47 protein-coding genes (2 of these 47 cut by a window edge) are annotated in these 57,671 nt (G+C 65.1%); 9 read left to right on the top strand and 38 right to left on the bottom strand.

Features of this window, described 5'->3' with window-relative positions; translation table 11 throughout:
- Together ACIQLF_RS16000 and glnA are read right to left on the bottom strand one after the other, a co-directional pair.
- Window positions 1-2,890, bottom strand: partial view of a bifunctional [glutamine synthetase] adenylyltransferase/[glutamine synthetase]-adenylyl-L-tyrosine phosphorylase gene (locus ACIQLF_RS16000; RefSeq protein WP_400300445.1) — the 5' portion only. Its footprint begins 128 nt before the window's first position; the window shows 2,890 of its 3,018 coding nt (coding positions 1-2,890); its start codon is at window positions 2,888-2,890; its stop codon lies off the left edge, out of view.
- Window positions 2,891-2,899: 9 nt separating this feature from the next.
- Window positions 2,900-4,240, bottom strand: a complete 1,341-nt coding sequence (glnA, locus tag ACIQLF_RS16005) for a type I glutamate--ammonia ligase (protein WP_387525741.1) — start codon at window positions 4,238-4,240, stop codon at window positions 2,900-2,902.
- A gap of 123 nt (window positions 4,241-4,363) precedes the next feature.
- Here glnA and panB point away from each other — a divergent pair, with 123 nt between their 5' ends.
- Complete coding sequence (panB, locus tag ACIQLF_RS16010) at window positions 4,364-5,218, top strand: 3-methyl-2-oxobutanoate hydroxymethyltransferase (protein ID WP_400300448.1); 855 nt, start codon at window positions 4,364-4,366, stop codon at window positions 5,216-5,218.
- A 3-nt stretch (window positions 5,219-5,221) separates the two neighbouring features.
- On the opposite strand, the gene ACIQLF_RS16015 is transcribed toward panB, so the two are convergent.
- A complete protein-coding gene (locus ACIQLF_RS16015) occupies window positions 5,222-5,419 on the bottom strand; it encodes an SPOR domain-containing protein (protein ID WP_387525747.1) in 198 nt (65 codons plus the stop codon).
- A 131-nt stretch (window positions 5,420-5,550) separates the two neighbouring features.
- Here ACIQLF_RS16015 and map point away from each other — a divergent pair, with 131 nt between their 5' ends.
- Together map and ppgK are read left to right on the top strand one after the other, a co-directional pair.
- Window positions 5,551-6,426, top strand: coding sequence for a type I methionyl aminopeptidase (map, locus tag ACIQLF_RS16020; RefSeq protein ID WP_400300451.1), 876 nt, complete (start codon window positions 5,551-5,553; stop codon window positions 6,424-6,426).
- A 42-nt stretch (window positions 6,427-6,468) separates the two neighbouring features.
- Complete coding sequence (ppgK, locus tag ACIQLF_RS16025; RefSeq protein WP_400300454.1) at window positions 6,469-7,266, top strand: polyphosphate--glucose phosphotransferase; 798 nt, start codon at window positions 6,469-6,471, stop codon at window positions 7,264-7,266.
- A 77-nt stretch (window positions 7,267-7,343) separates the two neighbouring features.
- Here the strand turns inward: ppgK and nrdR are convergent, their stop codons facing one another.
- On the bottom strand, window positions 7,344-7,832 hold the full coding sequence (gene nrdR, locus ACIQLF_RS16030; protein WP_387525755.1) for a transcriptional regulator NrdR: 489 nt from the start codon (window positions 7,830-7,832) through the stop codon (window positions 7,344-7,346).
- A gap of 139 nt (window positions 7,833-7,971) precedes the next feature.
- Window positions 7,972-9,336 (bottom strand): histidinol dehydrogenase, encoded by a 1,365-nt coding sequence (hisD, locus tag ACIQLF_RS16035; RefSeq protein ID WP_400300457.1) that lies wholly within the window; start codon window positions 9,334-9,336, stop codon window positions 7,972-7,974.
- A gap of 162 nt (window positions 9,337-9,498) precedes the next feature.
- On the opposite strand from hisD, the gene ACIQLF_RS16040 reads away from it, so the two are divergent.
- Window positions 9,499-9,996 carry a hypothetical protein gene (locus tag ACIQLF_RS16040; protein ID WP_400300459.1) on the top strand — a complete coding sequence of 166 codons (498 nt, stop codon included), beginning with the start codon at window positions 9,499-9,501 and terminating at the stop codon, window positions 9,994-9,996.
- A 286-nt stretch (window positions 9,997-10,282) separates the two neighbouring features.
- The gene (locus tag ACIQLF_RS16045; protein ID WP_400300461.1) at window positions 10,283-10,510 is read left to right on the top strand and encodes a hypothetical protein; all 228 of its coding nucleotides are present in this window, start codon (window positions 10,283-10,285) and stop codon (window positions 10,508-10,510) included.
- 82 nt (window positions 10,511-10,592) lie between these two features.
- On the opposite strand, the gene dnaE is transcribed toward ACIQLF_RS16045, so the two are convergent.
- The 22 genes from dnaE to dinB all read right to left on the bottom strand — a co-directional run bounded on the left by dnaE (window position 10,593) and on the right by dinB (window position 36,950).
- A complete protein-coding gene (gene dnaE / locus ACIQLF_RS16050; RefSeq protein WP_400300464.1) occupies window positions 10,593-14,159 on the bottom strand; it encodes a DNA polymerase III subunit alpha in 3,567 nt (1,188 codons plus the stop codon).
- Window positions 14,160-14,257: 98 nt separating this feature from the next.
- Window positions 14,258-15,196, bottom strand: a complete 939-nt coding sequence (locus ACIQLF_RS16055; protein ID WP_400300467.1) for an RluA family pseudouridine synthase — start codon at window positions 15,194-15,196, stop codon at window positions 14,258-14,260.
- On the bottom strand, window positions 15,193-15,723 hold the full coding sequence (gene lspA, locus ACIQLF_RS16060) for a signal peptidase II (protein ID WP_400300755.1): 531 nt from the start codon (window positions 15,721-15,723) through the stop codon (window positions 15,193-15,195). The genes ACIQLF_RS16055 and lspA overlap by 4 nt, the downstream gene beginning before the upstream one ends.
- 165 nt (window positions 15,724-15,888) lie before the next feature.
- Window positions 15,889-16,566 (bottom strand): DivIVA domain-containing protein, encoded by a 678-nt coding sequence (locus ACIQLF_RS16065; protein WP_400300470.1) that lies wholly within the window; start codon window positions 16,564-16,566, stop codon window positions 15,889-15,891.
- Between the two features lie 215 nt (window positions 16,567-16,781).
- Complete coding sequence (locus ACIQLF_RS16070; RefSeq protein WP_400300472.1) at window positions 16,782-17,087, bottom strand: YggT family protein; 306 nt, start codon at window positions 17,085-17,087, stop codon at window positions 16,782-16,784.
- A 20-nt stretch (window positions 17,088-17,107) separates the two neighbouring features.
- Window positions 17,108-17,641: a cell division protein SepF gene (locus ACIQLF_RS16075; RefSeq protein WP_400300475.1), complete on the bottom strand. Its 534-nt coding sequence runs from the start codon at window positions 17,639-17,641 to the stop codon at window positions 17,108-17,110.
- A gap of 198 nt (window positions 17,642-17,839) precedes the next feature.
- Window positions 17,840-18,544: a polyphenol oxidase family protein gene (locus ACIQLF_RS16080; RefSeq protein WP_400300478.1), complete on the bottom strand. Its 705-nt coding sequence runs from the start codon at window positions 18,542-18,544 to the stop codon at window positions 17,840-17,842.
- A 36-nt stretch (window positions 18,545-18,580) separates the two neighbouring features.
- The gene (gene ftsZ, locus ACIQLF_RS16085) at window positions 18,581-19,741 is read right to left on the bottom strand and encodes a cell division protein FtsZ (RefSeq protein ID WP_400300481.1); all 1,161 of its coding nucleotides are present in this window, start codon (window positions 19,739-19,741) and stop codon (window positions 18,581-18,583) included.
- A 199-nt stretch (window positions 19,742-19,940) separates the two neighbouring features.
- Window positions 19,941-20,693, bottom strand: coding sequence for a cell division protein FtsQ/DivIB (locus tag ACIQLF_RS16090; protein WP_400300484.1), 753 nt, complete (start codon window positions 20,691-20,693; stop codon window positions 19,941-19,943).
- The gene (gene murC, locus ACIQLF_RS16095) at window positions 20,693-22,093 is read right to left on the bottom strand and encodes a UDP-N-acetylmuramate--L-alanine ligase (protein WP_400300486.1); all 1,401 of its coding nucleotides are present in this window, start codon (window positions 22,091-22,093) and stop codon (window positions 20,693-20,695) included. The genes ACIQLF_RS16090 and murC overlap by 1 nt, the downstream gene beginning before the upstream one ends.
- Window positions 22,094-22,097: 4 nt before the next feature.
- Window positions 22,098-23,228 carry an undecaprenyldiphospho-muramoylpentapeptide beta-N-acetylglucosaminyltransferase gene (gene murG, locus ACIQLF_RS16100; protein WP_400300488.1) on the bottom strand — a complete coding sequence of 377 codons (1,131 nt, stop codon included), beginning with the start codon at window positions 23,226-23,228 and terminating at the stop codon, window positions 22,098-22,100.
- A 99-nt stretch (window positions 23,229-23,327) separates the two neighbouring features.
- Window positions 23,328-24,617: a putative lipid II flippase FtsW gene (gene ftsW, locus ACIQLF_RS16105; protein WP_400300491.1), complete on the bottom strand. Its 1,290-nt coding sequence runs from the start codon at window positions 24,615-24,617 to the stop codon at window positions 23,328-23,330.
- A 12-nt stretch (window positions 24,618-24,629) separates the two neighbouring features.
- Window positions 24,630-26,141, bottom strand: coding sequence for a UDP-N-acetylmuramoyl-L-alanine--D-glutamate ligase (gene murD, locus ACIQLF_RS16110; protein ID WP_400300494.1), 1,512 nt, complete (start codon window positions 26,139-26,141; stop codon window positions 24,630-24,632).
- 2 nt (window positions 26,142-26,143) lie between these two features.
- Window positions 26,144-27,247: a phospho-N-acetylmuramoyl-pentapeptide-transferase gene (gene mraY / locus ACIQLF_RS16115; RefSeq protein ID WP_400300496.1), complete on the bottom strand. Its 1,104-nt coding sequence runs from the start codon at window positions 27,245-27,247 to the stop codon at window positions 26,144-26,146.
- Window positions 27,244-28,722 (bottom strand): UDP-N-acetylmuramoyl-tripeptide--D-alanyl-D-alanine ligase, encoded by a 1,479-nt coding sequence (gene murF / locus ACIQLF_RS16120; protein ID WP_400300499.1) that lies wholly within the window; start codon window positions 28,720-28,722, stop codon window positions 27,244-27,246. Before murF ends, mraY begins: the two co-directional genes overlap by 4 nt.
- A gap of 13 nt (window positions 28,723-28,735) precedes the next feature.
- Entirely contained in the window at window positions 28,736-30,364 is a 1,629-nt protein-coding gene (locus ACIQLF_RS16125; RefSeq protein ID WP_400300502.1) for a UDP-N-acetylmuramoyl-L-alanyl-D-glutamate--2,6-diaminopimelate ligase, read from the bottom strand.
- Window positions 30,364-32,196, bottom strand: a complete 1,833-nt coding sequence (locus ACIQLF_RS16130) for a peptidoglycan D,D-transpeptidase FtsI family protein (protein ID WP_400300505.1) — start codon at window positions 32,194-32,196, stop codon at window positions 30,364-30,366. The genes ACIQLF_RS16125 and ACIQLF_RS16130 overlap by 1 nt, the downstream gene beginning before the upstream one ends.
- 68 nt (window positions 32,197-32,264) lie before the next feature.
- Window positions 32,265-33,020 (bottom strand): hypothetical protein, encoded by a 756-nt coding sequence (locus tag ACIQLF_RS16135; RefSeq protein WP_400300507.1) that lies wholly within the window; start codon window positions 33,018-33,020, stop codon window positions 32,265-32,267.
- A 4-nt stretch (window positions 33,021-33,024) separates the two neighbouring features.
- On the bottom strand, window positions 33,025-34,020 hold the full coding sequence (rsmH, locus tag ACIQLF_RS16140; RefSeq protein WP_400300510.1) for a 16S rRNA (cytosine(1402)-N(4))-methyltransferase RsmH: 996 nt from the start codon (window positions 34,018-34,020) through the stop codon (window positions 33,025-33,027).
- A gap of 170 nt (window positions 34,021-34,190) precedes the next feature.
- Entirely contained in the window at window positions 34,191-34,619 is a 429-nt protein-coding gene (gene mraZ, locus ACIQLF_RS16145; RefSeq protein ID WP_400300758.1) for a division/cell wall cluster transcriptional repressor MraZ, read from the bottom strand.
- Between the two features lie 579 nt (window positions 34,620-35,198).
- Window positions 35,199-35,573, bottom strand: a complete 375-nt coding sequence (locus ACIQLF_RS16150; RefSeq protein ID WP_400300512.1) for a DUF3040 domain-containing protein — start codon at window positions 35,571-35,573, stop codon at window positions 35,199-35,201.
- Window positions 35,574-35,747: 174 nt separating this feature from the next.
- Complete coding sequence (gene dinB / locus ACIQLF_RS16155; RefSeq protein ID WP_400300515.1) at window positions 35,748-36,950, bottom strand: DNA polymerase IV; 1,203 nt, start codon at window positions 36,948-36,950, stop codon at window positions 35,748-35,750.
- A gap of 100 nt (window positions 36,951-37,050) precedes the next feature.
- Here dinB and ACIQLF_RS16160 point away from each other — a divergent pair, with 100 nt between their 5' ends.
- Window positions 37,051-38,157 carry a polyprenyl synthetase family protein gene (locus ACIQLF_RS16160; protein ID WP_400300518.1) on the top strand — a complete coding sequence of 369 codons (1,107 nt, stop codon included), beginning with the start codon at window positions 37,051-37,053 and terminating at the stop codon, window positions 38,155-38,157.
- Window positions 38,158-38,302: 145 nt separating this feature from the next.
- Here ACIQLF_RS16160 and ACIQLF_RS16165 read toward each other — a convergent pair whose 3' ends face one another.
- Entirely contained in the window at window positions 38,303-38,656 is a 354-nt protein-coding gene (locus tag ACIQLF_RS16165) for an Rv2175c family DNA-binding protein (protein WP_400300521.1), read from the bottom strand.
- Between the two features lie 200 nt (window positions 38,657-38,856).
- On the opposite strand from ACIQLF_RS16165, the gene ACIQLF_RS16170 reads away from it, so the two are divergent.
- The gene (locus tag ACIQLF_RS16170; RefSeq protein WP_400300524.1) at window positions 38,857-40,362 is read left to right on the top strand and encodes a LysM peptidoglycan-binding domain-containing protein; all 1,506 of its coding nucleotides are present in this window, start codon (window positions 38,857-38,859) and stop codon (window positions 40,360-40,362) included.
- Window positions 40,363-40,448: 86 nt separating this feature from the next.
- Here ACIQLF_RS16170 and ACIQLF_RS16175 read toward each other — a convergent pair whose 3' ends face one another.
- The 5 genes from ACIQLF_RS16175 to ACIQLF_RS16195 all read right to left on the bottom strand — a co-directional run bounded on the left by ACIQLF_RS16175 (window position 40,449) and on the right by ACIQLF_RS16195 (window position 49,431).
- Window positions 40,449-41,921, bottom strand: a complete 1,473-nt coding sequence (locus ACIQLF_RS16175) for a sensor histidine kinase (RefSeq protein ID WP_400300527.1) — start codon at window positions 41,919-41,921, stop codon at window positions 40,449-40,451.
- Between the two features lie 3 nt (window positions 41,922-41,924).
- Complete coding sequence (locus ACIQLF_RS16180; protein WP_400300530.1) at window positions 41,925-46,739, bottom strand: NAD-glutamate dehydrogenase; 4,815 nt, start codon at window positions 46,737-46,739, stop codon at window positions 41,925-41,927.
- Between the two features lie 104 nt (window positions 46,740-46,843).
- Complete coding sequence (locus tag ACIQLF_RS16185; RefSeq protein ID WP_400300533.1) at window positions 46,844-48,097, bottom strand: CpaE family protein; 1,254 nt, start codon at window positions 48,095-48,097, stop codon at window positions 46,844-46,846.
- Window positions 48,094-48,705: an SAF domain-containing protein gene (locus tag ACIQLF_RS16190; RefSeq protein WP_400300536.1), complete on the bottom strand. Its 612-nt coding sequence runs from the start codon at window positions 48,703-48,705 to the stop codon at window positions 48,094-48,096. The genes ACIQLF_RS16185 and ACIQLF_RS16190 overlap by 4 nt, the downstream gene beginning before the upstream one ends.
- Window positions 48,706-48,885: 180 nt before the next feature.
- Window positions 48,886-49,431, bottom strand: a complete 546-nt coding sequence (locus tag ACIQLF_RS16195) for a hypothetical protein (protein WP_400300538.1) — start codon at window positions 49,429-49,431, stop codon at window positions 48,886-48,888.
- A gap of 119 nt (window positions 49,432-49,550) precedes the next feature.
- Between ACIQLF_RS16195 and ACIQLF_RS16200 the strand changes: the two genes are divergently transcribed.
- Both ACIQLF_RS16200 and ACIQLF_RS16205 read left to right on the top strand, forming a co-directional pair.
- Complete coding sequence (locus tag ACIQLF_RS16200) at window positions 49,551-50,315, top strand: LysM peptidoglycan-binding domain-containing protein (RefSeq protein ID WP_400300541.1); 765 nt, start codon at window positions 49,551-49,553, stop codon at window positions 50,313-50,315.
- Window positions 50,316-50,353: 38 nt separating this feature from the next.
- Window positions 50,354-51,019, top strand: a complete 666-nt coding sequence (locus ACIQLF_RS16205) for an Rv3235 family protein (RefSeq protein ID WP_400300544.1) — start codon at window positions 50,354-50,356, stop codon at window positions 51,017-51,019.
- Here the strand turns inward: ACIQLF_RS16205 and secA are convergent.
- The 5 genes from secA to ACIQLF_RS16230 form a co-directional block, all read right to left on the bottom strand.
- Window positions 51,016-53,739, bottom strand: a complete 2,724-nt coding sequence (secA, locus tag ACIQLF_RS16210) for a preprotein translocase subunit SecA (RefSeq protein ID WP_400300547.1) — start codon at window positions 53,737-53,739, stop codon at window positions 51,016-51,018. The genes ACIQLF_RS16205 and secA overlap by 4 nt on opposite strands.
- Window positions 53,740-53,803: 64 nt before the next feature.
- Complete coding sequence (locus tag ACIQLF_RS16215) at window positions 53,804-55,036, bottom strand: winged helix-turn-helix domain-containing protein (RefSeq protein ID WP_400300550.1); 1,233 nt, start codon at window positions 55,034-55,036, stop codon at window positions 53,804-53,806.
- Between the two features lie 25 nt (window positions 55,037-55,061).
- A complete protein-coding gene (gene hpf, locus ACIQLF_RS16220) occupies window positions 55,062-55,760 on the bottom strand; it encodes a ribosome hibernation-promoting factor, HPF/YfiA family (RefSeq protein WP_400300553.1) in 699 nt (232 codons plus the stop codon).
- A gap of 168 nt (window positions 55,761-55,928) precedes the next feature.
- Window positions 55,929-56,588 carry a ComF family protein gene (locus ACIQLF_RS16225; protein ID WP_400300556.1) on the bottom strand — a complete coding sequence of 220 codons (660 nt, stop codon included), beginning with the start codon at window positions 56,586-56,588 and terminating at the stop codon, window positions 55,929-55,931.
- A gap of 310 nt (window positions 56,589-56,898) precedes the next feature.
- A protein-coding gene (locus tag ACIQLF_RS16230) for an LpqB family beta-propeller domain-containing protein (RefSeq protein WP_400300559.1) crosses the window boundary here: on the bottom strand, window positions 56,899-57,671 show its final stretch. Its footprint extends 934 nt past the window's final position; the window shows 773 of its 1,707 coding nt (coding positions 935-1,707); the start codon falls outside the window, past its right edge; the stop codon is at window positions 56,899-56,901.

Consider the following 57,671-nt stretch of genomic DNA (forward strand, 5'->3'; position numbering starts at 1 on the left):
TGTCCCGCCAGGAATGCGGCAGCACGTCGGTCACCCGGCCGGTGCAGATCACCCCCGCGCTGCGGATCCTGGTGGCCAGGGCCCAGGCGTGGTCGAGGATCTGGACGTCCTCCGCCGGGATGATGCCGGCCTCGGCGATCGCCTGCAGCGCGGGCCGCGTCGAGGTGGTGCGCAGCGCGGGCATGGTTGCCGCATGCTGCAGCTGGATGAGCTGGACCAGCCATTCGACGTCGCTGAGCGAGCCGCGGCCCAGCTTGAGGTGGCGTGCGGGGTCGGCACCGCGCGGCAGCCGCTCGGCCTCCACCCGGGCCTTGATCCGGCGGATCTCCCGGACCTGCTCCTCCCCGATCGGCTCACCGTAGCGCACCTCGTCGGCCAGGGCCATGAAGTCCGCGGCCAGCTCGTCGGCACCGGCCATGGGCGCGGCACGCAGCAAGGCCTGGCGTTCCCAGACATGGACCCACCGCTTGTAGTACTCCTGGTAGGCGTCGAACGAACGCACCAGCGGGCCGCTCTGGCCCTCGGGGCGCAGCTTCGCGTCGACCTCGAGCCGCGGCTCGGCCTGGATCGCCGGGGTCATGGGCTTGGCCAGGAACGAACCGAGCGAGGTGACGATGCGCAGCGCCTGCTCCTGGGCGGCCTGAGGGTCCGCCCCCTCGAGGGGCCGCTGCACGAACATGACATCGGCGTCCGAGCAGTAGCCGATCTCGCGGCCGCCCTGGCGCCCCATGGCGACAACCAGCACCTCGCACAGCTGCGCTGTCGTCTCGTACTCGAGGTTTTGCGCGACCCGCAGGGTGCCGAGCACCGCGGCGCGGTCGTTGTCCGCCAGCGCGCGGCCCACCCCGTCCTGGTCGATGACCTCGGCGCCGTCTGCCAGCGCGATGCGCAGCATCTCTCGCCGGCGGATCACCCGGATGAGGCGGATGGCCGGGTCGGTGCCGAGGTTGCGCTTGAGCTTGGAGGAGATCTCCGCCCACAGGGCCTCGAAGGTCAATGGCTGCAGGTCCTTGTCGGAACCCAGCCAGGCCGTCGACTCCGGGGAAACCTCCAACAGGTCGGTGATGAACCGGGAGTTGGACAGGATCTTGCACAGCCTTTCGGCCGCCGCGTTCGAGTCGCGCAGCATGCCAAGGTACCAGTGGGACTCCCCCAGCGATTCGCTCAGGCGCCTGAAGCCCAGCAGCCCGGCGTCGGGGTCAACGCCCTCGGCGATCCAGCCCAGCAGCACCGGCAGCAGCTGGCGTTGCAGCGCGGCGCGGCGCCGGACCCCGCCGGTGAGCGCGTCGATGTGGCGCATCGCGGCCTTCGGGTCGACGTAGCCCAGGGCGCGCAGCCGGGCCTGCGCCGCCTCCGGGCTCAGGCGGACCTCGTCGCGGGAGAGGTTGGCGGAGGTGCTCAGCAGCGGGCGGTAGAAGATCCGCTCATGCAGCTTGCGGACCTCGCGTTTGGTCTCCCCCCAGCGCTCCAGCAGCTTCGCGGCGGTGGCAAGTTCCACGCCCAGCATCGAGCGCACCCCGCGGGCAAGCACCCGCTGGCCCGACTCACGTTGCGGCATCAGGTGCGTGCGGCGCAGGTTGACAAGCTGGATGCGGTGCTCGAGCACGCGCAGGAACCGGTAGGACCCGTCGAAGCTCTCCGCGTCTTCGCGGCCGATGTAGCCGGCCCGACTCAACGCGCCGATGGCGGTGGTGGTGGTGCGCACGCGCAGGGACTCGTCGACCCGGCCGTGAACCAGCTGCAGCAGCTGGACGGTGAACTCCACGTCCCGCAGGCCGCCTGGGCCCAGCTTGAGCTGGCGCGAGAGTTCCTCGGGCTTGATGTTGGCGGTGACGCGGCGGCGCATGCCCTGCACCGATTCGACGAAGCCCGCCCGTTCCGAGGAGGACCAGATCAGCGGCGCTGCCATGGCCTCGTAGTCGGCGCCCAGCGCGGCGTCGCCGGCGATGGCGCGGGCCTTGAGCAGCGCCTGAAATTCCCAGGAGGCGGCCCAGCGCTTGTAGTAGGCGGCGTGGGATTCGAGCGTGCGCGAGAGCGCGCCGTCCTTGCCCTCGGGGCGCAGGTTTGCATCGACCTCCCACAGGCCGGGCTCCGGCCCCGTGGAATCGATGGCGCGGGAGATGCCCGCCGCCAGCACCGCGGCAATGCCCGAGGCGAGCTGCTCGTCGAGCCCGTCGCTCGCGTGCACGTAGATGACATCGACGTCGGAGACGTAGTTCAGTTCGCGGGCGCCGCACTTGCCCATGCCGATCACGGCCAGCCGCACGGCCGCGACGTCCTGCGCGGCAAAGCGCTCGACCGCCTCGGTCCGGCTGATGGCCAGCGCGGCCTCGATGGCCGCGGCGGCAAGGTCGGCGAGCTCGCGGCCCACCACCGGCATCGCATCCAGCGCGTTGGCCGCACCGAGGTCGCGGTGCGCCAGCGACAGCAGCGCCCCGCGGTAGGCGACACGCAGCGCCCGGTAGCCCTCGGGCCCGGTCAGCGTGGCCGTCGGCGCGGCGGCCGATCCCGGGTCCGCGCCGACGGCCAGCAGGAGTTGTTCCCGCAGGTCTTCGGCGGCGCATCCCTTGATTTGGGCGTCGGGCACCTGCTCGAAGACGGCCAGCGCCCCGGGCTCCCGGACCATGAAGCCGGCCAGGGCGTCGGAGGCGCCGAGCACGCGCAACAGGCCAGGGGCCGTGCGCGGGTTACGCACCAGCGCCACCGCGGCCGGGGCGTGCGGGATCAACCTGACCAGTGACAGCAAGGCCAGGTCGGGGTCCGCGGCGTTGGCCAGGTTCCCGACGAGTTCCTTGAGGTCGACCCCGGAGAGTTCCTCGGCCGCCAGGAACCGCTTGGCACGTTCGAGGTCGTCAAAGCCGGCGGAGATGAGCCGCCGCGTGGGATTCACGAATGGCCCCTAGAGGATCCCGAGGTAGCGGCGCAGCTCGAACGGGCTCACGTTCTGCCGGTACGCTTCCCACTCGTCGCGCTTGTTGCGCAGGAAGGAGTTGAAGACCTGCTCGCCGAGGATGTCGGCGACCAGCTCGGATTCCTCCATGGCGCGGATCGCATCGTGCAGCGAACCGGGCAGCGGGTCGTGGCCGGACGCGCGGCGTTCGGCGCTGCTCAGGCCCCAGACGTCGTCCTCGGCCTGTGGCTCGAGTTCGTAGCCCTCCTGGATGCCCTTCAGGCCGGCACCGAGCAGGCACGCGTAGGCCAGGTACGGGTTGGTGGCCGAGTCGATGCCGCGGTATTCCACGCGCGCGCTCTGCCCCTTGCCCGGCTTGTACAGCGGGACGCGGACCAACGCCGAGCGGTTGTTGTGTCCCCAGGACCTGTGGCTCGGGGCCTCGCCGCCGCCCCACAGTCGCTTGTAGGAGTTCACGAACTGGTTGGTCACCGCCGTGAATTCCGGCGCGTGGCGCAGGATGCCCGCGATGAACTGGCGTGCGGTGTCCGAGAGCTGGAATTCGCGCCCGGCCTCGAAGAAGGCGTTGGTGTCGCCCTCGAAGAGGGAGAAGTGGGTGTGCATGCCGGAGCCCGGTTCGTCGGAGAACGGCTTGGGCATGAAGGTCGCGTAAATGCCCTGCTGGATCGCCACCTCCTTGATGACTGTGCGGAAGGTCATCACGTTGTCGGCCGTCTGCAGGGCATCGGCGTAGCGCAGGTCGATTTCGTTCTGGCCCGGGCCGTTCTCGTGGTGGGAGAACTCAACGGAGATGCCAACGGCCTCGAGCATGGTCACGGCGGTGCGCCGGAAGTCCTGTGCAACGCCGCCGGTGACGTGGTCGAAGTAGCCGCCGCGGTCGACCGGCACCGGGTAGCCGTCGGCACCGATCTCCGAGGACTTGAGCAGGTAGAACTCGATCTCGGGGTGGGTGTAGCAGGTGAAGCCCATCTCGGAGGCCACGGCCAGCTGGCGCTTGAGCACGTGGCGGGAGTCTGCGGCAGCCGGCAGTCCGTCCGGGGTGAGGATGTCGCAGAACATGCGGGAGGTGGGTTCGGTCTCCCCGCGCCAGGGCAGGATCTGGAAGGTGGCCGGATCCGGCTGCAGGAGCATGTCGGATTCGTATATGCGTGATAGCCCCTCGATGGAGGACCCATCGAAGCCCAGGCCCTCCTCGAAGGCTCCCTCGACCTCAGCCGGGGCCAGGGCCACCGACTTCAGCGAACCCACCACATCGGTGAACCACAGGCGAACAAAGCGCACGTCGCGCTCTTCGATGGTTCGGAGGACGAATTCCTGCTGGCGATCCACGGCGGGTTCCTTCCACAACGGCTTGAAAATTGGGGCGGAAAGTGCCGCCTCCATCACTTTATACGGTTTTCGCTACATGACACGGTGCTACGTGTTCGGGCATTGTGCATTAGTCTCTTGCCCATGAGTGCTCATCCCCCAGTCCCCGCAAACACCACGTCCGCCGCGCAGGCCCCGGGCGGCCGCGTCCGCGTCCACCACCTGCAAAAGGCCAAGGCCGAGGGGCGCAAGTTTGCGATGCTCACCGCATACGACACCATGATGGCCGGCATCTTCGACGAGGCCGGGATCGAGGTCCTGCTGGTCGGGGATTCCGCCGCCAACACCGTCGTGGGCTACTCCTCCACCCTGCCGATCACCCTCGACGAGATGGTCGTCTTTGCGAAGGCCGTGACCTCGGGTGTCAGGCGCGCCCTGGTGGTCTGCGACCTTCCGTTCGGTTCTTACGAGGTCTCCCCCGAACAGGCCGTAACCTCGGCCGTGCGCCTGATGAAGGAGGGCGGGGTGCATGCCGTGAAGATCGAGGGCGGCACCTACTTTGCGCCGCACGTGCGGGCCATGGTTGCCGCGGGCATTCCGGTGATGGCACACATTGGCTTCACCCCGCAGTCGGAGCACGCACTGGGCGGCTACCGGGTCCAGGGGCGCGGGGACGCCGCGGGTGCACTGATCGCCGACGCCCAGGCGTTGGAAGCCGCCGGCGCCTTCGCCGTCCTGATGGAAATGGTTCCCACCGAGACCGCCCGCCGCGTCGACGAGGCACTGCACGTGCCAACGGTCGGCATCGGAGCGGGCCCCGTCACCACCGGCCAGGTCCTGGTGTGGCAAGACATGCTCGGGCTGGGCGGCGGCAAGAGCGCACGCTTTGTGAAGAAATATGCCGACCTGCGCTCCGTCGTTTCGCAGGCCGCCACCGCCTACCATCAGGACGTCGTTTCCGGTACGTTCCCGGCGCCCGAGCACGAGTTCGAGAACTAGAGGCTAGTCTTCATCCTCGGCCGCGTCTTCCGCGTCCCATTGTTCGTTGCGCTCGCGCACCTTGGTCATGGCCTGCTCGGCCTCGGCGCGCGAGTTGTAGGGCCCCAGCAGTTGCGACCAGTCCGCCTGCGGCCCGGATTCGACCTGCCCCGTCACGATGTTGAACCAGTATTCGCCCTCACCCGGGAGTTCCTTGCTCATCTGGTTGTCCGCCTTCCTTTGGCTCTGTTTTGCGTGGCTAATGCCCACCATACAGCCCCGGGTCGGGCGGCCGAACGGTCCGCAACCGACCCATGCGCCCGCGGCTTGGGTGCACGGCTAGAATAGGCGTTATGCCTCTTGCGTCAACAGCACCTGTCGGGACCCTGAAACCCGGCGTCCAGACCCCACAGCGCCCCGTCCCCGCCTCGATCCAGCGCCCCGAATACGTCGGCCGCCCGGCGCCGCGGAAGTCCGATTCCTCGGAAATCCGCAGCCCCGAGGTCATCGCCAAGATGCGCATCGCCTCGAAGATCGCGGCGCAGGCGCTGGCCGAGGTCGGCAAGGCGGTGGTTCCCGGCGTGACAACCGACGAGCTGGACCGCATCGGGCACGAGTTCCTGCTCGACCACAACGCCTACCCCTCCACGCTGGGCTACCGCGGCTTCCCCAAGTCCCTGTGCGCATCGATCAACGAGGTCATCTGCCACGGCATCCCGGACAGCACCGTGGTCGAGGATGGCGACATCATCAACATCGACATCACGGCCTTCATCGGCGGGGTCCACGGCGACACCAATGCCATGTTCATGGCCGGGGACGTCGACGAGGAATCGAGCCTGCTGGTGAAACGCACCGAGGAGTCCCTGCGCCGCGCCATCAAGTCGGTCATGCCGGGCCGCGAAATAAACGTCATAGGCCGCACAATTTCGGCATACGCGAAAAGATTCGGTTATGGTGTGGTTCGGGACTTTACCGGCCATGGCGTCGGGGAATCCTTCCACACCGGGCTGATCATCCCGCATTACGATGCGGCGCCGGCCTACAACCGGCTGATCGAGCCGGGCATGACGTTCACCATCGAGCCCATGCTGACCCTGGGAACCATCGAATGGGACATGTGGGAGGACGGCTGGACGGCCACCACCAAGGACCGCAAACGCACCGCACAGTTTGAACACACTCTGCTCGTCAATGAGGACGGCGCCGAAATCCTCACCCTGCCTTAACGGCAGGACCTTTCCCGCACGAGAGAGAACCCGAGTATAAGCATGTCTAAAAGCGTGAAGAAGCAAACCACGGTCGCCATCGGCATCGACATCGGCGGCACCGGCATCAAGGGCGGCATTGTCGACCTGACACGGGGCAAGTTGATTGGCGACCGTTTCCGGATCGACACCCCCAAGCCGGCGACTCCGGCCGCGGTCGCGGAGGTCGTGGCCCAGATCGTCGAGGAGCTTTCCTCCCGCGAGGGTGCGCCGGCCATCGACGCCCCGGTGGGCGTCACTTTCCCGGCGATCATCCACCAGGGGGTGGCCCGTTCGGCCGCCAACGTGGACAAGTCCTGGATCGGCACGGATGTCGATTCGCTGCTGACCGAGCGTCTGGGACGCCCGGTCCACGTCATGAACGACGCGGACGCAGCCGGCCTGGCCGAGGTCCGCTACGGCGCCGGCAAGGGCGTCGACGGAACCGTCCTGCTCATCACCCTGGGCACCGGCATCGGCTCGGCCCTGATCCACAACGGCGTGCTGGTACCGAACGTCGAACTGGGCCACCTGGAAATCGACTCGGCCGTTGCCGAGACCAAGGCTTCGGCCTCGGCGCGCGAACGCGACGACCTGTCCTGGGACGAGTACGCGGAGCGCCTGCAGCGCTTCTTCACCCACGTCGAGTTCCTGCTCTCCCCCAACTTGTTCGTGATCGGTGGCGGCATCTCCAAGCGGGCCGACGACTACCTTCCGAAGATTTCGGTCAATGCCCCGATGGTTGTCGCGTCCTCGAAGAACAACGCGGGAATCGTCGGTTCGGCCCTGCAATCGGTGATTTCCGAGCAGCTCGCCAGCTGACGCTGCATACACTAAACGGGTGGCGTTCCCGGGCTTCTGCCCCGGAACGCCACCCGTTTTTGGTGGTCCAGTTTATGCTATTTGGCGCTTAGCGGGCGCTGCTTGCCCGTCGGACGTTCTTCGCGTTCGCGCCGCAGCTTGTCGATGGCCTGCTCGAAATCCTCAAGCGATTCAAAGCCCTGGTAGACGCTGGCGAACCGCAGGTAGGCCACCTCGTCCAGGCGCTGGAGCGGCGCCAGGATGGCGAGCCCCACCTGGTGTGCATCGATTTCCGCGGCGCCGCTGGAGCGCACGGTTTCCTCGACCTCCTGGGCAAGGACCGCCAAGTCGTCGTCGGTGACGGGACGGCCCTGGCAGGCCTTGCGCACGCCGTTGATGACCTTGGCCCGGCTGAACGGTTCGGCGACGCCCGAACGCTTGAGGACGTTCAGGCTGGTGGTTTCGGCGGTGGTGAACCTGCGCCCGCAGGCTGCGCATTGGCGGCGGCGGCGAATTGCGGTGCCGTCGTCGGTGAGCCGGCTATCTACGACACGCGAATCGGTATGCCGGCAATATGGGCAGTACACGGCACTCCTTCTTTGGGGTCTTTGGCGAAACACATGGGTGCTCCGCTTCAGTTTAGAACCACATATAGCCTAATCACAACATTGTCATTACCACATGTAGTGGCTTGCGTCACTTTGGCGCGCTGACGGCCGATGGTTTTCAGGCGTTGTCGAAACGAATCGCGACGGCGTCGCCGTGCGCGGGCAGGTCTTCGGCGTTCGCCAGGGCAATCACGTGCCCGGCCACCTCGCTCAGCGCGGCGCGGTCGTAGTCGATGACCTGGATTGCTTTCAGGAACGTGTTCACGTTCAGGCCCGAGGCGAATGCCGCGGTTCCGCTGGTCGGCAGCACGTGGTTGGACCCGGCGCAGTAGTCCCCGAGGCTCACCGGTGAGTGCGAACCGACGAAGACGGCACCGGCGGCGGTGATGCGCCCGGCAACGACGGCGGCATCCTGCGTGTGGATTTCCAGGTGCTCGGCGGCGTACACATTGCACACGGCGATGCCGGATTCCAGGTCATCGACCAGGATCACCGCAGACTGGTTTCCGCCCAGGGCAACCCGCACGCGCTCGGAGTGCTTGGTGGTGGTGCACTGGGTTTCCAGTGCCTCGCGCACGGACTGCGCCAGTTCAGGGGAATCCGTGACAAGCACGGCCGCGGCGTTCGGGTCGTGCTCGGCCTGGGAAATCATGTCCGCCGCGATGTAGCCGGGGTTTGCCGTGGCATCGGCCAGGATCGCGATTTCGGTGGGTCCCGCCTCGGCGTCGATTCCGACAACGCCCTTGACCAGGCGCTTGGCGGTTGCGACAAAGAGGTTGCCGGGTCCGGTGACAACGTCGACCGGCTCGATGGCCAGTGCCGCGTCCTCTCCCTCGGCAACCGGCACGCCGTAGGCGAGGGCCGCGATGGCCTGGGCCCCGCCCATGGCGTGGATTTCCTCGACACCCAGCAGCTGTGCGGCGGCCAGGATGGTGGGGTGCGGCAGCCCGCCGAATTCCTTCTGCGGCGGCGAGGCGATGGCCAGCGAGCCGACACCCGCGGCCAGGGCGGGAACCGCGTTCATGATCACGGAGCTGGGGTACACGGCCAGGCCGCCGGGAACATACAGGCCCACGCGACGCACGGGAACCCAGCGCTGGGTCACCGTCGCACCGGTGGCGTAGCGGACCTCGCTGTCCCCCGGAACCTGCTCCGCGGCAAAGACGCGGGCACGTGCGATGGATTCCTCGAGCCCGGCCCGGACCTTCGGGTCCAGCTCCTCCAGGGCGCGGACCATGGCCTCGGCCGGGACCCGGGTGTGGGTCTGGGTGACGCCGTCGAAGCGTTCTGCCAGGTCGCTCAGGGCGGCGAAGCCCTCGGTGCGCACCCGGGTAATGATGCCCTCGACGGCCTCGGCGGCCGTGGCGAAGTTCAGCTCGGGGCGAGGCAGCACCGCCTTGAGGCTCGCATGGTCCAACGCGGCACCCCGCAGATCTAGGTCTTGGAGCGCGGAAAAGGTCTGGGGGCTGGCGTTGCTAGTCACCGCACCAGTTTATAGGGTCGGCGGGCCGGCACCGCGAAAAGCGCGTAGCCTCCCACTTAACAATCAAAACGACGGTCCCCGTGTTCAGGCAGGCTTCCCCCGGCGTGCCCCGGTGCCATAGTCTGCAACCAGCACAAACCCACACATCGGAAGGGGAACCATATGCCACAGCCACATGGCGGATTCGAGCCGTCGCCGACCGGACTGCGCATCGTGATCGAACGCGAGGTCGCGTTCGGCCTGGAGGAAATCTGGGACGCATTCACCACCCCGAAGGGCCTCGAGCCCTGGGTGGGAATCCTGCGCGGAAGCCGCGAAGCGGACGACCTGCAGTTCTCCATGGTCGAGGGCGGACAGGAGGCGTCGCCCGCGAACCTGGTGATCCACCGCTGCCGGGCACCGCACGAACTGTCCTTCACCACGGACAGCGAATACGGCGCGTGGAACCTCGGGCTCGAACTGTCCCGGCAGGACGGGGTGAGCACGATCCGTTTCATCCAGGACCTCGGCATGACCGACGATCCGAGCACCATCGGGCCGGGCTGGGAATACTACGTCCAGCGGGCGATCGTTTCGCTGGAGGGCGGCGATGTCGAGTCGGTCAAGTGGGACGACTACTACCCCGCGCTGGCCCCGGCATACACGAGGGCCTCCGAATAGGTTCCTGCCTTCGGCGGAGGGAAAACCCATGGCAGAGGCCCACGGCGGCGTCGAGTTTTGATTATGCACCGGTGGGCAGCGAATCGCCATCGAGCTTGATGCAGGGTACGACATCCGTGACATCCAGGGAGCCTCCCCCACCGCGGATGGCCTCCGCTCCTGGGTGGGGATCCTTCGCGGGGAGACGGACAGGGGTGACCTGCGGTTCGCATTCCTCGAGGAGGGCTTGGAAGCGGCTGCCGGGAGCGTGCACGTCGGACACTGCAGGCCCCCGTACAACTTCCTCGTGAACGTCGAGACCGAGCAAGGTGCATGGGCTCTTGGCATCGAGCTTTCGCGCCGGTCGGGAACGAAGAAGATCAGGTTCATCCACGAGCTCGGGCCGTCGGACGACCCCAGCACCATCGGTCCGGGGTGGGAGTACTACCTGCATCGGCTGCTCATGCACCTCGAGGGCGGAGACGTCGAATCGGTCAAGGGGGAGGTCTTCTACCCCGCGCTGGCCCCGGCATAAACGAAGGCGCCCGAGTAGTCCCCCGTTAACCGGGTGGACAACTCGGGCGCCTTCCGCATGCTACCGGGTCGCCGACTTGGATTTAGCCGTCGAGGCAGGTCGGGCCGAGCAGCACCTTCAGGTCGCCGAAGAGCGCCGAGTTGGGGTTGACCCGGTACTCCATGCCCAGGCGCATCAGCGAGGTGCCGCGGCTGCCGTGCAGCTTGACGCGGACCTCGGTGGTTCCATGGTGCACGCGCAGCACGTCGCCGAGCGCCATGACGACGTCCTCGGTGGCCTTGTGCGCGGCCATGGAGATGACCACCGGCCCGCTTTCACCGTCCTCGCGGATCTCGGGCACCGTGAGTTCCTGGGCGTTGAGCGTGATCGACCCGTCGTCGCGCTTCTGCACACGTCCCTTGACCACGACGATCAGGTCCTCGGCCAGCACGTTGGCGATCGGCGCGTAGGCGTTGCCGAAGAACATGGTCTCCATGGAGCCCGACAGGTCCTCGATCTCGCAGCGGGCGTACGGGTTGCCCGACTTCTTGGCGATCCGGCGCTGCAGCGAGGTGATCATGCCGCAGATGGTGACGGTGTGCCCGTCCTGCGGGCCGTCGTCGGAGAGCACCTGGGTGACGGACATGTCCGCGTTCTGCTCCAGCAATCCGCCCAGGCCCTTGAGCGGATGGTCCGAGACGTACAGGCCGAGCATGTCGCGTTCGAACGCGAGCTTGTCCTTCTTTTCCCAGTCCGGCATGTCCGGCACCGAGACAGTCATGCCGGAGGCGACCGACGGGTCGTCGAACGCGCTGAAGAGGTCGAACTGGTTGGCGGCCTCGTTGCGCTTGACCGCGATGACCGAGTCGACGGCCTCTTCGTGGATCGCCACCAGGGCGCGCCGGGCGTGCCCCATGGAGTCGAACGCGCCGGCCTTGATCAGCGATTCGATGGTCCGCTTGTTGCAGACCACCGCCGGGACCTTCTGAAGGAAGTCCGAGAAGTTCTCGAAGTTGCCCTTTTCCTTGCGCGCCTCAACCATGGCGTTGATGACGTTGGCGCCGACGTTGCGGATGGCGCCCATGCCGAAGCGGATGTCCTTGCCCACCGGGGTGAAGTTCAGCGCCGATTCGTTGACGTCCGGCGCCAGGACGGTGATGCCCATGTGGCGGCATTCGTTCAGGTACATGGCCGTCTTGTCCTTGTCGTCCGCAACGGAGGTCAGGAGCGCAGCCATGTATTCGGAGGGGTAGTGGGCCTTGAGGTACGCGGTCCAGTAGGAAATGACGCCGTAGGCGGCCGAGTGGGCCTTGTTGAACGCGTAGTCGGAGAAGGGCAGCAGGATGTCCCAGAGAGCCTTGACGGCTTCCATGGTGAACCCGTTGTCGATCATGCCCTGGGAGAATCCGGCGAACTGCTTGTCCAGCTCGGATTTCTTCTTCTTGCCCATGGCGCGGCGCAGGATGTCTGCCTGGCCCAGCGAGAAGCCGGCCAGCTTCTGCGCAATGGACATGACCTGCTCTTGGTACACGATCAGACCGTAGGTCCCGCCCAAGATCTCCCGCAGCGGTTCCTCCAGGGTCGGGTGGATCGGGGTTTCTTCCTGGAGCTTGTTCTTGCGCAACGCGTAGTTGTTGTGCGAGTTCGCGCCCATCGGGCCCGGGCGGTACAGCGCGAGCACCGCGGAGATGTCTTCGAAGTTGTCGGGGCGCATGAGCTTGAGCAGCGAGCGCATGGGCCCGCCATCGAGCTGGAACACGCCGAGGGTGTCGCCCCGGGCCATCAATTCGTAGGCGCCGGCATCGTCGAGTTCCAGGCGCTCCAGATCCAGGTCAACGTCCTGGTTCGCCTTCATGTTTTCCAGGGCGTCGGAAATGATGGTGAGGTTTCGCAACCCCAGGAAGTCCATCTTGATCAGCCCCAGGCCTTCGCAGGTCGGGTAGTCGAACTGCGTGATGACCTGGCCGTCCTGGATGCGGCGCATGATCGGGATGACATCGATGATCGGGTCGGAGCTCATGATGACACCTGCGGCGTGCACGCCCCACTGGCGCTTCAGCCCCTCGATGCCCTTCGCGGTCTCGAAGACGCGAGCGGCCTCGGGGTCGGTGGCGACCAGCTGGCGGAAGTCACCGGCCTCGGAATAGCGCTTGGACTTGGGGTCCTCGATGTCGTTGAGCGGGATGTCCTTGGCCATGACGGCGGGCGGCAGCGCCTTGGTCAGCGATTCGCCCATGGAGAAGGGGTAGCCCAGCACGCGCGAGGAGTCCTTGAGCGCCTGCTTGGTCTTGATCGACCCGTAGGTCACGATCATCGACACGCGTTCGTCGCCATACTTTTCGGTCACGTATTTGATGACCTCCGAGCGGCGACGATCATCGAAGTCGACATCGAAGTCGGGCATGGAGACACGTTCCGGATTCAGGAAGCGTTCGAAGATCAGCCCGTGGACCAGCGGGTCAAGGTCGGTGATGCGCATCGCGTAGGCGACCATGGAGCCTGCACCCGAACCACGCCCGGGCCCGACACGGATGCCGTTGTCCTTGGACCAGTTGATGAAGTCGGCAACGACCAGGAAGTAGCCGGGGAAGCCCATCTTGATGATGACGTCGAGCTCGAAGTCCGCCTGCTTGCGCGAAGCCTCAGGGACGCCGTTGGGGTAGCGGTAGTGCATCCCCTTGTCGACTTCCTTGATCAGCCAGCTGGTTTCGTCCTCGCCCTCCGGGCAGGGGAAGCGCGGCATGTAGTTGGCGCCGGTGTCGAAGGAGACCTCGGCACGTTCGGCGATCAGCAGGGTGTTGTCGCAGGCGTCGGGCATCTCTCGGAAGAGGTGGCGCATTTCGGCCGGGCTCTTGAGGTAGTAGCCGGAGCCCTGGAACGCGAACCGCGAACCGCCCTGGTCGTAGGTGGGCTCGTCGAGGGTGGATCCGGAGTTGATGGCCAGCAGTGCCTCGTGGGCCTTGGCGTCATGCTCGTGGGTGTAGTGCAGGTCGTTGGTGGCAACCCTCGGGATGTTCAGTTCCTTGGCCAGGCGCAACAGGTCCTGGGTCACGCGGCGCTCGATGTCCAGCCCGTGGTCCATGAATTCGCAGAAGTAGTTTTCCTTGCCGAACAGGTCCTGGAATTCCGCCGCGGCGGCCTTGGCCTCGTTGTACTGGCCCAGGCGCAGCTTGGTCTGGACCTCGCCGGAGGGGCAACCCGTCGTGGCGATGATGCCCTCGTGGTAGGTGTTGAGCAGGTCGCGGTCCAGCCGCGGGTACTTGCCGAACACCGAGTCGAGGGAAGCAATGGAGGAGGCCTTGAAGAGGTTCTTCATGCCGGTGTTGTTGTAGCTCAGCAACGTCATGTGCGTGTAGAGACCACCGCCGGAGACGTCGTCGCGCTTCTGGCTTTCGTCGGTGCGCCACTTGACACGTGTCTTGTCCTCACGTGAGGTACCCGGGGTCACATAGGCCTCGATGCCGATGATCGGCTTGATGCCCGCCTGGGTCGCCTTGTTCCAGAAGTCGAAGGCGCCGAAGAGGTAACCGTGGTCGGTGGTGGCCAGAGCGGTCATCCCCAGCCGGTTGGTCTCTTCAAAGAGTTCAGTCAGGCGCGCAGCACCGTCAAGCATTGAGTATTCGGTGTGCGTGTGAAGGTGTACGAATCCATCGCGATTAGAGCTAGCCACTGATCCAGTCTAGGCGCTCTTGTTGGCTGCCGCTGGCGTCATACACGGGATGTGAAAAGTGGCACCTGTTGTCTTCAACAGGTGCCACTCGAAACATCCTAGAATTCGCCGTCCCGCAGCATTTCCAGCGCGTTGTTCAGGTCCACCGGGTAGTCGCTGGAGTACTCGACCCAATCACCCGAGACCGGGTGGAAGAAGCCGAGCGTTTGCGCGTGCAGCCACTGGCGGGTCAGTCCAAGGCCCGCCGCAAGCTTCGGGTCGGCGCCGTAGGTCTGGTCTCCCACGCATGGGTGGTGGAACGCGCTGAAGTGCACGCGGATTTGGTGCGTCCTGCCCGTTTCGAGAGTCACCTCGACGAGCGAGGCCCGGCCAAACGCCTCGAGGACCTTGTAGTGCGTGACGGAGTCGCGGCCTTCTTCGAGGACCGCAAACTTCCAGTCGTGTCCGGGGTGGCGGCCCAGCGGGGCGTCGATCGTGCCCTGAAGTGGTTCGGGCAGTCCCTGGACCACCGCGTGGTAGATCTTCTTGGGGGTGCGTTCCTTGAATGCTCGTTTCAGCGCCGTGTATGCCCGCTCGGTCTTCGCCACGACCATCAGGCCGCTGGTCCCGACATCCAGCCGGTGCACGATGCCCTGGCGCTCGGCGGAACCGGACGTGGAAATCCGGTAGCCTGCCGCAATCAAGGCACCGACAACGGTGGGGCCGACCCACCCCGGGGACGGGTGTGCGGCAACGCCGACTGGCTTGTCGATGACAACGTAGTCGTCGTCATCGGCAATGATCTTTAGGTCTTCCACGAGTTCTACCCTGATTTCTAGTGGGTCCGGTCGAACCGGGAGGTAAACGTCGACCTGTTCCCCGGCGATGGTCTTGCGCGACTTGCCAACGACCTTGCCACCGGCCTTGACGTTGCCCTCGGTGCAGAGCAGCGAGGCTTGCGTACGCGAAACCCCGAGCCGTTCAGCAAGGAACGCGTCCATGCGGAGTTTCGCTTCCTCGGGTTCGACCAGGAAGGTTTCTTCGCGTCCGTCGCTCATTCGTTGCCCTGCGCTTCGGTTTCGGCCCCGTGGGTCCGCTTCGTCTTTTTGGCGTGCTCCACGCGCTTGCCGTCGACTTCCCTGCCGGTGAAAAGGAGCAGGCAAATGCCGATCATGGAACAGACAATGAACATGTCCGCGACATTGAAGATCGCAAAGTTTGGAAGGGCGATGAAGTCCACGACGTGGCCGCGACCGAAGGACGGTGCTCGGAAGAGCCGATCCGTCAGGTTTCCGGCAACGCCACCCATCAGGCCGCCCAGTGCCAGCGCCCACGGAAGGGAGCCGATCTTACGCACAAGGAAGACCGCCACGTAGATGAGTACGGCGGCCTGGATGATGGTGAAGACCCAGGTCACGCTCTCCCCCATGGAGAAGGCGGCACCCGAGTTGCGGATGAAGTACCAGCGCAGCAGCGGCGGGAAGACATCAATCACTTGGCCCTCGTACATGTTGTTTTCAACAATACGCTTGGTGACCTGATCCAATACCAAGGCAATCACCGCCAGTGCGGTGGTCAGCAGAATCAATTGCCTCTTGGGCCCACCAAGGATTCCGGATGCCGTCGAATCCTGTGGAGCTGGTGGTACGGAACTGTTTTCCATTATGTCCTTTAACGCATTGTTGGCGGTCGGGATGTCCCGACCGCCAACAATCTTAAGCCATCAATATGTGAGGCGGGGATTGGCAGATTAGCCGTTGTCCTTGGATTCCGGGGAATCCATGGAGCCCTTGGCCTCAAGATCGCGCAGCTGACCCTCGATGTAGGTCTTCAGACGCGCGCGGTAGTCACGCTCGAATCCACGCAGCTGCTCAACCTTGCGCTCGAGAACAGTCTTCTGCTGCTCCAGGGCGGAAAGCGTCTTGCGGCTCTTTTCCTCGGCGTCGGATACGAGGCTGTTGGCCTCGACCTGCGCCTCGGCAATGATCTTGTCACGCTGTTCAACACCGGCGGACACGTACTCGTCGTGCAGGCGCTGCGCCATGGCAAGAACACCTGCTGCAGACTCGGCCGTCGTGGCCGAAGCGGCAGGAGCTGCTGCCACAACCTTTGCCGGCTCGGCGACCTTCGGGGCCTCTGCAGCGCGGGTTTCTTCCTTCTTTACTTCAGCTTCCTTTGCCTTGGCCTTGTCGGCTTCGGCTGCCTTGGCGGCGGGTGCTGCTGCAACGGGAGCCGGCACAGCCAGGTCTCCGTCGGCAACGCCGGCTTCACTCAGGCGGCGACGCAGTTCATCGTTCTCCTGCGTCAGACGACGTAGTTCGACAACGATCTCGTCTAGGAAATCGTCAACTTCATCCTGATCGTAGCCTTCTCGGAACTTAGTTGGCTGAAATCGTTTGTTGACTACATCTTCTGGCGTGAGAGCCATCTGGTCACCTCGATACTTGGTTCTCTCCCCGAACCGCTGATGTGCGGCCCGAGTACACTTACCCGTTTATTGACACGCTAACCGGTGCAGTCGTTGTGCCTAATGCGACAACACTATAACGACTGAACCACTAATGACTAAATTTAACGAACTTTCCAGCAGGAATTTTCATTAGTTACCACTTGTCGCGGCCTACTTCGGCTTCTATTGAAGCATTAACCCACGGCCGCCATTTGACCCAAATAACGGACGGCCAGTTTCAGGAAAATGACGACAAGGAACAAAATTATGAACGCCAGATCCAGCCGGATTCCCCCGATGTCGAGCGGCTTGACGCGGGAGCGCAGCCAACGCATGGGCGGATCCGTGGTCCGGGCGATCATTGATACCGCCACCAGGGCCATCCCTCGGGGACGCCATGAGCGGGCAAAGGACTCAGTGATGTCCAGCACGATGCGCAACAAGAGCATGACTTGCAACACGGTAAGCACCATATAGAGCAGTGCGAAGATAAGCTCCACGTTTTATACGTACCTTGCCGCTAGCTCTGGTTGAAGAACGTTGCTTGGTCTTCGGACTGCTTCTTGTCCTCGCCCAAAACCTCGACGGTGGAAGGTGAGAGCAGGAACACCTTGTTGGTGACCCGCTCAATGCTTCCGTGCAGCGCAAAAACAAGCCCGGCCGAGAAATCAACCAGTCTCTTGGCATCGGCTTCACCCATGTCAGTGACATTCATGATGACAGGAATGCCATCACGGAAGTTCTCGCCGATGATTTTCGCATCATTGTATGAACGTGGGTGAACCGTGGTGATCTGACGCAATGAATCGTCCTCGTCCCGAGCTGAAGGCGCGCGCTTGATGGGTGTTACCGGAGCCCGGTATTCGTTTTCAATAACAGGTCGCGGGGCGACGGGTGCCGTCGGAGCAGGCTGGACGGCAGCCGGTTCCTCGTGAACAGGCTCAACCACGCGCACTTCTTCACGCGCCTCGATATCGCGCTGCTCCGTCTCGAAGTTCTCGTCGCCTTCGGCGAGTCCGAGGTAGATCATTGTCTTGCGCAATGCGCCAGCCATGGTCTTCTCCTTTTAATCGTGCGCGGTCGGTTTTGCCGGCCGCAAGTCTCTCCGCTAATTCGACGCTACCGCACCATCCGGCGGTGCCCGAGTACATCGGATACTTCGCGTCGGTGTGTCGCAATGTGGCTTTGGACGCCTGGACAATCCCGGCCTGGCTTCGGGCCATGGCCGAGGAGCTGGATCTTGCGGGAATTCCTATTTGCCCGACCAAACCAGGCCGGCCAACCGGCCGGTGTCCGGATTCCGCCGATAGGAGAAGTAGTCTTCGTTTTCGAAAGTGCAAACGCCGCTTGCCGTCACCAGGACGCCGAGCGACTCGAGCTCGCGGCGGGCCTCGCCGGGCAGATCGAGGCCGGCACTGCCCCAACGGGTGGCACAGGCAATGCCAGGACGAAGGTTTTCCGATTCGTCGGCCATTTGCCGAGGGACTTCGTAGCAGGATCCGCAGATTGACGGTCCGATCCACGCTTCCAGCTTCGTGGCGCCGTGGGACTCCATCCGTGCGACCGTGTTGGACAGGATTCCGTCCAAGAGACCGCGACGTCCGGCGTGGGCCACGGCGCTGATTGCGCCCGACCCGGTGATACCGGTGAAAACGACCGGAACACAGTCGGCAACCATGACCGCCAAGGGCTCGAGGGCCCCTGGCGATACCAGCGCGTCGCAGGTGGCGGTGCCGGAGGTCTCCGGCGGTCCGTCGACCGAGACGACATCCGCCGAATGCACCTGGTCCATGTAGGTGAAACGAGTTTCGCCCAGGCCCAGGCCTTGTTCCAGACCGTGACGCCGCAGCAGCACGGCGTCACGGTCATCCGGAACATGGAAGGCGAGGTTGCCCTGTTCCAACGAAGTGAAAGCAATTTGCAGGCTTGGAGCCAATGCGGATTGGTAACGCAACATAGGACCGGGCAACTCCCCCATCAGGTGACTTGCTTTTTACTTCAGGAAATCCGGGACATCCAGGTCATCGTTGGTGGCCGAAAGATCCGGCTCGACGATGGCGGGGAGTTCCTCGAATGCCGGCTCCACCGTTGCCACCGCTGCGCGAACTTCCTCGCGCACCGGTGCAGCCGAGGGGGCCTGCGGAGCCGCGGCAGGCACGGCCGGGACCGTGCGGGCCGGCAGCGCGACCTGCGGTGCGCTGGTCGCGTCGACCTGGTCGAAGCCCGCGGCAATGACGGTGACACGCGCCTCGTCGCCCAGGGCGTCGTCAATGACGGCGCCGAAGATGATGTTGGCTTCCGGGTGGGCGACTTCCTGCACAAGGCGGGCTGCTTCGTTGATTTCGAAGAGGCCCAGGTCCGATCCGCCCTGGATGGAGAGCAGAACGCCGTGGGCGCCGTCGATGGACGCCTCAAGCAGCGGCGAGGCGATGGCGAGTTCCGCGGCCTTGACGGCACGGTCCTCTCCACGTGCCGAACCGATGCCCATGAGGGCCGAACCCGCACCCTGCATGACCGATTTCACATCTGCGAAGTCGAGGTTGATCAGGCCGGGGGTGGTGATCAGGTCGGTGATGCCCTGAACACCGGAAAGCAGCACCTGGTCGGCCTGGCGGAATGCGTCAAGGACCGAAACGTTGCGATCGGAGATCGAGAGCAAACGGTCGTTGGGGATCACGATCAGGGTGTCGACTTCGTCGCGCAGTGCTTCGATGCCGGCATCGGCGGAGTTCGCACGGCGGCGTCCCTCGAAGGTGAACGGACGGGTGACAACACCGATGGTCAGTGCGCCGAGGCCGCGGGCGATGCGGGCGATGACCGGCGCGCCACCGGTGCCGGTGCCACCGCCTTCGCCTGCGGTCACGAAGACCATGTCCGCGCCACGGAGTACTTCTTCAATTTCCTCGCCGTGGTCTTCGGCCGCCTGGCGTCCCACATCGGGGTTGGCGCCTGCGCCAAGTCCACGCGTGAGTTCGCGTCCAACGTCGAGCTTGACGTCTGCATCACTCATGAGCAGTGCCTGCGCATCGGTGTTGATTGCAATAAATTCGACGCCTCGCAGGCCAACTTCGATCATGCGGTTGACGGCGTTGACGCCACCACCGCCGATGCCGACGACCTTGATGACGGCGAGGTAGTTCTGTGGAGCTGCCACGTCCTGATTCCCTTGTTCGATGTGCTGCTGACCGAGGAAGCTCAACCGGACCAACGTTAACCCTCAACTCGAAGGTTATAGTTATGTCAAGCAACCGCTATTAAAACGCTATGGTTCGTGCTTCGCACATGCAACGACCAAGGGCGCGTGTCGCTCCAAAGTCGTTGATTTTTCTGTGTTTTACACGTTTGGAGGACCGTTACCGGGCCACCGGGTGTTGCGGGCTGGAAATGTCGTACACCTTAATCGGTGACTTCTTGTCCTTTGGCGCCCCTAAAAGCGCCTCAAGGACCTTGATTTTCAGCGTTGATTCCTGGTCGTTACCCCAGATAACCAAGGTGCCGTCCTTGAGCTTCAGCTCAATGAAGTCCTTGCTCGTGGCCGTTGCGTGATCCACGGTCGCCAATAGTGTATCCGGTAGTTCCGAGAGAACCTTGGTAAGCATCGAAAACACCTTGGGGTTCTTAATCACGGCATTGGCCTTCACCGTGGGGAGCTTGGGCTTGTCTTTCGCCCCCAGCACTGCCAGAACCTGGCCCTCGGGCCCGACCAGCGAGCGCTTCGCGCCCTCCGTCAGCACCGCCACCGGATGGTGTTCGATGATCTGGATTCGCAGGGTGTCGGGCACCTCCGCCTGCACGATCGCGTCCTTGACTGCCGGCTGCCCGCCGAGCAGGTCCATGACCCGGCCGGTGCCCACGCGCGCCAGAGGCACCCCTTGGAGGGGCTCCAGGGCCCGTTGGAGGTCCTTCTCCTTCACGAGCGAGTTTCCCTCGACCTGGATGTTCTTGATGGCCAGGATCGGCGAGAAGCTCAGGACCAGCACCAGCGAAACAACCAGGGCCGCGACAACCGAGACTCCGATGATCCAGCGCTTGCGGGTGCGCAGCCGCGGGTCGGGCGGCAGGTCCACGACATTGGACCCGCCGCCACGCGCGGACTTGGTGGCCATCAGCTTCCCAAACGTGCGCGCAATTCAGCCAGGATTGCGCTTCCTTGCTCGGTGACGTCACCGGCGCCGATCGTCATGACGACGTCGCCCGGCTTGGCGCACGCGGCAACCACGGATGCCGCCCGGCCCATGGAAACCAGGCCGCCTGCGGTGTCCAGCTCCTTGGTGACCAGTTCGCTGGTCACGCCCGGGATCGGGGTTTCGCGGGCGGGGTAGATCTCAAGCACGTAGGCCGTGTCGGCCAGCGACAGCGCCTGGCCGAACTCGCGGTGGAACTCGTTGGTGCGGCTGAACAGGTGCGGCTGGAACAGCACGTGGACGGCTCCGGTCCCGGCGACGGCGCGGGCGGCGCGCAGGGCGGCCAGGACCTCGGTCGGGTGGTGGGCGTAGTCGTCGTAGACCCGCACCCCGCCGGCCTCTCCGCGGAAGTCGAAACGGCGCGCGGCGCCGGTGAAGGCGCCCAGGCCCTCGACCGCGGTTTCCGGGTCAAGGCCGCAGTCCAGCCCCACCGCGAAGGCGGCGGCGGCGTTGAGCAGGTTGTGGTTGCCCGGCAGCGCGAGTTCCAGGTCGATTTCCTGCCCGCTGCCCCATTCCAGGGTGCAGGCGAAACGGTTGTCTCGCGGGTGCGCATCGAGCAGGCGGCGGTCCGCGTCCTCGGAGAAGCCGTACGTCTGGACCCGCAGGTCCGGGCGCTCGCGGCGCATGCGGGTGGCCAGGGCGCGGGAGCCCTCGTCGTCGGCGCAGCAAATGAGCAGGCCGTCGGCGGGCAACAGCGAGGCGAAGTCGTGGAACGACTGGTGGACGGCCTCGACCGAACCGTAGTGGTCCAGGTGGTCGGCCTCGATGTTGGTGATCACCACGACGTCGGGCTGGTAGTTCATGAACGAGGCGTCGGATTCGTCGGCCTCGGCGACAAAGACCTTGCCCTCGCCGTACTCGGCGTTGAAGCCCAGGCTGGCGATGTTGGCGCCGATCGCGAAGGTCGGGGAAATCCCGGCCTCACGCAGCATGAAGGCGATCAGCGAGGTGGTCGTGGTCTTGCCGTGGGTGCCGGCCACGGTGATGACGTGGTGGCCTTCCATGGTCGCGGCCAGCCCCTGGGAGCGGTGCAGGATCCGCAGGCCGCGGGAAACGGCCTCGTCGTATTCCGGGTTGCCGGCCTTGATGATCGAGGAGATCACCACGGTGTCGGCATCGCCGAGGTTTTCGGCAGCGTAGCCGACGTGGATGCGCGCCCCGGCTTCGCGGAGGTCGTCGAGCACCGGAAGTTCCTTGGCGTCCGTTCCGGAGACCGTCAGCCCGCGGGAGAGCATGAGCCTGGCAACGGCCGAGACGCCCACGCCGCCGATGCCCATCAGGTGGACTTTGCCAAGTTGGTCAAGAGTATGTAATTCCTGCATGTGACTAGCTTCCCATGACGGCGGGGCGAGGAGGGGCTTGGCGTCCCAGTGAGTCAAGAATCATTGCGGCCATGGCCTCGGCCGCATCGCTGCGCCCCTGGCCGGCCGCGGCCTTGCCCATCCGGTCCAGTTCGGCGTCATCCAGCAGCAGCGGGATCACCGTGGCGGCGACGTATTCGGGGGTGAAATCGGCATCGTCGACCAGCAGCGCGCCGCCGGCGGCGACCAGGTCCGCGGCGTTCAGGCGCTGTTCGCCGTTGCCGATCGGCAGCGGGACGAGCACCGCGGGGGTGCCCGCGACGGCAAGCTCGCAGACCGTTCCGGCGCCCGAGCGGGCAACCATCAGGTCCGCGGCTGCGTAGGCCTGGTCCATGGAGTCGATGTACTCGACCTGGCGGTAGCCCGGGGCCGCCAGCGGGTTGCCGGACTCGTCGAGCACGACCTTGTCGCGCCCGGTGATGTGCAGGACCTGGATGCCGGCCGCGGCCAGCTCCGGAAGGCTCCCGGCGATCGCGGCATTCACCGAGGCGGCGCCGGAGGAGCCTCCGGTCACCACCAGCGCAGGGACCCCGGGGGCCAGTCCGAGGGCCTCGCGGGCACCCTCGCGCAGGGCCGCGCGGTCCATCGTGGCCACGTTGCCGCGCATCGGCATGCCGACGACCTTGGCGCCGGGAAGCCCCGTGCCGCCGAAGGCCGCACCGACTCCCCGTGCGTAGCGTGCCCCGACCTTGTTCGCCAGGCCGGCGCGCGCGTTGGCCTCGTGGACGAAGATCGGCAGCTTGCGCTTCCTGGCCGCCAGGTAGACGGGGGTGCAGACGTAGCCGCCGACACCCAGCACTGCCTGGGCACCGGCCTCGTCAAGGATCCTGCCGGCTGCCTTGATGGCGGCGGAGAAGCGGAACGGCAGCTTCAGCAGGTCCATCGACGGACGCCTGGGCATCGGTACCTTGGCAATGGTGCGCAGCTCGTAGCCCGCCTCCGGGACCAGCCTGGTCTCCAGGCCGCTGTCGGTGCCGACCGCGGTGATCTCGGCGCCGGGCGCCATCCGGCGCAGGGCGTCGGCAATCGCGATCATCGGGGATACGTGTCCGGCGGTCCCGCCGCCGGCAATCACCACGCGTAATTCTTCAGTCATGTTTGGCTTGCACTACTTTCGGTTTTCAAGCTTTGGCGCCGCTCCCCCGCGACGAGCCCGGTGGGCTTCGTCAAGCGGTGGCGTGCGCAAGCGGTGTGGTTAGTTGGCGTTGGCGCCGCGGAGCCTGGCCATGAACCCCTGGAGCATGCCCGGTGTCGCCCGCCCCTGCTTGCCCATGCGTTGTTCGCGGGCGAAGGACAGCACGACCCCGATGCCCAGGAACGTTGCCAGGAGGGCCGAGCCGCCCGAGGAAATGAAGGGCAGCGGGACGCCGATGACCGGCAGCAGGCCGATGACCATGCCGATGTTCACGAACGCCTGGCCGACGATCCATGCCATGATGCCGCTGATGGCCACCCGTCCGAAGATCGTTTCGGAGCGCACGGCGATGCGGTACATCGCCACGGCGAGCATGGTGTAAAGCAGCACCACGAAGAGCGTGCCGAGCAGGCCCATTTCCTCGCCGAGCACGGCGAAGATGAAGTCGTTCTGCGCCTCGGGTATGTGGGACCATTTTTGCCGCGATTGGCCCAGGCCCACGCCCAGCCAGCCGCCGGAGGCCAGCGCGTAGATTCCCTGCTGCGCCTGGTAGCAGTAGTCCTGGGCCTCGCCGCAGCCAAAGATCCAGGCGGTGACGCGCCCCAGACGGGTGGGTGCCACGGCAACCGCCACGGCCAGGCCGACGGCCGCGCCGGCCGCCCCGTACCCGAAGATCCTGGCGGGGGCCCCGCCGACGAACATCACCACCACCAGGATCAACGCCAGCACCATTGCGGTGCCCAGGTCCTTGCCGATCAGCACCAGCAGCAGCATGAGTCCACCGAACGGCGCCACGAGCGGTACCACCGCGTGCTTCCACTGGTGCATCAGGTGCGCCTTGCGTTCGACGACCGCCGCGCCCCACAGAGCCATGGCCGCCTTGGCGAACTCGGAGGGCTGCACGGAGAAGGACCCGATGATCAGCCAGTTCTTGTTGCCGTAGATTTCCTGGCCGAAGACCAGCACCATCATCAGCAGGACCGTGGCGACCCCCAGTGCCGGCCAGGCAAGCTTCTTGAGCTTGTCGGTGGGGAGCAGCTGCAGCGTTGCCATGCACAACAGGCCCAGCACGGCCCACAGGGCCTGCTTCCTGAAGTCGTCGAAGGGCGACTTGTTCCGCGCGATCGCCTCCACCGAGGAGGAGGAAAGCACCATGATCAGGCCCAGCAGGGTCAGCGCCAGCGTGCTGCCCAGGACAACGTAATAGTTGATCTGGGCACCGCGCAGCGACGGGTCTTCGACCTTCGCAAACAACTTGGCAAGTCCGCGCGGCCCAGGGTCCCGGCCGGGCTTGACCGCTTTTCCTGCAGTGCCGCCCTTGCCGCGCGGGGCCTGTGTTTTGCCGCTCACGACTGCTCCTTACTACTTGGGGTCTTCTCCCATGAGTGCGCGGACCGCGTCGATAAACGCGTTGCCCCGCTGTGCATAGGAGGAGAACTGGTCCATCGAGGCAGCCGCCGGTGCCATGAGCACCGTGTCGCCCGCCTCGGCAATCGACGCGGCCTGGGTCACGGCCTCGGCCATCACGGCCCAGCCGTGGGCGGATCCGGTTGCCTCTTCTCCAGTTTCGCGCACGGCGGTCATGATCACGGGCACCTGCGGTGCGTGTCGCTCCAATGCCTCGACGAGCTTCGCGGTGTCGGTTCCGATCACCACCACCGCCCTGAGTCGCTTGGCGTGGGCCTTCACCAGGTCGTTGTAGTCAACGCCCTTGGAAAGGCCTCCGGCGATCCACACCACGGAGCCGAAGGCGCCCAGCGAGGCGCTTGCCGCATGCGGGTTCGTCGCCTTGGAATCGTTGATCCACAGCACGTCGTCGCGGCGGGCGACGGCCTGGATGCGGTGGTCCCCCGCATCGAAGTTGCTCAGCCCCAGCGCGACGGCCGCGGGTTCCACGCCGTAGGCGCGGGCCAGCGCCGCCGCCGCGGCCGCGTTGGCGGCGGTGTGCCGCGGGACGACCTCGCCGATCTGGTCCAGCGCCACGAGTTCGGCCGCCGAGTTGCGGCGGTCCTCGATGAACGCGCGGTCCACCAACAGGTCCTCGACCACTCCGACCATGCTCAGCTGCGGCACACCGGTGGTGAAGCCGACCGCACGGCAGCCCTCGACGACGTCGGCGTTCTCGACCATGGCCTCGATCACGCGCTCGTCGGCGTTGTAGATCGCGGCCACGCGGGTGCGCTCGTAGATCTTGGCCTTGTCGGCCTTGTAGTTCTCGAACCCGCCGTGCCAGTCCACGTGGTCCTCGGCGATGTTCAGCACCACGGAGGCCAGCGGGGAGATCGTATGCGTGAAGTGCAGCTGGAAGCTGGAGAGCTCCAGGGCGATCACGTCGAAGCCCTCGGGGTCGCGGATCGCGTCGAGGATCGGGGTGCCCACGTTGCCCGCGGCGATGGCGCGCAGGCCCGCGGCCTTGAAGATCGACTCGGTCATGCCCACCGTGGTGGTCTTGCCGTTGGTCCCGGTGATGACGACCCACTCGGCGAGCTTGCGGCCCTCCTTGGTGCGCACGCGCCAGGCGAGTTCGACGTCGCCCCAGATCTCGATGCCTGCCTCTGCCGCCGCGGCCAGCATCGGCTGGCGCGGGTTCCACCCGGGCGAGGCGATGACCAGCTGCGGGGCCTCGCCGTCGATGGGCGGAAGCGTGTCGGTGTGCGCGGCGCCCAGCAGCACGTCGGTGGCGCCGACGATCTTCAGGGTGTCGGCACGCGAACGGTTGACCTCGGTGTCTGCCCCGTCGACGACGACCACGCGGGCACCGAGCTCGATCAAGGTGTCGGCGGCGGAGAAGCCGGAAAGGCCCAGTCCGGCCACGACGACGCGCAGCCCCGCCCAGTCCGATTCCCAGCTGGTCAGCTTGGAAAGATCAACCATTGTCACAGTCCCACGACCCATTCGGAGTAGAAGATGCCCATGCCCGCGGCGACAAAGAGCCCGCCGAGGATCCAGAAGCGGACCACGACGTTCTCCTCGGCCCAGCCGGAGAGCTCGAAGTGGTGCTGCAGCGGCGCCATCTTGAAGACGCGCTTGCCGCCGGAGAGCTTGAAGAAGCCGACCTGGATGATGACCGACAGCGCGATCATCACGAACAGGCCCGCCAGCACGACCAGCAGCAGCTGCGTGCGGGAGAGGATCGCGAACGCCGCCACGGCGCCGCCGATCGCCAGCGAACCGGTGTCGCCCATGAAGATCTTCGCGGGCTTGGCGTTCCACCAGAGGAAGCCGATCAGCGCGCCGCAGAGGATCGCGCCGAGCAGCGCCAGGTCCATGGGGTCGCGCACCGTGTAGCAGACGTTGCCCGACGTCGGCAGGCCGCAGGCCTGGTTGTTCTGCCAGATGCCGATCAGCGTGTAGGCGCCGAACACCATGATGGACACGCCGGCGGCCAGGCCGTCGAGCCCGTCGGTGAGGTTCACGCCGTTGGTGGTGCCGGTGACGATCAGGTTGGACCAGAGCACGAACAGGATCAGGCCGGCCAGCGGCCCGGCGAAGGCCAGGTCGATGTTGGTGTCGCGCACAAAGGAAATCGCCGTGGAGGCGGGCGTGAGGCCCTGGGCGTTGGGGAAGTTCAGCGCGAGCACGGCGAAGGCGATGCCGACGGCCGCCTGCAGCACGATCTTTTCCCAGGCGCGCAGGCCCAGCGAGCGCTTCTTGGCGATCTTGATGAAGTCGTCAAGGAAGCCGACCAGGCCCATGCCCGCGAAGAGCAGCAGCGCGAGCAGGCCGCTGGCCGTCACGCCGGAGGTGGCCCGGCCCATGAGGGTCAGGATGCCGTGGGTCAGGAAGTAACTCAGGATCACGGCCAGCACGATGATCACGCCGCCCATGGTCGGGGTGCCCGACTTGATGGCGTGGCTCGTCGGGCCGTCGTCGCGGACAACCTGGCCGTACTGCTTCTTGGTCAGCAGGCGGATGAATACGGGCATGGTGGCCATGGTAAAGACCAGGGAAATGCCGGCTCCCATGATTAGGGCGATCACTGCTCCGAGCCCTCCTTCGCGGTGCGGGCACCGATGTTGGTTTCTGCGATCCGGTCGCCCAGGTGGCGCAGTCCGGAACCGTTTGACGACTTGAAAAGCACGATGTCGCCCGGGAGCAGGTTGTCATTGAGGATCTCGGCGGCTGCGTCGGCGTCCTCGGCGAAGTACGCCTCGTCGCCCCAGCTGCCCTCGAGCACCGCCGAGTTGTAGGCGGCCTTGGCGCCGCGCCCCACAACCAGCAGCTTCTTGATGTTCATGCGGACCGCGGCACGGCCCAGCAGGTCGTGCTCGTGGATCGAGTCGCTGCCGAGCTCGAGCATTTCGCCCAGCACGGCCCAGGTGCGGCGTGCGACGCCGGCCTCGTTGGGCAGGCCGAGTTCGGCGAGCGTGACCAGGGCCGCGCGCATCGAGTCCGGGTTGGCGTTGTAGGCGTCATTGATGATGCTCACGCCGTCGGCGCGTTCGGTGCGCTCCATGCGCCAGCGGCTGGCGGGGCCCAGGCCCTGCAGCGTTGCGGCGATCTGCGCGCCCTCGACGCCGAGGTATTCGGCCACTGCGGCCGCGGCAAGGATGTTGGTGACATGGTGTCGACCGATCAGGCCCGAGCGCACGGGGAACTCGGAACCGTCGCGCAGCGCCAGGGTGAAGACCGGGTGCCCGTTGGCGTCGACCCCCGCCTCGCGGGCCCACACGCCGGCGGCGCTCGGGTCCGCGTTGCGCTGCACGCCGAAGTTCAGCACCGGGGCGATCGTGCGCAAAGCCATCGCGGCGACCATCGGGTCGTCGAGGTTCAGCACGGCAAGGCCGTCGGCGGGCAGGGATTCGACCATCTCGCCCTTGGCGATCGCGATGTTCTCGACACCGCCGAACTCGCCGGCGTGCGCCGATCCGACGCCCAGCACCACACCGACCTCGGGGTGGACCATGTCGGTGAGGTAGTTGATGTGGCCCACGCCGGTGGCGCCCATCTCGACCACGAGGAACTTGGTGTCCTCGGTGGCACGGAAGACCGTCAGCGGGACGCCGACCTCGCCGTTGTAGGAACCGACCGGGGCCACCGTGGGGCCGGAGGTGGCCAGCAGCTCGGAGAGCAGGTCCTTGGTCGTGGTCTTGCCCGCGGAGCCGGTGATGCCGACAACCCGCAGGCCGTTGCGTTCCTTGAGCCGGGCGACGATGGCCGCGGCGATTTGGCCCATGGCGATGACGGCGTCGGGCACGATGACTGCGGGGTGCACCGAGCCGTCGGGCGCAGTGGTTTCGCGCTCGGCCAGGGCCAGCAGCGCACCGCGGTCCATGGCGGCCTGCACATAGTGGTGGCCGTCGGAGGCTTCGCCGGGCTTGGCCACAAAGAGCCAGCCCTCGTAGCACTCTCGCGAGTCGGTGGTGACCCCGAGGACCTGGTGGTCGGCAGAGGCCGTGGAAGTGAGTCGCCCGCCCGTGATTTCGGCGATTTCGGCGGAAAGAAGATCAATCATGACAGGTAGGACTTTACCCTTCGTCCTTGGAATCAAAGGAATCGGCGCCTTGGCCCAGCGGGCGGAAACCGTTCAGCAGCAGTGCACGGCGAAGCTCTTCCCGGTCGTCGAGTTCCAGGTTGATGCCCATGACTTCCTGGAAGACCTCGTGCCCGCGTCCGGCCACCAAAATGGTGTCGTCTTCCGTCGCCATGGCCACCGCGGCGGCAATCGCCTCGGCCCGCGGGTAGACCTCGAGCGCCTGGCTGGACAGCCCCTTGGCGGCGATTTCCCCGCGCGCCCCGGCCAAAATCGCCGCACGGATGGGGGCTGCTTCCTCGCCGTGGGGGTCGTCGTCCGTGACAATGACAACATCGGCATGGTTCGCGGCCACGGCACCCATGATCGGCCGCTTGGTGGCGTCGCGCTCCCCCGTGGCCCCGAAGACCACGATGACGCGGGAGCCTGGAACCGGTGAACGGACCGAGCCCAGGGCCCGTGCCAGGGCGTCGGCGTTGTGGGCAAAATCAACAATCGATGCAGGTCGCTCTGCGATGACCTGCATGCGCCCGGGCACCTCCACGGTGAGCGGGTTTGCCGTGTCAAGCGCCGCCTGTAGTTCGGCCAGCGGCACGCCGGAGGCCAACACCATGAGGACCGCCAGTGCCGCGTTGGAGACGTTGAAGTCCCCGGGCAGGCCCGTTTTCAGGCGCAACGCCTGCGACTTGGGGCCGTGCAGTTCAAAACTGTGGCCCAGGCCCGACGGCGCGATGTCGCTGATGATCCAGTCGGCGTCGGCGTTTGCGGCATCCGAGGCCAGGGTCCACACCGCGGCCGTGGCCTGCTCTGCCATGGCAACGCCCCAGGGGTCGTCGATGTTGATCACGGCACGGTCGCTGCGCTCGAGGTCGAAGAGCGCGGCCTTGGTCTCGAAGTAGTCCTCCATGGACCCGTGCAGGTCCAGGTGGTCCTGGGTCAGGTTGGTGAACCCCGCCACGGCGAAGCGCAGGCCGTCGACGCGCTTGTAGGACAGCGAATGCGAGGATACCTCCATGGCCGCGGCGTTAACGCCCATTTCGCCCATGCGTGCCATCAGTCCGTGGAGCTGCGGCGCCTCGGGGGTGGTGAGGATGCTGGGGATCGGCGTATCGCCCGCGGCGATCTCGATGGTTCCCACCAGGCCGGTTTCACGGCCCAGGGCGCGAAGCACGGAACGAATCATGTAGGTGGTGGTGGTCTTGCCGTTGGTCCCGGTCAGCGCAAAGAGCTCGGGGCAATTCACGTCCGTCCCGTAGATGAGCGCCGAGAGTTCACCGACGACTTCGCGGACGTCCTCGACCAGCACCATCGGCAGGCCGAGCGCCGAGGCCGTGACCTCGCCTTCCATGTCGGTGAGGATCGCGGCCGCGCCGGCTTCCGCCGCGGCCGCGGCGAACTGGGCGCCGTGGAACTTGGCGCCCGGCGCCGCTACGTAAAGGTCTCCCGGCAACACCGCGCGGGAGTCAAGGCAGATGCCGGTGACCTGCCGTTGCCCGTCCCCGATGATGTTAGCTCCCCGGCCGGTTTCGTGGAGGTATTCGAGCATGGCGCCCAGGGCCGTGGGCGATTTGCGGTGCGGCCGCAGAAGCTGTTCTGCGGCGCGGGGGGTGAGGACTTCAGGCATTACCAAGATTTCTTTTGTTCGGATCCGATGAACACGTCGTACCCGTTGGGCTTCGAATTGCTCGGCGGAACGTTGTAGGCGTTCAGTGTTTTGCTCATGACCTCGCTGAAGGTGTCTCCGACGGACCAGCTCTTCCAATCGCCCTTGGGACGATGCATGGTGACTGTCACTACGAACTGCGGGTCGTCCAACGGCGCCACACCCGCGAACGAGCTGGTGTATCCATCGTATTTTCCGGAAGGTCCTGCGGCCTGCGCCGTTCCTGACTTTCCGCCCACACGATAGCCGGACACACCCATCTTAGTGCCCGTGCCTTCAAGGACGACCGTCTCCATCAATCGCAGCATCTCTTTGCTGGTCTTTTCCGAGAACACACGACGGGTCTTGGACGCGGGGGTCTTCTCCACCGTTCCGTCGGCATTGACGTAGGAATCGATGAGCTTCGGTTCGATCAGGACTCCCCCGTTGGCGACGGCCTGGAAGATCTGCGAGGTGTGAAGCGCCGTCTGGGTGTACCCCTGGCCGAACATGGTGGTGTACTGCTGGCGGCGTTCCCAGTCCTGCCACGGGGCAAGGATGCCCTTGCTGGCACCGGAAATCCCGATGTCGATGGCCGAGCCGATTCCGAGCTTCTTCATGTACTCGTAGCGGGTTTCGTTGCTCAGCTTCTGCCCCACCATCACCGTTCCGGTGTTGTAGGAGCGTGCGAAGATGCCCGCGGCCGTCATGTCGTAGGTCGGGTGCTTCAACGAGTCGTTGATGACTTCGTGGTTCACCTTGTAGGAATTTGCGATCTTGAATGCGTCCGTCCCCTTGATGACGCCCTCTTCGAAGGCCGCGGCAAAGGTCGCGACCTTGCCGGTGGAACCGGGCTCGAAGGCCTGGGTGATGGCCGCGGAGGTACGGAACTCCGCCTCCGTGGCACTGGGGTCGTTGGGGTCGAGTTGGTTTGAGTCGCCAATGGCGATCATCCGGCCGGTTTTCAGTTCCTCGACCGTGACCGAAACCCACTCGGCGTTGAACTGCTTCTGCTTTTTCCGGGCTTCTTCCTGCGCGATGAACTGGATGTCGGTGTCGGCGGTCAGCACGACGTCCTGTCCGTCCACGGCCGGGGTCTCCGACATGCCGGCCATCGGGATCCGGACGCCGTCGGCACCGATCTCGTAGGTCTTGCTGCCCGGGGTGCCCTTGAGGCGCTTCTCCTGGCTGAGCTCCAGGCCTTCGGCACCTTCGAGTGAGGTCTGGTCGTCGGTGTTCTTCACGAAACCGAGCAACGGGCCGGCGATCACGCCATTGGGGTACAGGCGCTCGCTGCGCAACTGCCCGGTGAGCGTTCGGATCCGCAGTTCCATCGCGGCGTTGCGCACCTCGGGGGTGATGCCCTTGGCGACCACGGAGTTAGCGTTCGGCTTGGCTCCCGGGGCACCCACAACCGCGGTGCGGACCACGTCGACATCCTGGCCGAGGATTTCCGCAAGCTCGTTGACGGCCTGCTCGACGGTGACCTTTTCGCCACCGGAGCTGCCGTCAAGCTTCTTGCGGGCAATCATCCTGTCCGGTTCGACCTTGCGCTGGTCGATGACCAGGTCGTAACGGTCAACGCTTGTCGCCAGGATCCTGCCCTTTGAATCCACGATCTGCCCTCGCTTGGGGACAGTCACCTGTTCACGGGTGCGCAACTCGACGGCCGTGGCGGCCACGGCAGAGGCATTCAGCGACTGCACGAAGAACAGGCGACCGCCAATCAGCAGCAAGGCCACCATGGAGAAAACCAGCACAATGCGCACCCGGTGGTGCGTCGTTCCGGTATTCGTTGGGGATTTTTTTGACATGCTTTCCTCAGCTCATACCGAAAGGATTGGTGGTGCTTTAGCGTGGCTCGACGGCCAGGGGCAACCGGCTATCGGCCGGGGGTCTTCATGGTCGGGGCCGGGATGGTTCCCCCGTTGAGCTGCTGGGGAGTGAACGACGGACGCCCTTGCGTGCCGGTTTCCACCGGCTGCTTCGCGGTCGGGGTCGCAACTTCCTCAGCCTGAACAGGCGCTTCCTGGGTCGGGGCGGTCGTCGATGCGGATCCCCCTGCGGCCTCCGGATTGTTCGGCTCCGACTGGGATTCCTTGGCCGTGGGAACATCGGCTTCGGGCATGAGCGGTGTGGCCAGGACGCCTGCGATCTTTGCACCCTTCTCCTGCTTCACGGCTGCCGTTGCTTTCCCCGTGACCTTGCCGGTATCAAGGTTGATCGCTGCCGGTGTACCCGGTTTGACCATGCCAAGCTTGGTGGCCTTTTCCGCAATCACTTGCGGGGCCTCCAGGTACTGGGCTTCCTGGCGCAGCGCCTCGTTCTCCTGGGAGAGCGTGCGTTCCTGCCCCTTGAGGCCAACCATCGTGTACTGGCCGTTGGCAATGAACACGTTGAGAAGAAGAACGATCACGGCCGAAGCGAGAATCATCAAGAGCAACGTCACCAGGAGCGGTATGCGACGCTGCGTTGAAAGCGAGGGCACGACCGAAAGCGTGATGCGTCGCTTCGTTGAAGAAGATTCGGGCCTCGACGCCGGTATCGGCTCCGGGGCGTAACTGAGCGCGTTGGCACCCTGCGTCGGCGGCACGTCGAAGGTGCGGGAACGTACGCGGTTGGGTGTCCGGTTGCTCATATACTCAGTTCCTCTTCAGGATGCGTTCCACGGCTCGCAGCTTCGCTGAAGCTGCACGTGAGTTTTCTGCGATTTCTTGGTCAGTGGGCTTCTCGGTGCCTCGCGTGAGGACCTTGAATTGCGCCTTGTGTTCTTCGAGTTCCACGGGGAAGCCCGCGGGTGCCGAAGATTTGGAGCCGGCAGCGAAATGCCGTTTGGTGATCTTGTCTTCCAGCGAGTGGTAACTCATCACCACAACGCGGCCACCGACATGCAACGCCCCCATTGCCGCGGGGATCGCACGTTCCAAGACGTCCAATTCCTCGTTCACTTCGATGCGAAGTGCCTGGAAGGTTCTCTTTGCGGGGTGCCCCCCGGTACGTGCCGCCGCTGCGGGGACTACCGAGCGAATGGCCGCAACGAGTTCCTCGGTGGTTTTGAAGGGCTTGATCTTGCGGCCTTCGACAATGGAGGAGGCAATCCGCCCTGCGAATTTCTCCTCGCCCCAGGCACGAATGATCCGAACCAGTTCGGTCTCGCTGTACTCGTTGACAACATCTGCCGCCGTGGGGCCGCGCGACGTATCCATCCGCATGTCCAGGGGTGCGTCGTAGGAGTAGGCGAAACCTCGCTCCCGCTCATCGAGCTGCAGCGAGGAAACCCCGAGGTCGAAGAGAACCCCGTCGATTCCGTCGAATCCGAGATCTTCGACAACGTCCGCGATTTCGTCGTAAACGGCGTGAACGAGATCGGTGCGGTTCGCATAAGGTTCGAGGCGTGCACCGGCGAGGGCCAGAGCTTGTTCGTCCCGGTCAAGTCCGATCAAGTGCAGATCAGGGAAGCGCTGAAGCAAGGCTTCCGAGTGGCCTCCCATGCCGAGGGTGCAATCCACCACGACGGCGCGGCCGCGAGCCGCGATCCCGGCTTCGATTCCGGGTGCCAGCAACCCAACGCATCGGTCAAGCAGGACAGGAACGTGTCGTTCCGAGGCGGGTCGCTCTGCGGCTCCGTCAGGATTCACTGCTACCCCTTTCGCGTGGGCATTGTTGCTCGGGCACTGGCTTAAATCAGAGCCCCCTCCGACCCATGCATGTCCCGCCTGGCTTCGGGGAAGTGAAGCCAGGATGGACATCGACTGGGCGGCTGGAGATCTCATCCAAGCCATTTGCAGGTCCCTAGTCACCGAAGTGATCAGAAACCGGGTAATGCTTCGTCATCTGTCTCGGAGAACACGTTCTCCTGCTCTTCGAGGTAAGAGTTCCATGAGGTGGAGTCCCAGATCTCAACACGGTTGCCCGCGCCAATCACCGTGACCTCACGGTCCAATCCCGCGTAGGAGCGGAGCATTGCCGGAATAGTGACCCGGCCCTGCTTATCCGGCAGTTCGTCAGAAGCACCGGAAAGAAAAACACGTGCATAGTCTCGTGCCTGTCGTGAAGAGATCGGCGCCTGGCTCATTTGCTCATGCTGCTTCTCAAATTCACGCTGACTAAAAACGTAAATGCAACGCTCCTGCCCTCGGGTCAGAACTAGACCATTTGCTAATTCATCACGATATTTGGCCGGAAGAATCAATCTTCCCTTCTCGTCAAGGCGCGGTGTATACGTTCCTAGGAACACATAGACCGCCTCTCGATTTGAAGGAGCATCGACTCCATTTCCCTCTATTTCGCTCCACTTTACTCCACACCCCTCCACTGTCAACGGCCATTCGGCCATTACGACACGCTCAGACCCGAAAAACCATTGATTTTCCGCGGATTTCCGGGCGGGGAGCGAAGTGGAGGGAAAAACCACAGTCGGGAATCGCCAAAAATGAACCCGTGACACAAAACACAAATACGGAATGTAAAATCCGCGTGAATACGGGGTTTTGGGGACGGGTGTCGGCGCGGTGGAAGAAAGTGGAGGAGCCGCGGGGGCAAGCGTGGAGGGAAAAACGAGGCCTTGCACACCCCCGCCTGGCGGGCCGTCGCAAACCTCGGAATAAAAATTATTTCGATTGGGCATACTCGGCGCGTCGGGCGCGTCGAACACCATTTGCAGCCAAGGCGGGGTGACCCTGGGCGGCTTCGCCGCGTTGATGTTCGGCGGCAAGTATCAGACAGGGAGTTAAAAGCCTAAGGCTCCGCAGTATGCGGAGCCTTAGCGAATTCTGTTGCTGCTGGGTGGGCGCCCAGGGAAAGTCAATGCCGGGGTCTAGGAACCTTGCTCGTCGCGCTTGCGCTGTTCCCACTTGCTCTCGAGGTCGCTCATGAATCCGGATTTCTGTGCAGTTTTTGCCTTCTCCGCCGATTTCGACCCCCTGGCTCCGCCCTTACGCGAAAGTGCCAAGTAAACACCGCCGAACATCACAATGAAGCCCAATACGCCAACATAGATGAGTTGACTCGAGATGCCGGCAATCAAGACGCCGATCCCGACGATACCGATCAACGCGCCCAATGCTAGGTTGCGCGTTGAATAGTTCCCCGCACTCGACACAGTCTTCATTGTCGAGGCGAAGCGATGATCCTCATGTAGCTGCTTCTCCAGCTGCTCCAGAAGACGTTGCTCATGCTCGGAAAGTGGCATCGTCTCTTTCCTTTCACTTCACGGTCATGGCTTTCGCCCTTACCTTATGGAACGAACTACATCTTGACAATGTTCCCGACCATTTCAGTCAGTAGGTTCTAGATCAAGAATAGTCCTGAAACTTGTTAATAAGGTAGTCAGGATTCAACTCACAGTCCCCTCACGGCATCCACTTCAGTCGGCGTGTCCCTCAGTCTTTTCGTTGTGCGCAGACTCTAGCAATGAGGCGGGAAGCAGGGCGCCGGACGGGAATCTGGAGCGGATCTGATCCATCGCAACCTCGGCCTGACGCCAGTTGTCGTCCTGCGGGTCGATGCTCAATTGCATTCCGTATCCGGCGTTGCGCAATTTTTCAGCGCGGATTCCCACCAGCCGGACGGCCATGGGCCTGGTCCCGAGTTTCTCGAGCAGGCCTTCCGCCGCCGCGGCGAGAACACCGGCGGCATTGCTTGGCGATGGCAAGGTTCGGCTGCGCGAAAGGGTGGAAAAGTCCTCATAACGCAGTTTCAGGGCGACAGTTGCAGCTTCCTTGCCGGCTTCTCGCAGTCGCGTGGCAACCCGGTGCGCCAGACGCAGGATCTCGCGTTTGAGGATCTCGCCGTCATGGACGTCCACGGCAAACGTTTCTTCCGCTCCGATGCTTTTCTCTTCGCGCTCGGTTTCAATCTCCCGCTCGTCATGTCCCCACGCCAGTTTGTAGAGGTGGGTGCCGGTGGCACCGAGGCGCTTCTTCAAGGTGCTTTCGGGGGTCTGCGCGAGCTGGGCAACCGTGGATATTCCCATCTCCCTCAGCACCTCGGCCGTCTTGGCCCCGACGCCCCACAGCGCCTTCACGGGCAGGGTGTGCAGGTAATCAAGGGTCTGCTCGGGCCTGATCACCAGCATCCCGTCGGGCTTGGCGCGGGTCGACGCGACCTTTGCCACGAATTTGTTTGTCGCGATCCCGACGCTGGCCGGAAGCCCGAGCTCCGAGCGAAGCCGTGAGCGAATCATTTCCCCGATGGCTTCCGGCGGGCCGAGCCGGCGCATGCTGCCGGTGACATCGAGAAAAGCCTCGTCCACGCTGAGCTGCTCCACCAGCGGAGTCACTTCGTAGAAGATTTCCATGATGCGCGCCGAGTATTTGTAGTACAGCCCGTGGGTGGGTTCGATGACCGTGGCCCTCGGGGCAAGCCGGACGGCCTGGCTCATCGGCATCGCGGACTTCACGCCCTTGGCACGGCATTCATAGGACGCGGAGAGCACCACCGACCGCTCCCCCGGATGACCCACGATGACTTCCTGGCCGACCAGTTGCGGTCGGGACAGCAGTTCAACGGACACGAAAAAGGCGTCCATGTCCACATGCAGTATCGCCCGAACCCGTTGTTGTCCCATGCTCCCCAGTCTAGTGAGCGGCTCCGACACTGCGGGCGTTTTGCCCGCGCGTACTAGAGTTAACCCCAAACCACGTTGCGCAATCTATGGGATGGGAAACATGACTCTTTTTGCTGCGGACACCTTCGACCCCGAACAGGCTCGGGTATTTTCCGCAGGCTTCTCGGAACGCATCGAAGAACTACTGACCACGTTCCTGGCAGAACAGCACGAAGTCATCTCCCAGATCGCACCGGCGGCAGGCGAAATCGTCACCGCCATCAACGACCTGACCCGCGGCGGCAAGCGCCTTCGCCCGCTCTTTGCCTTCTGGGGATTCGTCGGTGCCGGCGGAGATCCGAACGAGGAAAACATCGTGCGGGCCGGCGCTGCCCTCGAGCTTTTCCAGGCCGCAGCCCTCATTCACGACGACCTGATCGACCGCTCGGATACCCGCCGCGGACAGCCAAGCATGCACCGCCGCTTCGAATCCCTCCACAGGGCCTCGGGGTGGCACCGCGACGCCCCGCGTTTCGGTGAGGCCGCTTCAATCCTCGCCGGGGATCTGTGCCTCTCTTTAAGCGAACAGCTCTTTGCAACGATCGAGCCATCGGTTCCACAGGCCCGGTCGATCTTTGACCGGATGCGTGCCCAGGTCATGGCCGGTCAGTACCTTGATGTGCTTGAGGAATCCGCAGGCCCCGCCTACGGCCCGGCGGACGCCGTCAAGCGCGCCCGCACCATCGTGCGTTTCAAGTCGGCCAAGTACTCGACGGAAAATCCGACGCTGCTCGGCGGCGCACTGGCCGGTGCAAGCGACGAACTCCTGGAACAGTATTCCCGCTTTGCGCTCCCCCTGGGCGAGGCGTTCCAGCTGCGCGATGACGTCCTGGGTGTCTTCGGTGATCCCGCCGTAACCGGCAAACCCGCGGGCGACGACCTACGCGAGGGAAAGCGCACCGAAATCATTGCGCATGCCTTGACCTTGGCATCGGACCAGGACCAGGCATTCATCCAGGGCCGGCTCGGCGCCGAAGACCTCGCCGATGCAGAAGTGACCCGGATGCGCGAATTGCTGGAGTCCTGCGGGGCACTGGCGGCAACCGAGGATTCCATCGCACAGCTATCCGACCAGGGATTTGCAGCCTTGGAGGAACTCGAGGTTTCACCGATGGCCCGGCACGCCCTGCGCACCCTGGGGCTCGCGGCAATCCGCCGCACCTCCTAGGAGTCGCCCGCCGTCTGGCACCGTGCCGGACGGCTCCGGACAAAACATCAGGGAGTGTTCACGCCGTCAAACCGGCGCGAACACTCCCTTGATGTTTAACCTGGCCCGGGCTCCATGGATTCATGGCTCCCGGGCGAAGTACCTGCTACCAGCTCAGCGACTGGGCGCGGCGGCGGATTTCGGTCTTGCGACCCGCACGCAGGGCCTCCATCGGGGTGCCCGGCAAAGACTCGTCTGCGGTGAAGAGCCACACCAGCAGTTCCTCATCCTCGTAACCCGAATCCTTGAGAACCGAAATGGTTCCCTTCAGGCTGTCCACGAGTTGTCCGTCGAGGACGAAATCAGCGGGCACCGAGCGGATGTTGCGCGCACCCACGCGGACGCAAATGATCGCGCGTTCGTCGATGAGGCTGTGGACCTTCTTGATGGAAATATCCAGCGCTTCGGCTAGGTCGGGCAGGGGCAGCCACTCGGCTACGAGATTCTCAATATTGCTCACCAATCCAGCGTGCCACATCCAGCGGCGTATCTGGACCCATATTGAAGTTTTTTGCATGGGATCTTTCACAAATTTCAGCTTGTGGTGTAAATTCACAGGAGTCACACTCGCAACTTGAGTCACATGATTCACAAGGCTCTTCCTGTGAATTCACTTGCGACCGAACGATTCGCCCTTGCCCTAACCCAAAGGATCGCTTCATGTCCATCGCACAGAACCGCCACGTCCGAGCAATCGGCGGCGCAGTCGCCACCGCGGCAATTCCTGCCGTGGTCCTTGGAACTCTCGCCACCCCTGCCGTCGCAGCACCACTGCCAACCCGTGATGCTCTTCAACCCAGGGTCGCCACCCCTGCCATGGTCAAGGCCGCCGAGGCCCGGATCAGTGCACACCTTGTGGCGTCCCACATTCCGACGTCAGTCTCTCCGATGGCAAAGAAGAGCCAAACCGTTACGGTCAAAAAGGGCGATACGCTCTCGCACATCTCGCTTCGCACCAAGGTCTCGGTAGCCGACCTCAAGAAGGCCAATGGCCTCCGCTCCGACAACATCTTCCCGGGCCAGACACTGCGTCTGAAGTCCTCCGGTTCCGCGGCAACCGCCCAGCGGACCGCAGCCAGCGGAACGGCCAAGACGGTTTCCCAGTACAAGGTCGTCGTCGGTGACACCCTCGGCGGCATTGCCAACCGGTTGGGCAAGTCCCTGGCCGAGGTGCGCAGCGCCGCGGGCAACCCCGCCGGGGACCTGATCCACATCGGACAGACCCTGCGCTTCTCCTCCGCCGGCGGTTCCGCCGCTTCGAAGCCCGGTTCACAGGGCTCCTCGACGAGCAAGTCCGGCAGCTACACGGTCCGGGCCGGCGACACGCCCTCGGGCATCGCCCTGCGCCACAACATGTCCGTTTCCTCCTTCATGAGCCTCAACGGCCTCGGCTCATCCACGATCATTCGGCCGGGCCAGATCCTGAAGGTTTCGGGCGGCGGCTCGGCCACGAAGAACCCGGCGCCGGCCCCCCAGGCTCCGGCAGCAAGCCGCGGCAGCTACACGGTCGTATCGGGCGACACCCTGATCGGCATCGCCAACAAGACGAACACGCCGGTGAACACGCTGCTGAAGCTGAACAAGAACCTGAGCTACGGCTCGACCCTGTCCATCGGACAGCGCCTGACGACTTCCGGCAACGGTTCAAGCAGCTCCGCCGTTAATCCGACGTCCTCCAAGCCGCTGGTCGGGAACACCTTCCTGGGCCGCAAGTACTCATCGGGCACCGTGAATTCGGCAAACGAGAACAAACGAGCATTGCTCGCGGCAAACCTGCCCTCGCGGGCCCAGATGCAGGCAATGGTTGCATCGACCGCCCGCGCCATGGGTGTCGATCCGTCCCTGGCCCTGGCACACGCCTTCCAGGAATCCAGCTTCAACATGGCTTCGGTCTCCCCCGCCAACGCGGTGGGCGTCATGCAGGTCATCCCGTCCGCGGGCCAGTGGGCCGAGGGGCTCGTGGGACGCAAGCTGAACCTGCTTGACCCGCAGGACAACGTGACGGCCGGCATCGCCATCATCCGCCACCACCAGCGCAACAGCCCGTCCAAGGAAATCGGCATCGCTTCCTACTACCAGGGTGCTGCAGGCGTGAAGAAGTACGGCATGTACCCGGACACCAAGCGCTACGTGGCAAACATCCTCGCATTGCAGAAGCGCTTCTAGCCGCGGACGCACGGCGAAACAGACGCGAAGGGCCGGCCCACCGATTCGATGGGCCGGCCCTTCGCGTCTGGCTTTTCCGGGTGAAGCTAGCGGCGCGCCGCCACCGGCAACTCGATGACCACGCGGGTGCCCGGACCGCTGCGGTCCTCCCAGTAGATGTTTCCGCTCAGCTCGCTGGTGACAAGGGTCCGCACGATTTGCAGGCCCAGGCCTTCCTGGCGCGGCTCGGGCGGCAGGCCCACCCCGTTGTCGCTGATGGTGACCCGGAGGAAGTCCTCGCCCAGCGGGTCCCTGTAGCGTTCCGCGTTCAACACCACGGTGCCGTCCCGGTCCGCCAGTCCGTGCTCGACTGCGTTCGTGACGAGCTCGTTGATCACCAGTGAAAGCGGCGTCGCCAACTCGGCGGGAAGGCCCCCGAAGGCACCGGTGCGTTCGGTGTTGACCTTCTGGCCGGGAGAGGCGATCTCCACGATCAGCCGGAACTGCCTGTCGATGAGCTCGTCGAAGTCCACGTTCTCGCTCAGGCCCTGCGAGAGGGTCTCGTGGACGGCTGCGATCGTCGCGACCCGGCGCATGGCCTGGTCGAGGCCCTGGCGGCCCTCCTCCGACTTCATGCGGCGCGACTGCATGCGCAGCAACGCGGCAACCGTCTGCAGGTTGTTTTTCACGCGGTGGTGGATCTCGCGGATCGTGGCGTCCTTGGACACCAGTTCCTTCTCGCGGCGGCGCAGTTCGCTCACGTCGCGGCACAGCACCAGCGCGCCGTAGCGCTTCCTCGAGTCCCGCAGCGGAATGGCGCGCAGCGACAGGGTCACGCCCATCGACTCGATTTCGGTGCGCCACGGCATCTTGCCGGAGACCACCAGCGGCAGCGATTCGTCGATGAGTCGGCGGTCCTTCACCAGGCCCATGGTCGCCTCGGAGAGCGACCTGCCCTCGAGGGTGTCCGCCGCGCCGAGCCGCCTGTAGGCCGAAACCGCGTTGGGGCTCGCGTACTGCACGACGCCGTCGGCGGCGAGGCGGATGAACCCGTCCCCGACGCGCGGGGCGCCGCGGCGCGACCCGGTGGGCGTGGCGAAGTCCGGCCACAGCCCTTGGGTGCACATCTTCAGCAAGTCCTCGGCGCACTGCTTGTAGGTCAGTTCGAGGCGCGAGGGCATGCGCGAACCCGAAAGGTCGACGTGCACGCTGATGACCGCCAGGGTGCGCCCGTTGCGGACCATGGGGACGGCTTCGATGAGCATCGAGTGCTCTTCCTGCCCCGTCCCGCGGTCCGAACGCACGATTGCCTGCGTCCGCCAGGCCTCGTCCACGAGGGATTTGAGGTCCTTGCGGATCCGCTCCCCCACGAAGTCCGTGTGGAAGACGGTGTGCGAGGTGGAGGGACGCACATGGGCAAGCGCCATGTACGTCCCGTCCGGGACCGGAAACCACAGCACCAGATCGGCGAATGCCAGATCGGCGACCAGTTGCCAGTCCCCCACCAAGAGGTGAAGCCAGTCTTCATCTCCAGGCCCAAAATCAGCTGACTCTCGAAGTTGGTCCGTGAAGATGGCCAACTGTTACCTCCGTACGATTGAACGCAACAGCCGCAGAGCCACCGACAGGGACGCCATGTCATCGCGTTCGAGTCGGTTCACTTCCGCGAACATGTTCTTTGCACGTTCAAGATTAGCCCCGTTCGCGGCAGTCCATGCATCCACACGCACGGCCGGGTCCGATTCGGCATCGTCCGAGACCTCGATGACGTCGCGGGTGAAGTCGATGATCGTCGAGTACAGGTCGTCGCGCAGGGCCGCACGGGCCAGCGCCTGCCAGCGGTCCGCACGCGGCAGCGCGGTGACGCGCTCGAGCAGCGCGTCGACGCCGAAGCGGTCGTAGAGCACGTAGTAGATCTTGGCGATCTCCCCGGCGTCCAGACCGGTGCGCGTCGCCATGGCGGCGATGTCCAGCAGCACGAAGGACTCGAACTGCTCGGCCCAACGGGTGGCCAGGCCCTTCTCGAGTCCCCAGCCCAGCGCCTCGGTCTTCAGCGCGCTCACGCGTGCATCGTCCGAACCGCGCAGCAGCGAGCCGACCACCGGGCGCAGGGCCTGGACGGTCGGGGCGAACGCCGCGACGGAATCGCTGACCAACACGTCGCGGTCGACGTGGTGGATGTACCAGCGGGTGGCGCGGTCCAGCAGGCGGCGCATGTCCAGGTGCAGGCGGCACCAGGTCTGCGTCTCGAAGGACGGTGCCAGCGCGTTGATCGCGTCGAATTCCGCGTCGAAGGCGTAGATGTCGCGCAGCGCGACGAAGGCCTTGGCGACCTGCGACTCGGTGGCGCCGGTTTCCTCCATGACGCGGAAGGCGTAGGTGGTGCCGCCGACGTTGACCATGTCGTTGGCGATCACCGTGGCGATGATCTCGCGGCGCAGCGGGTGCGAATCGAGTTCCGCGCCGAAGCGTTCGGCCAGCTGGACCGGGAAGTAGTTGCGCAGGGTGGCCGCGAAGTACGGGTCGTCCGGCAGGTCGGACACGGCCAGCGCGGAGGCCAGCTGGATCTTCGCGTAGGCGACGAGCACGGAGAGCTCAGGCACGGTCAGCGTCTGGCCCGCGGCCAGGCGTTCCTCGAGCTGCTCGTTGGTGGGCAGGAACTCGAGCTCGCGGTTCAGGTCCGCGTGCTCCTCCAGCCAATCCATCTGGCGCTCGAAGGCCGGGGACCAGCTCGCCATCTCCTGCTTGTCGTTGAGCAGCATCACGTTCTGGTCGAAGTTGGTCTTCAGCACCAGGCGTGCGACCTCGTCGGTCATCGAGTGCAGGAACGGAGCGCGCTCGTCGGCGTCGATCTTGCCGGCGCGGACCATGCGGTCCACGAAGATCTTGATGTTGACCTCGTGGTCCGAGCAGTCGACGCCCGCGGAGTTGTCGATGGCGTCGGTGTTCAACAGGACGCCGTGCAGCGCCGCCTCGATGCGGCCGCGCTGGGTCATGCCCAGGTTGCCGCCCTCGCCGATGACCTTCGCGCGGATCTGCTTGCCGTCGACACGGATCGCGTCGTTGGCGCGGTCGCCGACCTCTGCGTGGGTCTCCGTGGAGGCCTTCACGTAGGTGCCGATGCCGCCGTTGTAGAGCAGGTCCACCGGGGCACCCAGGATGGCCTTGAGCAGCTCGGTGGGGGCCATGGAGCTGACCGTGGCGCCCAGGCCGAGTGCGTCGCGGACCTCCGGGGAGATCGGGATGGACTTCAGCGAGCGGGAGAAGACCCCGCCGCCGGCCGAGATCAGGTCCTTGTTGTAGTCGGCCCACGAGGAGCGCGGCAGCTCGAACAGGCGCGCACGCTCGTCGAAGGACGCGCCCGCCTCCGGGTTGGGGTCCAGGAAGATGTCGCGGTGGTCGAACGCGGCGACAAGCTTCAGGGTGCGGGTGAGCAGCATGCCGTTGCCGAACACGTCGCCGGACATGTCGCCCACGCCGGCGGCGGTGAATTCCTCGGTCTGCGTGTCCACGCCGAACTCGGCGAAGTGGCGCTTGACGGACTCCCAGGCGCCGCGGGCGGTGATGCCCATGGCCTTGTGGTCGTAGCCGATCGAGCCGCCGGAGGCGAATGCGTCGCCCAGCCAGTGCCCGCGTTCCTCGGAGATCGAGTTGGCGATGTCGGAGAAGGACGCGGTGCCCTTGTCCGCGGCGACCACCAGGTAGGTGTCGTCGCCGTCCAGGCGCACGACGTTGGCCGGCGGCACCACGGTCTCGCCGTTGGCGTCGGTGACCAGGTTGTCGGTGATCTCCAGCAGCGAGCGGATGAAGATGCGGTAGGCGGCCTTGCCCTCTTCCATCCAGGCGCCGCGGTCGACTGCCGGGTTCGGCAGCTGCTTGGCGAAGAAGCCGCCCTTGGCGCCGGTCGGCACGATCACGGCGTTCTTGACCATCTGCGCCTTGACCAGTCCCAGGACCTCGGTGCGGAAGTCGTCGCGGCGGTCAGACCAGCGCAGGCCGCCGCGGGCAACCTCGCCGAAGCGCAGGTGGGTGCCCTCGATGCGCGGGGAGCAGACCCAGATCTCGTACTTGGGGCGCGGGAACGGCGCACCGTCGATCTTGCCCGGCATCAGCTTGAAGGCCAGCGCCGCGGGATCGGTGTAGTAGTTGGTGCGCAGGGTCGCCTCGATGACGTTCACGAAGCGGCGCAGCAGCTTGTCGGCATCCAGCGTCGGGACCTTTTCGAGCGCCTCGGCCAGCGTGGCGTGTGCGGCCTCGCGGGCTGCGGCGGATTCCTCGGCGGACAGCGACGGGTCGAAGGTGCCCTCGAAGAGCGCGACGAGGCCGTGGGTGACATCCGGGTTCGCGACCAGGGTGTCGGAAACGAACGAGTAGGAGTTCGAGACGCCCAGCTGGTGCAGGTACTTGGCGTAGGCGCGCAGCAGCGACACCTCGCGCCAGCCCATGGACTCGCGCAGCACCAGGCGGTTGAGGTGGTCGGACTCGGCGACACCAGTCACGATCGCGCCGTAGGCGGCCTCGAGCAGCGACTCGGCGGCCAGCGGGTCGATCCCGGCCGGGAACTTCAGGCCCAGGTCGTAGAGGTAGCGTTCCTCGGCGGCAGCGGGGCTGACGGCGAACGGGCGCTCGTCGATGACTTCCAGGCCCAGGTTCTGCAGCACCGGAAGGATCTTGGACAGCGAGAGCGGCGCCGTCAGGTAGAGCTTCATCCGGGCGTTGACCTCGGAATCCTCGTCCTCCTCGGGCACGTAGAGCTTGATGACCGGGCCCACGTGGTCAGGTTCCTCGTAGACGCCGAAGCGCTCGATGTCGGCCAGCGCCTCCTCGACCTCGAATTCCACGCGGTACGCCGCGGGGAAGGCCTCGGCCCAGTTGGAGGCCAGCGCGGTGCCGGCCTCGGCGCCGTAGCGCTCGGTGGCGGCCTCGGAGATTCCCTCGGACCAGGAACGCACGGCGGCGACCAGGCGGGTTTCCAGCGCGGCGCGGTCCACGACGGGGGTCAGGCCGTGGCGCTGCAGGCGGATGCGGTAGAACAGGCGGACCAGCGAGGACTCGCTCATGCGGGTCTCGAAGTCCATCGACTCGGCGTTGAAGGCCTCGGTGAGTTCCTTCTCGATGCGCAGGCGCACGCCGGTGGTGTAGCGGTCGCGCGGCAGGTAGACCAGCGCGGACATGAAGCGCCCGTAGACGTCCGGGCGCAGGAAGAGCGAGGTGCGGCGGCGTTCCTGCAGGCGCAGGATGCCCAGCACGGTGTCGGTGAGGTCCTCCACGGAGATCTGGAAGAGCTCGTCGCGCGGGTAGGTCTCAAGGATGGTGACGATGTCCTTGCCGGAGTGCGAGTCCGGGGCGAAGCCGGTGCGCTGCAGCACGGCCTTGACCTTTTCGCGGACCACGGGAACGCTGCGCACGGAGGAGGTGTAGACGCTGGAGGCGAACAGGCCGATGAAGCGGCGTTCGCCGTTGACGTTGCCTTGGGCGTCGAAGCGCTTGATGCCCACGTAGTCCAGGTAGACGCCGCGGTGCACGGTGGAGCGGGAGTTGGCCTTGGTGATCACCAGGGCGCGCTTGTCGCGGGCCATGGCGCGGCCGCGCTTGGTCAGGTGCTGGGTGTTGCGGGCGGAGGCGGTGTTGCGCATGAGGCCCAGGCCGGACTCGGGGCGGATGCGCAGCACGTCTTCGTTGTTCTCGGTGACCAGGTCGTAGTCGCGGTAGCCCAGGAAGGTGAAGTTTCCGTCGTCGAGCCAGTGCAGCAGGTCCACGGCGGCGTTGAGGTCCGGGATCTCCTCGGCGCCGGTGACAAGCGCGAGCGAATCCGCGATCTCGTGGGCCTTGTTGCGCATGGCCGACCAGTCCTCGACGGCGGCACGCACGTCAACGAGGATGCGTTCCAGGCCGGCGACCAGGGCTTCGACGGTCTCGTCGGTCGGGTCCCCGCCGAGCTCGACGGAGATCCAGGATTCGATGGCCGTGTCGCGGTTTTCCGCGACGAGGGCGGAGAGGTTCGGCAGGGCGGCGGTGTCGCCGCTGGCCAGGTGCTCGTGTGCCGGAACGGTTTCCAGCGACGTGATGCGCCCGTGCTCGGAATCACGGCTGACCACGAAGGTCGGGTGGACCACGACGTTGATTGCGGCCTTTTGGCGCACGATCTCCGCGGTCACGGAATCCACCAGGAACGGCATGTCGTCGGTGACCACATAGACAATGGTGGCGCCAGCGTGCCGGGTGATCGAAACCCGTGCTGATTTCGGGTCACGCTCCCAGCCGACGGCCAGGTGTGCCGCCACCCTGGATTCGAGCTGCTCCGGTGAATATGCCGCTGCATCTTCTGGTGCTAACTGGCCGTAGTAGGTTGCTACTAGATCGGCAGTGAGTGTCTCAGCGATGAATGTTTCGGACATGCTGGACTCCGACGTGTTCAAAAGAACGCCTCCGTGTATAGATGTACGTTTCGCTCCGTTGCGTAACGCTAGTGTTACAACACTATCCCGCTAGGTTTCGATCGTCACTTCGACGCGGCGCGCCGCGGCAAAATGCGGGTCCGGGCCTTGATTTTTCTGCCCGCGAGGCCCGCGATGCCGATGCGCAATGCCGAGTGCGGCGCGATTTCTGCTAGGGCGCTTCCGGCAAGCAGCGCCGATTCCACCGCGTCGGGGTCGTGCGGCAGGTAGGCAACGACGGGCTGCGCGGGCCCGAAGCGGGCCCAGGTCTCCTCCAGCGCCCGGTGCGGGGCCGAGCCGACGCTGGCGGCCGAGACCTTGTTGAACACGACCTTCACGGCAAGTTCGCCGACCGAGGCCTGCATTTCATCCAGCGCCCGGATCAGCCGGGGCACCCCGATGCTGTTGGCCTGGCCCACCGCGTAGATCTCGTCGGCGATGCGGAGCATGGCCGCCGCCACGCCGTTGCGCTGGGGCGCGGCGGTGTCGAAACTGAGCTCCTCGTCGAGTTCCAGCGGCCCCGCGACATCTATCACGATGACGTCGCAGCGTTCCTGCAGGGCCAGCACCGCCCGGCGCAGCGCGGTGGGACGCAGCTCCGGCCACCGGTTGGCCCGCGGGAGGCCGGTGGCCACGCGCATCCTGGCCCCGGCGATCACCACCGGGGCGCAAATGCGCTCCAGGGTGTGGGCGTCGAAGCGGTCCTGGTCCACGGTCCTGCAGATCTGCGCAAGCCCGGCCGCCTCGTCCAGCAGCCCCAGCTGCACGGCCTGTGTCGCCCCGTAGGTGTCCGCATCGAGCAGGATCACCTCGCGTTCGTCCAGGGCGCATTCAACCGCATAGTTCAGCGCCACCAAGGAGCGTCCGGGCGAGCCGTTGGGCCCCCAGAAAACCACGATCCGCGCGCGCCTTCCTGAGGGGTTTTCGGCCGGTTCCACGTTGGCCTTGGCACCGTCGGACCGGACCCTGCGCTGCCGCTCCCCGCACGCGTGCTGGATGAGCACGCCGAGCTCCACGGCATCGATCCCCGCCGCCGCCACGTGGGCCCCCGCCCTGTTCAGCCGGCTGGCCTGGGCAGGGTCGTCGCAGAGCACCACCACAGGGACGCCCCGTTCGGTGATCGCATCGATGTCCCGGGTTTCGACCAGGTCGGGCACCCCGGCGAGGATGACAGCATCGGCCAGCCCCGTCTCGCTCAGGGCGATGATTTCAACCATGTCGATGCAGGTCCGGGCCACGGTGAGAATCCCCCGCTGCCGCTCCAGGCGTTCGACCAGTTCGCCGTCATCGGCCCAGATGACCACGGAAATGTTCATCACGAACTCGCCGTCGGGTTGAAGACCACGGTGATGCGCGCGTCATTGGCCATCGCCTCGAGCAGGTCGGCCAGCGAGTCGTCCACCACCAGCAGCTCCACCACGGTGCCGGCGGTGCCGCCGAACCCCGTGGGGCGTTCGGCGCGGTATGTCACCTCGGCCGCAGGCAGCAGCAGCGTCGGGGCGGCGAAGGAATTTGCCGCGCGGTCCTTGGAGGAGACCCACACATCCACGTGGGACCCGGCCGTGATGGCCGCGGGCAGCGCATCGGAAAGGTTAACGGAAACCGGCCTCCGGTTTGTCCCGTCCTGCAGGCCGATCGCGCTGGACGGAATCAATTCGCCGGCGCGGATCAGCGCGTTGGCACGGTGCCCGACCAGCATTTTCGGGTCCGCCGCGAGGTAGCGTTCCCCCAGGGCGTCGAGCTTGACGTTTGCGACCGTGAGTTTCTCCGCGGTGAGCTGCTCGCCCAGGGAAATGTCGGCCTTGGCCACGTACATGGGCACCGTCTTGTCCAGCGTGCTTGTCAGCGCGATCACTCCGACGCAGGAGGCCAGCACGATCAGGATGCCGATCAGCAGCCGCGGGTCCTTCCACGTGGGTCGTGCCATGCGACGCGCTTCGCCGGCGACTCGGTCCTGAACCCGGTCCATGGCGTTCTCCCCCTTGAATCCTCGATGACCGAGTCCCCCTTGACTCGCCAGGGCGCCTCGACAATTCCGGCCCTTGAGCCGAAACCCTACGCCCGCACCCCGACCGGTGAAAAGCCCCGGTCGGCAAAATGTTGGGTATCAGTTTTCCCTGCGCACCCATGCCACCACGGGAATCGGCACCAGGCTGGACCCCTGGAGCGCCGGTGCCCTGCGGTACTCATCGCGCTCATGCCGGGCGATTTCCAGGAAGTCCTTTCCCGCCTGGTCGAGGGTTCCGGTGGCGAGCAGCGAGCCGTCGATGCCCCCGATGCTGATCCTTGCGCGGTCCCGCACCAGCACGCGCAGGGCCTGGCCCAGTCCGATGCGTGGTTCGCCGGCATCCTGCCGCTGGCCCTGGGTTCGTTGCGTCCAGCCGGAGAGCGCGTGGATCGGAACAAGCTCCTCGATCTCGCCGCGACGCAGCATGAACCAGTCCTTGCCCAGGGCCGCCAGCCGCCCGTGCAGCCTGTCCCCGCCCAGCAACTGCACCTCCACGTGCGCGTTGATTTGCGGTGACAGGCGTTGGATCAAAGCCTCGCGGGCTCGTTCCACGCGCACCGCTTCCTGTATTTCGCTGGTCTTTTCACGCGCCGACTCGGCTTCAAGCAGCGCCTCGAGATCCTCAAAGAGCGATTCCCATCTCATGGGCACACCCTAGGTCCGAAATTCGTTCGCCGGAACCCCTAGCGTCGCAACGCGCTAAGTGCCATCATGTTCAAACACAACACATCAAATCACCTCAAACAACATCAAATCAGGTTAAAATGCGCAAGCAAGCTACTAATGACGTATTCACGGTGGCGGCCACGGCGAGCCTGTCGTTGGCAATGCTGCTCGGCGGCCGCCTCATCTCCAGGAGGCTGGACCCGGACACGTTCGTGGACGCGGATCTCACCCCGGACTCCCTCGAGCGGTTGACCGGACTGGCTCTGGGATTGCTCGGCGCGGTGATCATGCTCTGGCTGCTGCTCGGCATGCTGTTGGCACTGCTGGCCACGCTGAGCGCCAGGCTGGGCCACCGTCGCCTCGGCGCGAAAATTGCGCGGCTGGTCCCGGGATTCCTTGCGAGGCTCGGCGCGGCCGCCATCGGCGGCTCCCTCCTCCTTGCCACGTCGGCCCATGCGGCGGAACCCCGCACCCCCACCGCCCAGCATGTCGCCGGCCAACCAACCGGCCCCGAGACGACGGCAAGCCCGGAACCACACGGAGATCCCGGAGACGGTGCGGGCACCACTCCGGACGAATCCACAGTGCTCTCCCCCGGATGGCTTCCGCACCGGATTTCCCTGCCGTTGCAGCGGCTGCTCGGCGGCGGAACCCGCAAATCGCAGGAAGTGGTCGTCCGCCCCGGCGACACCCTCTGGTCGATTGCCGCCCGGCACTTGGACCCCGAGGCCACATCCGGGGACATCGCAGAATCCTGGCCGCGATGGTATGCGGCCAACCGCGAACTCATCGGCCCCAACCCCGACAGGCTCGCCGTCGGCTTGGTCCTCACCGAGCCAGAATCCCTCAACACCCGTTCGTAAGGAAACCACCCGCACCACGTCCCCGTCAGGAGCACGCCATGAGCATCACCACGATCGAACCGGCCACCAGAAGCACCCCCGCGGTCCTGCTGCACGAGGGCGTGTGGACCGAGTCAGGCGAGGTGCCGTCCCCGCGCACCACCGGCAGGCGCTTCCCCCAGGCCCTGCGGGGCACTGCGGCTCCGCGCAGCCAGCGGTGCATCATCGGAACTGCACCCGTTCCGGCGCCCATCCCGGATGCGCCGACGCCCGAAACGGTCCCGGGCTGGCACACGGACGCCCCCGACCCCGATCCCGACCAGGTCCCCGCGGAGGTCCGTCCGCTCATCGAGAAGATCTTCCCCAAGGCCGCGTCCATGGCGAACGTCGAGGAGTCGGTGGCAACCATCGTGCATGCCGTGGCCCCGGCGGTGCTGGAGGTGCTGGCCGGGGCCCGTCCGGCGCGCCAACTGGTCAACGCCCTGAGCCCCGAGTGCATGGGCAAGCTCGAGCACCATCTGCGGATCGGGCAGGAACGCCAACCGGACCCGGGCGTGTGTTGCTACAGCAACCCGAGGGTGCTGCGCATCCGCATTTCCCAGGTCCTGCCGCTGGTTTTCGAGGCCGCAGTGGTACTGCTGGACCTGCAAAAAGTCCGTGCCACCGCTCTCAGAATTGAGCGGTGGCACGGACGGTGGCAGGTTACTGCGCTTGAAATCGGCTAGCTGCGCTTGCCCTTTTTCTTCTTGCCGTTGCCCTCTGGCTTGGGCGCCGCGGATCCCGGGGTGCGCTCGATGTGCGTCGAGGCCTCGCCGCTCTCCTCCGGCGCGGTGTAGCGCAGCGTGGAGGGCCTGGCCGGGGCGTCGAGCCCCGGCGTGTTGAGCACCGGTCCGCTGGTCACCGAGCGTGCGTCGGTGACGCCGGGCAGCGACACCTCGGGTGCCTGCTTGGTCTCAACCTCGATGTTGAAGAGCATGCCAATGCTCTCCTCTCGGATGGATTCCATCATGGTCTGGAACATGATGAAGCCCTCGCGCTGGTACTCCACCAACGGGTCGCGCTGGGCCATGGCACGCAGGCCAATGCCCTCCTTGAGGTAGTCCATCTCGTAGAGGTGTTCCTGCCACTTGCGGCCGATGACGGAGAGCACCACGCGACGCTCCAGCTCGCGCATGTTTTCTTCGCCGACGGACTGCTCGCGCGCCTGGTACTGCAGGCGGGCGTCGGAAAGGATCTCGCGTTCCAGGAACTCCGGGGTCAGCGAGCTGCGGTGTCCGGCCTCGGCGATGACCTCGTCGAGGGTGATGGAGATCGGGTATAGCTGCTTCAGGTTGGTCCACAGATGCTTCAGGTCCCAATCGTCGGCCTGGCCCTCGGCGGTGGCCTCGGTGACCATGGCCTTGACCACGTCCTCCAGGAAGTGCGCCACCTTCTCATGGAGGTCGCCACCTTCCAGGATCCGGCGGCGGTCGCCGTAGATGGCCTCGCGCTGGCGGTTCATCACGTCGTCGTACTTCAGCACGTTCTTGCGCTGTTCGGCGTTGGTGCCCTCCACCTGCGCCTGGGCGGTCTCGATGGCCTTGGAGACGATCTTGGATTCCAGCGCAACGTCGTCGGGCATCGACGGGTTGTTCATGATGCGCTGTGCGGCACCGGCGTTGAAGCGGCGCATGAGTTCGTCGGTCATCGACAGGTAGAAACGGGACTCGCCCGGGTCGCCCTGGCGGCCGGAGCGGCCGCGCAGCTGGTTGTCGATGCGGCGCGATTCGTGGCGCTCGGTGCCCAGCACGTAGAGGCCGCCCGATTCGGCGACTTCCTTGGCCTCGGTGGAGACCTTCTTCTTCGCCGAGGCGAAGACGTCGTCCCACTCCAGCTCGTACTGCTCTGAGTTTTCCTCCGGGTCCAGGCCCCGGCGTTCCATCTCCGAGACGGCCAGGAACTCGGCGTTGCCACCGAGCATGATGTCGGTTCCGCGGCCGGCCATGTTCGTGGCAACGGTGACGGAGCCCTTCTTGCCGGCCTGTGCGACGATTGCGGCTTCGCGTGCGTGCTGCTTGGCATTGAGCACCTCGTGGCGGATGCCCTGCTTGGCCAGCAGGCGGGCCAGGTATTCGCTCTTTTCAACGCTGGTGGTACCCACCAGGACCGGCTGGCCGGTGGCGTGGCGCGTGGCGATGTCCTGGACGACGGCATCGAACTTGGCGATCTCGTTCTTGTAGATCAGGTCCGGCTGGTCCTTGCGAAGCAGCGGCTTGTTCGTCGGGATTTCCACGACGCCAAGCTTGTAGGTCGACATGAATTCGGCGGCCTCGGTCTGGGCCGTGCCGGTCATGCCCGAAAGCTTGCCGTAGAGGCGGAAGTAGTTCTGCAGGGTCACGGTCGCCATGGTCTGGTTCTCGGCCTTGATCTCCACCCCTTCCTTCGCCTCGATGGCTTGGTGCATGCCCTCGGAGTAGCGGCGGCCGGCCAGCGAACGGCCGGTGTGCTCGTCGACGATCATGACTTCGCCGTTGATCACGACGTAGTCCTTGTCGTTCTTGAACAGTTCCTTGGCCTTGATGGCGTTGTTCAGGAAGCCGATCAGCGGCGTGTTCGATGCCTCGTAGAGGTTGTGGATGCCGAGGTAGTCCTCGACCTTTTCGATGCCCGATTCCAGGACGCCGATGGTGCGCTTCTTCTCGTCGACCTCGTAGTCGACGTCGATGGAGAGGCGGTTGACCAGCTTGGCGAATTCGGTGTACCAGCGGTTCACGTCGCCGGAGGCCTGTCCCGAAATGATCAACGGGGTGCGGGCCTCGTCGATGAGGATCGAGTCGACTTCATCGACGATGGCGTAGTTGTGGCCGCGCTGCACGAGTTCCTCGGCGCTCCAGGCCATGTTGTCGCGCAGGTAGTCGAAGCCGAACTCGTTGTTCGTTCCGTACGTGATGTCGGATTCGTACTGCTGGCGACGCTGCGCGGGATCCTGGTTTGAAAGGATGCAACCGCTGGTCAGGCCCAGGAAGCGGTAGACGCGGCCCATGATGTCGGACTGGTATTCGGCAAGGAAGTCGTTGACCGTGACAACGTGGACGCCCTTGCCGCTGAGCGCGTTGAGGTAGGCGGGAGCCGTGGCCACAAGGGTCTTGCCTTCACCCGTGCGCATTTCCGCGATGTTGCCCATGTGGAGGGCGGCGCCGCCCATGAGCTGCACATCGAAGTGGCGCATGCCAAGGGTGCGGTCCGCTGCTTCGCGGACGGCGGCAAACGCCTCCGGGAGAAGGTGGTCCAGCGATTCGCCATCGGCGATTCGCGCCCTGAATTTATCTGTCTCGCCGCGCAACTCGGCATCGCTAAGGGCACGGAATTCGCTATCAAGCACGTTGACAGCGTCAGCGTATCCACGCAACTTTTTCAGCGTCTTCTTATCGCCGGTACGCAGGATACGTTCAAGCATTGATGCCACGAGGCAGCTCCCAAATCTCAAGCACAGGAATTCTGGCGTGTTCAGTCTACGTGAGAGATTGCTTTCACTTGTGGTTATCAGCGAATTTGGGCGAGCTTAGCGAAAACTCCAAGGCTGCTGCCAGATTTCCCCGCGGAGAAACGTCAATATCTTCAAGTCCCAGCCATTCCGCCAGCAGGTGCAACTCCTTGGCCAGCTCGTCGGCGGTTTCGGGCGGGGCATCGGGTTCCGCATATGCCCCGCGCACGAGCAGGGATTTCTGCGAACGGTCGGCCTTGACGTCGACGCGCCCCACGAGGTTCTCCCCCAGCAGGAATGGCAACACGTAGTAGCCATAGGTGCGTTTCTCACTCGGCGTATAGATTTCCAACCGGTAATTGAAATTGAAAATCTTTTCGATGCGTTTGCGGTTGAAAACAAGCGAATCAAAGGGGCTTAGGAGTGCCCGCGCCGAGGCGCGCCGAGGAATGACGGTGTCCGGGAGCATGTAGAACGTGTCCTTTTGTCCGTGCACTCCGGCACGGACCAGCATCGACCGCTCATTCAGGTCTTCCAGGACCGCCGCGCTTTCCCTGACAGGCAACCGGAAATAGTCGGCCAGGCAATGCGCCGTGCCGACCCCGTGGGCCTTTGCGGATGCCAGAAGCAAGCGTTCCATGGCCAACCGCGGATCCACGGGTTCGGGCTGCTCCCGGTATTCCGGCAGCACCTTCTCCAAGGCCGTGTAGCGGCGCTCGAATTGGTTGTTCCGCCCCGATGCGGTGATGATGCCTTCGGCAAAGAGCGCTTCCAGCACCCGTTTGACGGCCGACCAGTTCCAACCCCATTCGACCGTTTCCTTTGGGTGCACATGGCCCAATTCCTCGGAGACCTCCCGGGCGGTGAGCGGCGGGGAGCTTTGCAGCAGGTCTTGGATCTCCCGTGAGAGCGAGTGTCCCGCGTCGTCAAGCGCGCCGAGGCTGCCCGGCCAGGTGCGACGCTGCCACGGCACCAGGTCCGCAAAGTGTTCGGACCTGACCAGGGAAGCTTCGTGCGCCCAGTATTCGAGGATCTTGCGAGGCTTGCCGACACAGAGATCGTCAAGCAGCGAGGTCTCGTAGGGGCCAAGCCGCGAGAAGAGCGGCAGGTACTGCGCTCGGGTGAGTACGTTGACCGAATCGATCTGGAGCAGTTCCAGTCGGTTAAAAGTGCGGCCCACCGCACCAATCGTGACAGGTGCGGTGGGCCGTGCCCGGTGCAGCCCTTGGGCTGCGAGGGCGATTCGACGGGCCTGGGACGTCGAGAGGATCGTGGTCATAGGCCCATCGTAGTTGCCTAGCTGTTTATGCGTTGACCGGGGCTGTGTCCCGGTAGCGGCGGGTTTCCAGGGTTGCCTCGTCGGTGGCCTCGGGATCAAGGGTGATGATGCCGTAGGCATACTGGCGGCGGTTGTAGACCACCGAGTGTGCACCGGTCGCTTCGTCGATGAAGAGGTAGAACGGGTGGCCGACCATTTCCATCCGGTCCAGGGCGTCGTCGACGCTCATCGACTCTGCAGGGAAGACCTTGCGACGGATCTCGATCGGGCTGGCGCTGGCCTCGGCCGCCTCGGCGGCGAGACGCGCCTCTTCCTCCTGCTGCGCGATGCGGGTTGCCTCATGCAGCGGGATGGAGGTGGCGGCGGGCTCCAGCCCGCTGGTTGCCTGGTGGACGGCCTTCGGCGTCCGGCTGCCGTGGTGGACCTTGCGACGATCCCGTGCCTTGCGCAGACGCTCAAGCAGCTTTGCGAATGCGGTGTCAAAGGCGGCGAACTTGTCTCCGGCCTTTGCCTCGGCGCGGATTGCCGGGCCCCGGCCCAGGACCGTCAGTTCAACGGTCAGGGCGCTGTCGGCGTTGCGAGCAGCGTGCGGCTCCTTGGTGACCTTGATATCCAAGCGCTGGATCTTCGTCGCAAGCTGATCGACCTTGTCGATCTTCTCGTCCACGTACTCGCGGAAGCGATCGGAAACCGTTACGTTTCGTCCGCTGATCGTCATCTCCATGGTGTCCTCCATCATTGCTCAGGTGACACAACAGCGACTGAAAAAACACTCCTTTCAGTCGCTGAAGATGGGTTCGTTTCCCCTATCAGGGTGCCCATACTTCACCCTATGACAGATGCAGGGATAATCAAGGATGTTCCGATTATTACTTCATCGCGCTGAGCGTAATTACCGATTTCCCGCCGGTGCAGTCGTGCTTGCCACCACCACGGCACCGCACACCACCAGCCCCCGGCCCGCCAGGCAACGGTGGGCCTCGGCAAGGGTTGCACCCGTGGTCAACACGTCGTCGACAAAAATCACCTGTGCACCCGAGGAAAAGATCTTTTTTGCCCCGGGCGTGGCGCGCACCCGCATGGTGTTGCGCACCGATCTCCGGCCCCGGCGACCCAACCCCTTCTGCGCGGCGCCCCAGGAGTTCCCGATCCCGTACCTCAGCAGGTGCTCGACCCGCACGTTTGCAGGCAGCGACCCGGCGGCCACCACCCGCCGCAGCAGCAGGCCCACGGGCCAGTAGCCCCGCCTGGCAAGTGCCTGCCGGCGCGTGGGGACCGGAACCAGGATGACTTGTTCCCGGGGGTTCGCCAGCTCCAGGATGCCGGCGCGCAGGGCCGAGGCAAGCACCGGGGCCAGCACCTTGCCCAGGGAAACCATCTGGTGGTTCTTGTAGGCCAGGAGCACCGATGCCAGCTCATGCTCGTATTTTCCCGCGGCAACGACCGGCAGCGCCTGCCCGCGTTGGTTGAGCGGCAGGGCCTCGGCAAGCCGCTCGACGCGGCCGGGGTGCAGCCCCGCCCGCCGCAGGCCCGTGGCGCATGGGTGGCACAACGAGGCATCGGGGCGCCGGCAGCAAACGCATTGCACCGGAAAGAGCAGGGCTCCTGTCACCCGGAACGCCGACCGGAGGATCCGGGTCTCCCTGGCTAACCACAGCCGGTCCAACAGTTTCGGCCACCGTGGTGTTGCACGGCGGCCGATGGCGGCGCCCGGACGTGGCGCCGGCGAAGGAACCCGAGTGTTCGAACCCATGCCCCCAGCATGGTGCACGGGAAAACAGTGTGCATCCGGGGCCGCGCGAATTGGGGATATCGGTCCCGTGGTTGCGGCCGGCGAAATCCGCCCGGCGGAGTGCGGTCCGTTATCCGGGGTAGGAGAGGTCGCGCGCCGATTCCTCCATTTTGTGCCAGGAGTTTCCGACACGCGTGTAGAGCTTGTCCGTGGTCTCGGCGAAGACCGGGCGGCGCTCGCCCGGGCCTGCGGAAAGGCCGACCATGCCCAAGAGCGGCTGGAACTTCTCGGGCTTGCCCCCGAAGTTGATCCGCTCCGCCTCGACCCGTTCGGTCGGATCGGAGGCCGCGACGATGATGCTGGAGTCCGAGTCCCAGACTGCCCGGGTCACGGGGACCGAGGGGTGCAGGTGCATCGGAGGGGCGAAGCCGCGCGGCGTGCCGTCGCTGTCCCGCAGAATGCCGCTGATGCTCACCGTCGACACCCCGTGCTTGGAGGAAACGATCAGCGCGCGTGCCCCGTCGCGTGAAATGCGGATCGAGGAAACGCTCGAGTCGTTGAGCCAATCCGCGGCGATGGGCCTGACCTTGCCGTTGAGCAAGGTGTCTTCGGGAACGGCGAGGATCCTGGTTTTTGCCCCGTGGTCGGCCGTCCAGGTCCAGCCGCTGGCGTCGATGCTCGGGCGCACCAGCGCCGTGCCGGTCGCCACGATCCTGCTGTGGCCCTGGTCATCGACCGTGAAGAGCCGGGTGAACGTGCCGTCCAGGAACGCATAGCGGTTACCCAGCGGGCTCATGGCCGGGTCGCGCGGGTCGTATGCGGAGATGTCGTCGATGGCGACCCGGGAAATCGACTTGCCCTTGACGTAGTACAGCGTCTGGTCGACGATGCCGATCTGGGTGT

The sequence above is a fragment of the Paeniglutamicibacter sp. NPDC091659 genome (assembly GCF_044756805.1).
Taxonomy (GTDB): domain Bacteria; phylum Actinomycetota; class Actinomycetes; order Actinomycetales; family Micrococcaceae; genus Paeniglutamicibacter.

Bases quoted from the DNA above. Each gene is read 5' to 3' on its own strand.
- map (WP_400300451.1), top strand. From the start codon at position 5,551: ATGCCTCTTGCGTCAACAGCACCTGTCGGGACCCTGAAACCCGGCGTC.
- ACIQLF_RS16195 (WP_400300538.1), bottom strand. From the start codon at position 49,431: ATGAGATGGGAATCGCTCTTTGAGGATCTCGAGGCGCTGCTTGAAGCC.
- ACIQLF_RS16065 (WP_400300470.1), bottom strand. From the start codon at position 16,566: ATGGCTCTCACGCCAGAAGATGTAGTCAACAAACGATTTCAGCCAACT.
- murD (WP_400300494.1), bottom strand. From the start codon at position 26,141: ATGGTTGATCTTTCCAAGCTGACCAGCTGGGAATCGGACTGGGCGGGG.
- murF (WP_400300499.1), bottom strand. From the start codon at position 28,722: ATGATTGATCTTCTTTCCGCCGAAATCGCCGAAATCACGGGCGGGCGA.
- murG (WP_400300488.1), bottom strand. From the start codon at position 23,228: ATGACTGAAGAATTACGCGTGGTGATTGCCGGCGGCGGGACCGCCGGA.
- ACIQLF_RS16125 (WP_400300502.1), bottom strand. From the start codon at position 30,364: ATGCCTGAAGTCCTCACCCCCCGCGCCGCAGAACAGCTTCTGCGGCCG.
- ACIQLF_RS16130 (WP_400300505.1), bottom strand. From the start codon at position 32,196: ATGTCAAAAAAATCCCCAACGAATACCGGAACGACGCACCACCGGGTG.
- ppgK (WP_400300454.1), top strand. From the start codon at position 6,469: ATGTCTAAAAGCGTGAAGAAGCAAACCACGGTCGCCATCGGCATCGAC.
- ACIQLF_RS16190 (WP_400300536.1), bottom strand. From the start codon at position 48,705: ATGGCACGACCCACGTGGAAGGACCCGCGGCTGCTGATCGGCATCCTG.
- murC (WP_400300486.1), bottom strand. From the start codon at position 22,093: ATGCAGGAATTACATACTCTTGACCAACTTGGCAAAGTCCACCTGATG.
- ACIQLF_RS16215 (WP_400300550.1), bottom strand. From the start codon at position 55,036: ATGACCACGATCCTCTCGACGTCCCAGGCCCGTCGAATCGCCCTCGCA.
- ACIQLF_RS16015 (WP_387525747.1), bottom strand. From the start codon at position 5,419: ATGAGCAAGGAACTCCCGGGTGAGGGCGAATACTGGTTCAACATCGTG.
- ACIQLF_RS16200 (WP_400300541.1), top strand. From the start codon at position 49,551: ATGCGCAAGCAAGCTACTAATGACGTATTCACGGTGGCGGCCACGGCG.
- ACIQLF_RS16055 (WP_400300467.1), bottom strand. From the start codon at position 15,196: ATGAGCGACGGACGCGAAGAAACCTTCCTGGTCGAACCCGAGGAAGCG.
- ACIQLF_RS16080 (WP_400300478.1), bottom strand. From the start codon at position 18,544: ATGTTGCGTTACCAATCCGCATTGGCTCCAAGCCTGCAAATTGCTTTC.
- hpf (WP_400300553.1), bottom strand. From the start codon at position 55,760: ATGGAGATGACGATCAGCGGACGAAACGTAACGGTTTCCGATCGCTTC.
- ACIQLF_RS16180 (WP_400300530.1), bottom strand. From the start codon at position 46,739: ATGTCCGAAACATTCATCGCTGAGACACTCACTGCCGATCTAGTAGCA.
- ACIQLF_RS16090 (WP_400300484.1), bottom strand. From the start codon at position 20,693: ATGGCCACCAAGTCCGCGCGTGGCGGCGGGTCCAATGTCGTGGACCTG.
- dinB (WP_400300515.1), bottom strand. From the start codon at position 36,950: ATGGGACAACAACGGGTTCGGGCGATACTGCATGTGGACATGGACGCC.
- ACIQLF_RS16205 (WP_400300544.1), top strand. From the start codon at position 50,354: ATGAGCATCACCACGATCGAACCGGCCACCAGAAGCACCCCCGCGGTC.
- ACIQLF_RS16160 (WP_400300518.1), top strand. From the start codon at position 37,051: ATGACTCTTTTTGCTGCGGACACCTTCGACCCCGAACAGGCTCGGGTA.
- ACIQLF_RS16150 (WP_400300512.1), bottom strand. From the start codon at position 35,573: ATGCCACTTTCCGAGCATGAGCAACGTCTTCTGGAGCAGCTGGAGAAG.
- ACIQLF_RS16135 (WP_400300507.1), bottom strand. From the start codon at position 33,020: ATGAGCAACCGGACACCCAACCGCGTACGTTCCCGCACCTTCGACGTG.
- ACIQLF_RS16075 (WP_400300475.1), bottom strand. From the start codon at position 17,641: ATGGCTGGCGCATTGCGCAAGACAATGATCTACCTCGGACTCGCCGAA.
- ACIQLF_RS16040 (WP_400300459.1), top strand. From the start codon at position 9,499: ATGCCACAGCCACATGGCGGATTCGAGCCGTCGCCGACCGGACTGCGC.
- panB (WP_400300448.1), top strand. From the start codon at position 4,364: ATGAGTGCTCATCCCCCAGTCCCCGCAAACACCACGTCCGCCGCGCAG.
- ACIQLF_RS16170 (WP_400300524.1), top strand. From the start codon at position 38,857: ATGTCCATCGCACAGAACCGCCACGTCCGAGCAATCGGCGGCGCAGTC.